This window comes from Achromobacter sp. SIMBA_011 (assembly GCF_046535435.1).
GTDB lineage: Bacteria > Pseudomonadota > Gammaproteobacteria > Burkholderiales > Burkholderiaceae_B > Achromobacter > Achromobacter dolens.
This window is the reverse complement of sequence record NZ_JAWRWN010000001.1, coordinates 1364808-1420171: the sequence shown is the minus strand read 5'-3', so window position 1 is coordinate 1420171 and position 55364 is coordinate 1364808. Positions and strand designations below refer to the sequence as shown.

The window sequence follows — 55364 nt, the reverse complement described above, 5'->3', positions numbered from 1 at the left end:
GCCTGCGCCACCAGCGGCGGAATCTGCACGCTTTCGGCGCGCGGCCCCTCGGTCGAGCCGTAGATCAGGCTGTGGCACAGCACCACGCTGCGCACGCCAGGCGCGCTGGCCAGGATCAGGTCATTGATGGCGATGCGCGCGGCCTTGCCCGGCACCGGCGCCACCGGCGTGGTCTCGTCGAACACAGCGTCGGACGGCTCGCCCAGCGCGTCGTCGGCGACCAGGCTGCTGCCACTGGTGTGGATGAACACCTTGCCGCTGCCGGCCAGCGCGCCCAGCAAGGCCTCGACGGCGCCACGGTGGTCGCTGTCAGCCGCGTTGATGACGGCGTCGGCGGCGCGCGCCTCGGCCGCCAGCAGCGCCGCGTCGTCCAATGTGCCCAGCACCGGTTCGATGCCGAAACCGCGCAGCTCGGCGGCGCGCTCGGGGTTGCGGATCAGGCCGCGGACCTCATGGCCGGCCTTGACCATCGAGGTAGCGACCGCGCCGCCGATGAATCCGCTGGCGCCGGTGATGAATAGCTTCATGGTGCTTGCTCCTTGTGTTGATAGGCCGCGAACGGCTCAGGCGGCCGTGGTTCCCGCTTGCGGGGCCGGCACGCCGCCGCCATGGAACTGCGGCAGCACGTGCTCGGCGATCTCGTGCAGCGTGTCGGCCAGGGGCCGCTGGTTGCGCCGCAGGTGCAGGCCGATGTGCTGCACGCCCGCGGAGCGCAGCGCATGAAGTTCCCGCGCCAGCGCGTGGCGGCCCGCCTGCGCGCCGAAGCGAAAGCGCCGCAGCGGCGCGTCCGGGTCCTCGGCCAGGTCCAGGTGGATGAAACTGGCATAGGGTTTGCCGCCGGCCACCTGGCGCCAGGCGGCGCTGCGCCGCGCATGGTCGTCGGGCGCGCCGGGATAGGCCAGGCAGGCATCCATGTGCGCACCGATCCAGGCCGGCGTCTGCTGCGCCAGGCCCGCCACCAGCAGCGGCGGCGCCGGCGCCCGCGGCAGCACCTCCAGGCCATCGGGCAGGCTGCCGAGGGCGCCTTGGCGCAGCAGCGCCACCTGTTCGCGGAAAGCGGCGCCGCGATTGGGAAAATCGCGGCCGAACAGCGGATACTCCACCGGCCGATCGCCGCTGGCCACGCCCAGCAGCAGGCGGTTGCCGCTCAGCCGCTGCACGCTGGCGGCGGACTTGAGCGTCAGCAGCGGCTCGCGCAGCGGCAGCACCACCGCGGCGGTGCCCAGCAGGATGTCGCGCGTGACGCCCGCTAGGTAACCCAGGTAGGTGAAGATCTCGAACACCTGGCCGGCGTCGCCGAAGGCCGGGTCGTACAGCGGCACGTCGCGCACCCACAGGGCGCGAAAGCCGAGCCGGTCGGCCAGCACGGCCAGGTCGGCGTGGCGTTGCAGGTCCGGCTCGCCGGGCAGGCGACCGGCCTGGCGCCGCGCCTGCTCGCCGGCGGCGGTCCAGTCGTTGTCCAGGGGCGCTTCCAGGCCGATGCTGAAGCCGCCCGCGGTCAGGCTCGAAAGCGCGTTGTCCATGGCGCGCCTCAGTCCCAGGCCGCGGCCAAGCCGTCGGGGCTCACTTCGCGGCCGTTGCGTTCCAGCGCGGCGATCTGCGCCATGTCGGCGTCGGTCAGGCGCAGGTCGCGGGCCAGCAGGTTGCTCGCCAGGTTCTCGCGCTTGGTGGACGACGGGATCACGGCGAAGCCGCGCTGCAGCGCCCAGGCCAGCGCCACCTGCGCCGGCGTGGCGTTGTGGCGCCGCGCGATCTGGCCGATCACGGGGTCCTTGAGCACCTTGCCGTAGGCCAGCGTCATGTACGACGTGACGTGGATGCCCTGTTCGTTCAGGAAGTCCACCAGCTTGCGGTTCTGCAGATACGGGCTGAGCTCGATCTGGTTGGTGGCGATCGCTTCCTTGCCGACGGCGGCGATGGCTTCGCGGGTCTCGGCGATGGGGAAGTTGGAAATGCCGATCTGGCGCGTCAGGCCCTGCTCGCGGGCGTCCATCAGGCCGGCCATCATCTCGGCGATGGCCACGCCGTTGCCGGGCGCGGGCCAGTGGATCAGGGTCAGGTCGACGTAGTCGGTGCGCAGCTTGGCCAGGCTGTCCTTCAGGCTGGGCACCAGCTTGGCGCGGCCATAGTTCGGCACCCAGATCTTGGTGGTCACGAACAGGTCGGCGCGGGCGACGCCGCTGGCCTCGATGGCCTGGCCTACTTCGGCTTCGTTTTCATAGATCTGGGCGGTGTCGACGGCGCGGTAGCCGACGTCCAGCGCGTTGCGCACGGAATCGATGACGACCTGGCCCTGCAGGCGGAAGGTGCCGACGCCAAAAGACGGAATGCTCATGTAAAACTCCCGGTAGGTGTTGGAATGCACCCAGTGTGCCCGCGAGATCCTTGCGGAATAAGCCCTGTATCGGCGAAAGACTTTTGATATAACGTCAAATATGAAAACGACCCTCGACGAAATGCAGGTCTTTATCGCCATCGTGGACTGCGGTTCGATCACCGCCGCCGCCGATGCGCTGCAGCAGACCATTTCCGCCACCAGCCGCACCATGACGCGGCTGGAGGAAAAGCTGCAGACCACACTGATGCGCCGCACCACCCGGCGGCTGGAACTGACCGAGGAAGGCAGCGCCTACCTGGAGCAGGCCCGCAAGATCATCGCCGCGGTCGAAGAGACCGAGGAACAGATGCGCGCGCGCCGCAACCAGCCGGCCGGGCGGCTGCGGGTCGACGCCGCCTCGCCCTTCATGCTGCACGTGATCGTTCCGCTGGTGCCGGGCTACCGCAAGCGCTATCCCAAGGTCGAGCTGGAACTGAACAGCAACGAGGGCAACATCGACCTGCTGGAACGCCGCACCGACCTGGCGCTGCGCATCGGCAGCCTGAAGGATTCGTCGCTGCACGCGGTGCCTATCGGCCGCAGCCGCGTGCGGGTGCTGGCCAGTCCCGGCTACCTGGCGGCGCACGGCACGCCCAAGCGGGTAGCCGATCTGCGCGAGCACACCCTGCTCGGCTTCTCGCAACTGGAATCGTTGAACGAATGGCCGCTGGAGGACGCCGACGGCCAACCGCTGCACATCCAGCCGTCGATCCGCTCGTTCAGCGGCGAAACGCTGCGGCAACTGGCGCTGAACGACGCCGGCATCGTCTGCCTTTCCGACTTCATGACGCGCGCCGACCGCCAGTCCGGCGCGCTGCGCCAGCTTTTCCCGCGCCAGACGCTGGACGTGCGCCAGCCGGTCAACGCGGTCTATTACCGCAACACCGCGATCTCCTCGCGCATCAAGTCCTTCATCGACTACCTGGTCGAATCGCTGGGGCCTCGCGGCTTCGACGAGTGAGCGCCACCCACGCCGGGCTCGCGGCGGCGGCTCCGGCATAATGGCTGCCTGAACCGCAACCTCACGCATTACCCATGAAAAGCAGCTCCCCAGGCGGACTCGTCTACTCCACCGACGGCGGCCGGATGTGTCCGCAATGCCGCCGCCCGCTCGCCGATTGCCAGTGCAAGGCGGCGGCCCGGCCCGTGCCGGCGCCCGGCGGCGTGCGCGTCTCGCGCGAAACCAAGGGCCGCGGCGGCAAGGCCGTGACCGTGGTCAAGGGCCTGCCGCTGGACGACGGCGCCCTGGCCGCGCTGGGCAAGCAGTTGCGTACCGCCTGCGGCTCCGGCGGCACCGTCAAGGACGGCGTCATCGAGGTGCAGGGCGATCACTGCGACCGCATCCTGGCCGCGCTCGACAAACTCGGCCATCGCGCCAAGCGCGCCGGAGGTTGACCCTCATGATCCTGGACCCCGCCATCGTCGATAGCTGGCACGCCCACGTCTACTTCAACGCCGACAGCCGCGACGCGGCCTGGGCGCTGCGCGAACAGGCGCTGGACGCCTTCGGCGACAGCATCCAGATGGGCCGCTTCCACGAGCGCCCGGTCGGCCCGCACCCGCAATGGAGCTACCAGCTCGCCTTCGCGCCAGCCGCGTTGCCGCGCGTGCTCACCTGGCTGACGCTCAACCATGGCGCGCTGGACGTGTTCCTGCATCCGAACACCGGCGAGTCGCTGCGCGACCACCGCGACTGCGCGGTGTGGATCGGCCGCAGCCACACGCTGAACCTGGCGGCGCTCGGCGGTTGAACGCCGCACCAGCCTTGCGCGGCGCGCCGGCCGCGCCCGCTTCCGTGAGACTGCACCCGACATGAACCTGCACTACCGCCCAGCCCATCCCGACGACGCCGCCGCCTGCATCGACCTGCGCGGCCGCACCCGCGAGAACGCCTTCTCCGCCGAAGACCTGCGCGCGCTCGGCATCACCTATGAAAGCTGGAGCGGCGGCATCCGCGACGGCTCGCTGCCCGGCGTGGTGGCGCTGGCGGACGGCGAGCTGGCCGGCTACTGCTTCGGCGATCGCGACAGCGGCGAGATCGTGGTGCTGGCGCTGCTGCCGGCCTACGAGGGCCGCGGCATCGGCAGCGAGCTGCTGGGCAAGGTCATGCGGACGCTGCGCGGGCTCGGCCATGAGCGCCTGTTCCTGAGTTGCGCGGCCGATCCCCGAGTGCGGTCCCACGGCTTCTACCGGCGCCTGGGCTGGACCCCCACGGGCGAGATCGACGCGGCCGGTGATGAAGTGCTGGCCTACCGATTCGACCCGGACGCGTCGGCGGCGTAGCGCGCACGCGGTTCAATCCGCGTCAGGCAAGTCGCCCTGGGGCGTCCGCAGGTACCGCCCCGGCGTCATGCCGAAGGCGCGCTTGAACATGGCGATGAAATTGCCGGGCGTGGCATAGCCCAGCGCGTCGGCCACCTGCGCCACCGGCTGGCCCGCGCTCAGGCGCTCCAGCGCATGGATCAGGCGCAGTTGCTGGCGCCACTGCGCGAAGCCCAATCCCGTTTCCTCGCGGAAAAGGCGCTGCGCGGTGCGCGGCGCCAGCCCGGCCTGCGCGGCCAGAACTTCCAGCGGCCGATTGTCGGCCGGGTTTTCCGCCAGGACTTGCGCCAGTCGGGCCAGCCGGCGGTCGCGCGGCCACGGCAGGTGCAAACGCTCGCGCGGCGCCGCCCCGATCTCGTCGAGCAGCACGGCCGCGAAGCGCGCGCGCGCCGGGTCCAGCGCCAGCTTGTCCGGCCAATCGGCCGCGCGCAGCACCATGGCGCGCAACACCCCGTCCACCCCCAGCACGCAGGGCGCCACCGGCAACGCCGCGGCGGCCTGCGGATGCACCAGTGCCACCCAGCCGCTGGCCGCCCCGGCCACGCTGACCCGATGCCGCAGCCCCGGCGGGATCCAGCCCGCGCGCTGCGGCGGCAGCAGCCACGAGCCGGCCTCGGTGCGCACCCGCATCGCGCCGCTGTCCACCCCGAACAACTGCCCGCGGGCATGGGCATGCCAATCGTATTCGCGCGAGCCCAGGCGGAATTCGCTGCCGGGCGCGTCGGCGCCATGGAACACGCACACGGCCGGGCCGTCGAGCAATTCGCTGTAGTCGGGCGCGGGGGCGGCGGTCTGGCGGGTTCGCATCATTTGTTGGCGCGCCGGCATTACCGGCGCGGGCGCGCTTGCGCGCAAGCTGTGGGGGTGCCGGCAACGCCGGCTTGCTTCGAGGACATTATGCAGAATCTCCACGTTTCCATCATCGGCGCCGGCCTGGGCGGCCTGTGCCTGGCGCAGGGGCTGGCGCGCGCCGGCATCGATTTCGACGTCTACGAGCGCGACGCGCGCACCGACAGCCGGGTGCAGGGCTACCGCCTGCGCATCGACGCCACGGGCCAGGCGGCGCTGGCGCACTGCCTGCCGCCGGACCTGTACGCCCTGTTCCAGCAAAGCTGCTCGACCCACGACCGCCCCGGCGCCATGCTCGACGCGCAACTGCGGCCGCTGCCGCAACGCGCCTCGGCCACGTGGCGCCTGGACGACGCCGACACCCCGCCCGACCGCTCGGCGCACCGGCAGACGCTGCGCGAAATCCTGCTGGCCGGCCTGGACGGGCGCGTGCATTTCGGCCACGGCTGCGCGGGCATGGATGACAGCGGCCCGCGCCTGGAAGGCATCCGCGCGCGGCCCGGCACGCTGGTGGTGGCCGCCGACGGCGTGCACTCGGCGCTGCGGCGCCAGCACCTGCCGCAAGCGGCGCCCGAGGACAGCGGCACGGTGACGATCTTCGGAATGGCGCCGGCCGGCTGCCTCACGCCCGATGGCCTGCCGCCGGCCCTGCGCGACGGCGCCGGCGTGGTGTTCGGCGCCGGCTACGCGCTGGTGCTGGACGCCATGAAACTGGCGGCGCTGCCGTCCCTGGCGCAACGCCTCGCGCCAGGTTGCACGCTGACGGCCGTGCCCGGCTACCAGTACTGGGCCATCATCGGCGAGCGCCGCGCGGTGCTGGGCGCGGACGACGCCGCGATCAGCGCGAGCCAGCGGGACGACACCGCGACGGGCGCGCGCTGGCAGCAAGCCGCGCAGCGCCTGCTGGCGCCGGTGCATCCCGCGCTGGCCGCCATGGTGGCCGCCAGCGATCCGCGCGGCATCGCGCTCAAGACCGTCTACCAGGCGCCGCCCCTGCCGCGATGGACGCAAGCCGGGCTGACGTTCCTGGGCGACGCGGTGCATGCGATGAGCCCGGCGGGCGGCCTGGGCGCCAACACCGCCCTGGCCGATGCGCAATCGCTGGCGACGCGGCTGGCGCAGGTGTGCAAAGGCCTGCCGCTGGGGCAGGCCTTGCAAGACTATGAAGCGGATCTGCGCGCTCGCGGCGACCGGGCCGTCCAGCGATCGGCCGAGGCCGCCGCCCGCGTCACCGGCAGGGGCTAGGGCCTGCTCGCGCGAGAAGCAACGCCGCGCAGGCCCGCAACCCCGCCACCTCAGGGCTCGGCCGGCGCCTGCTCCAGCGCGGGCGCCTTGCGCGCCTTGCGCAGGAACGACACCAGTTGCCACACCACGGCCGCGCCGATCAGCGCCAGCAGCGTGCCGCTGATCGGCCGCGTCAGGAAGATGCTGAACTCGCCGCGGCTGAGCAGCATGGCGCGGCGGAAGTTCTCTTCCAGCATCGGGCCGAGGATGAAGCCCAGCATCAGCGGCGCGGCTTCCATGCCCAGGCGCAGGAACAGGTAGCCGATCAGGCCGAAGATCGCCGTGATGTAGATGTCGTCCAGGTTGTTGTTGATGCTGAACGTGCCGATGCAGCAGAAGAACAGGATCGCCGGGAACAGCACCGTGTACGGAATCTTGAACACCGACAGCCAGTAGCGCACCAGCGGCACGTTCAGGATCAGCAGGAAGCAGTTGCCCACCCACATGCTGGCCACCAGGCCCCAGAACAGGTCGGGGTGGGTGCCGATCATGTTGGGGCCGGGCTGGATGCCCTTGACGATGAACGCGGCCAGCATCAGCGCCATGACGGCGTTCTCGGGGATGCCGATGGCCATCAGCGGGATGAAGCTGGTGCGCGCGGCCGCTTCGTCGGCCGCCGCCTGGCCCGCGACGCCCTCGATGGCGCCGCTGCCGATCTCGTGGCGGTACTTGCTGAAGCGCTTATCGGCCGCGTAGGCGGCGAACTGCGCGATGGTCGGGCCGCCGCCGGGGAGGATGCCCAGCACCGAACCGACCACGCTGCCGCGCAGCGCGCTGGGCAGGATGCGCTTGAACTCGGGCCACGTCGGGATCAGCTTGATCTTGCCGTTGAACGGCGTCAGCGTGTTGCGGTTATCCAGGTTCTTGACGATCTCGGCGATGCCGAAGCAGCCCAGCGCGATGCTGATCAGGCCCACGCCGTCCTGCAGGAAGGCCAGATCCATGGTGTAGCGCGCCACGCCGCTGTTGACGTCGGTGCCGATCACGCCCAGCAGGATGCCGATCATGGCCATCGCCAGGCCATTGAGCAGGCTGCCGCTGCTGACGAAGCTGACGCAGAAAAAGCCCAGCAGCATCAGCGCGCAGTAGTCGGCCGGGCCAAACAGCAGACCGACTTCGCCCAGCGCCGGCGCCATCGTCGACAGCACCACGATCGCCACGGTGCCGCCGATGAAGCTCGACACGCCCGCGGTGAACAAGGCCAGGCCGGTCTTGCCCTTCAGGTTCATCTGATACCCGTCGATGCAGGCGACGATACTGCTCGCATGCGGGATCTTCATGGTGATCGCGCTGACGCTGTCGCCGTACTGCGCGCCGTAGTAGATGCCGGCGAGCATGATCAGCGCGCCGCCGGTGGGAATGGAATAGGTCAGCGGCAGCAGCAGGCTGATGGTCGACAGCGGGCCCAGGCCCGGCAGCAGGCCGACCAGCGTGCCGACCACGCAGCCGATGGCGCAATACATCAGGTTCTGCAGCGTCAGCGCGTGCTCGAACCCGAACGCGAGGTTGTTGAACATCTCCATCATGGCGTCTCTCCCCTCAGAACAGCGGCAGGTTCAGGCCGAGCAGGTTGCGGAAGGCGAACGCCACCGCAATCAGGCCCAGCGAGATCTTGACGTTGCGCACCAGCGAATACGAGGTGCCCGCCAAGGTCGAGCAGAACACCAGGAAGACGATGCCGACGATCATGTTGATCAGGCCGGACACCACCGCGAAGCCGCACAGGCTCAGCATGATGATGGCGATGTTCTTGATGCTGTAGCTCAGCGGCACGGGCGGCACGAAGCGCGAACGCACCACCGAGATCACCCCGATCACGCCCAGCAGCGAGCTGACCATGAGCGGGAACAGGCCAGGCCCCGACCGGCTGAACGAACCCAGTTGATACTTCAACGCCGCCAGCCCGAACAGCAGGGCGAAGGCGATCATGAAGAGCCCCGCGACAAAGTTTCTATTGCCAAAGTACATAAGACGCGCCCTCCCAGGCATTGCGTTTTTTTCGCTTGTTATTGCCACCCGGCTTCTCGAACCGGTCTGGTTACCCGCCTGTCTTCCCGCTGAAAATTTCGGTGCTGCGGACGAGTTCGGCAGATAGTAGAGAGCGACACTTCCAATCTGCTTTCGCTTTTTGCGCCGGAACGCGTGAATGCGTTATCGCTTTCCCGTAGGTCCAGCGACATGAAGCTGACTGATTCCTGAATTGATGTCAAAATGAAGACGGCCCGCGGCCTCACCCCCTATTTCGAGAGACGAAAGCCGCGTGCGCGGCCGGCTCCGGCAAGGCGGATCGAGTCAGCGAAAAGATCAGGAAAGCCGTCCGCGAACGGGACGAAGAATGGTCGGCGCAATGCATCCATGTCCGCCACGGCGAGCGCCGTATCCACCCCCATGGCAGGCGCCACCCGCGCCGCATTGCGCGACGTCGGCGCGGCCCGTCACCCCTCGGGATGACGGACCGCCATGCGCCCGGACGCGCGGCGCGTCACGCGCCGCCACGCCGATCGAGCCGGATCAGGCCGGCAGGGCCGCCATGCGCGGCGCGGCGCCGTGCGCATCACCGCGCAGCTTGAACAGGGCCACGGTGCCGGCCAGCGCGCCGGCCTGGTCGCTCAGCATTGCCGAAGCCGCCGCCGACTGCTCCACCAGCGCCGCGTTCTGTTGCGTGGCCTGGTCCATCTCCGACACGCTGCGGTCGATCTGGCTGATGCCCACACTCTGCTCGGCCATGGCGCCGTGGATCTCGCTGACAAGACGCTGAACGCGCGACACGCCTTCAACGATCTCCTGCATGGTCGAGCCGGCCGCCTGGACCCGTTCGGTGCCGCTGCGCACGTTCTGCACCGACGCCTGGATGAGCGCGCGGATCTCCTGCGCCGAGGCCGCGCTGCGTTGCGCCAACGTGCGCACCTCGCCGGCCACCACGGCGAAGCCGCGGCCCTGCTCGCCCGCGCGCGCCGCCTCGACCGCCGCGTTCAGCGCCAGGATGTTGGTCTGGAAAGCGATGCCGTCGATGACACTGATGATCTCGGTGATGCGCTCGGACGACTGCGCGATCGCGCCCATGGTGCTGACCGCGTCGGTCACCACCTGGCCGCCGCGCTCGGCCGCCTGGCTGGCTTCGGTTGCCAGGCGCGTGGCGTGCTCGGCGGCCTCTTCGGTCTGGCGCACGCTGGAGGTCAGCTCGGTCAGCGCCGACGAGGTCTCCTGCAACGAGCCGGCGGACACTTCGGTGCGTTGCGACAGGTCGCGGTTGCCCATCTCGATCTCGCGCGTGGCCGAGGTCATCGAGTGCACGCCGTTGCGCACGTCCAGCATGACATGGCTGATCTTGTCGACGAAGGCGTTGAACGAGGAAGAGATCTGCGCCACTTCGTCGTGCCCGACAACCGCCAGCCGATGCGTCATGTCGCCGTCGCCCGAGCCGATGGTGTCCATGGCGTCGCGCACCGCCGACAGGCGCTTGAAGGCGCGCGAAGTCACCACGCTGGCGAGCAGCGCCGCGACCAGCGTCAGCACCACCATCGAGATCAGCGTGGCATTGAAGACCTGCGACAGGCCGGCGGTGGCCTCGGCCTCGTCCAGCGCGATCACCAGGAACCAGTCGGTGCCGGCGATGGGACGCGCCTTGAGCAGCTTGGGCACGCCGCCCAGGCGCAGCGCCAGCGGCGTCGCGCCCTCTTGCGCCATGCTCGCCAGCACGGCCGGCGTCAGGCCGGCGGCCACGTCGGTGGACGGCTTGAGCGCCAGCTTGTCATCGACGTGCGAAATCACCTGGCCGTCGGTGGCCAGCACGAACGCGGTGCTGGAGGGCGTGGGCCGGATTGCCTTGATGACGTCCTTGATGCCGTCCAGCGCCACCGCGCCGCTGATGGCGCCGGTGGTCTCGCCGGCGCGCACGATCGGCGCGGTGAAGGCCACGTAGGGCTTGCCGGTGCCGGAATCGCCATACGGCTTGGTCACGGTCAGCTTGCCGGCGGCCACCGCGCTCTTGTACCAGGGGCGCGCGGTGGGGTCGTAGTCGGGCGGCGTCTGCGCGGTCGAGAAGTAACTCTTGTCGGACCAGCCGATGCTGGTGATGGGAAAGCCGTTGGTGGCGCCCATGAGCTTGGTCAGGCCGCGCGGATCGCCCTTTTCCACCACCGCGGCAGTGGCCGATACCGCCAGGGCCTTGTCGGCCGACCAGCGTTCGATGGCGCTGGCGTTGCCGGCGGCGATGGCGTCCAGGTCCGCGGAGATGGTCGCCATCATGTTGTCGCGCACAATGTGATAGATCGCAATGCCCGAGAGCACCAGCGCGCCGATAACGGTGAAACAGGTGATCAACAGGATCCTGTTGCGCAACGAGGTGATTTTCATGCTTGTCTTCTTACTGCAACTGCCCATGCCGGGGGGCACGGGTATCCAGGTACGCGACGACGCAAGCGTCCGCGCCATCCTGGCTTACGGCAGTGCAACATAGGACTTTAGGGAAACAGCGCGGGCATAATGTCGACAAGGCCGCTCCCTGGGCCGAGGACCCGGGGCCGGCGTCGATGCGTCAGTGTTTTTCTGGGAGCTTTCTTTGGACCCGATACTCGCCGAACTGTCGGCGTCTCTGCAGGCGGCCAAGTCGGTCGAACAGTTAACGCGCCCCCTTCTGGATATGCTCGGAGCCGTCACCGGCCTGGAATCCACCTATCTCACCTCGATCGATCCGGACCAGGACCAGCAGCACGTGCGCTACGCGCGCAACGTCGGCGCGCTGCAGATTCCGGAAGGTCTGTCGGTGCCCTGGTCGGACACGCTGTGCAAGCGCGCGCTGGAAGAAGGCCGCATGTCCACCAGCGACGTCGGCGCCTGCTGGCCCGACTCCGACGCGGCGCGCCAGCTTGGCATCCAGACCTACGTCAGCACCCCGATCCGCACCGACGACGGCCTGCTGCTGGGCACCCTGTGCGGCGCCAGCGCCCGCCGCCAGGACATCGCGCCGCAGGCCGAGGAAATCATGCGCCTGTTCTCCAGCGTGATCGCCAACTTCCTGGAACGCGAACAACTGGTGGCCGAGCTGCGCACCGCCAACACCAAGCTGATGGCCTACGCGCTGACCGATCCCCTGACCGGCCTGCCCAACCGGCGCGCGCTGTACGAGGAACTGGAGCGCCTGCGCGGCCGCGCGCTGCGCGAAGGCGGCAGCGTGCTGGTGGGCGTGGTGGACCTGGACGGCTTCAAGGGCATCAACGACACCTACGGCCACCAGTCGGGCGACGCCTTCCTGCAGGAGGTCTCGCGGCGCCTGGCGATGGCGCTGCGCGCCTCCGACATGGTCGGGCGATTGGGCGGCGACGAATTCGTGCTGGTCGGCCCGGGCCCCGCGCTGGCGCGCGGCGACGCGGCGCCGGGCCACGAGGCCGAGCGCGGCGACGCCGAGGAAGCCGCCCGCTCGCTGGAAGATCGGGCCGCCGCCGCCACCGTCGGCCGCTACCCGCTCGGCGACATCACCCTGACCTACGAAGGCGCCAGCGTCGGCGTGGTGGCGCTCGATCCGCGCGGCCTGGCGGCCGAGGAAGCCGTGCGCCTGGCCGATGCCCGCATGTACGAGATCAAGCGCGCCCGCAAGGCGGCCCGCACCCTACACTGAGACGCGGGCCGCGGCGATCCGGGACGCCGTGCTCCCCGGGGCTTGCACAACACATAAGCAACTGCTAATGTGTTGCCATGATCGAAAACGACATCTTCAAGGCCCTGGCCGACCCGACCCGCCGCGCGCTGTTCGACAAGCTCGCGGCGGGCGCCATGAACGCCAGCGCGCTGCGCGAGGGCCTGGACATCAGCCAGCCCGCGGTCTCGCAGCACCTCGCGGTGCTGCGCCAGGCGCGGCTGGTGCGCGAGGAACGCCAGGGACGTTTCGTCAACTACCAGGTCGACCCGGACGGGCTGGCGCTGATCGCCGGCTGGCTGTCGAAGTACCGCGCCTGGTGGCCGGCGCGGGTCGACGCCCTGAAAACGCTGCTCAAGGACATGGACCAATGACCCACACGGCCTCCGCCCCGCAGGACACGGCAATCGTGCTCGACTATGAGCTGGATGCGCCGCCCGAGAAGGTCTGGCGCGCCCTCAGCATTCCCGCCTTGCGCGAGCAGTGGCTGCCGGCCAGCGCGCTGGCCGATCCTGAGCCGCTGGCCGCGACACCCGGCGTCGAAGTCCGCTACCGCATGCGCGACACGCTGCCGCCCTGCCTGGAAAGTGTGGTCACGTTCCAGCTCAGCCCCACCGCCGACGGCGGCACCCGCCTGACCATCGTCCACGCCCCCGACGACGCGCGGCTGGCGCGGCCCGCGCCGCGGGCGGCCAACGATGCGTGGCCGGCCCTCAAGCTCGCCGCCTGACGCCGCTTTTTCCCTTTGATGCAAGACAGGAGTTCGCGCATGAGCGAAACGATGCAGCTCGTCCCGATGGTGGTGGAACAGTCCGGCCGCGGGGAACGTTCGTTCGATATCTATTCGCGCCTGCTGCGCGAACGCATCATCTTCCTGAGCGGCGAAGTCAATGACGCCGTGTCGGCCCTGGTGTGCGCGCAGTTGCTGTTCCTGGAAGCCGAAAACCCCGGCAAGCCGATCCACCTGTACATCAACTCGCCCGGCGGGGTCATCACCAGCGGGCTGGCCATGTACGACACCATGCAGTTCATCAAGTCGCCGGTTCACACCCTTTGCATGGGCACCGCGCGCTCGATGGGGTCGTTCCTGCTGATGGCCGGCGAGCCCGGTCATCGCGCCGCGCTGGCCAACGCCAGTCTGCACGTGCACCAGCCGCTGGGCGGCTTCCAGGGCCAGGCCTCGGACATGCTGATCCACGCCGAGGAAATGCAGCGCACCAAGCAGCGCATCATCCGCCTGTATGCCGAGCATTGCGGGCGCGACTACGACGACGTCGAGCGCAGCCTGGACCGCGACCGCTACATGAGCGCCGAGGAAGCCGTGCAATGGGGCTTGATCGACCACGTCATGGATCCGCGCTCGGCCGGGTTCTGACGCGGCCAAGCGCGTTGCGTCCCGTCATGCCATCGACGCACGCAAGCCGCGCGACGGCTACGCCTCGGCCAGCGCGCGCTGATGACGCGCGCGCAACACGCCATTGGCCACGGCGCCCGCCGCCAGCAGCACCGCGGTGCCCAGGAAGACGGCGGGCATGCCGAAATGCCCGCCGATGAAACCGCCCAGCAACGGGCCCGCCACCTGGCCCGCGTACTGGGCCGAAATCGACATGCCCAGCACATTGCCGCCAACGCCGTCGGGCACGTTGTGACGGATCACGCTGGTGACGCACGGCAGCAGCCCGCCCAGCGCCAGACCCATCAGGAAACGCAGCGCCACCAGTTGCCAACCGGCTGTGACGAAAGCCTGCGGAATCAGCAGCAGCGCGGCCACGGCAAGCGCGCCGACGATCACCGTCCAGTGGCCCACGCGATCGGCCAGCCGGCCCAGTCGCGAGGCCGACAGGATCGCCCCCAGCGCCGCCGCCGACATGACCACCCCAGACACCAGCGTGACGCGGGCCGGATCCTCCACCAACTGGCCCACGTATACCGTGATGATGGGTTCGATCGACATGGTGGCGAACATCAGCAGCATGCCGGTCGCCAGCATCGCGGCCACCGGCCGCTTGTCGGGGATCTGCGCCCAGCCGCCGCGGCGCTGGCCGCCCTGCCCGGCCGCCTTGGGCGGGCGCGGCATTTCCTTGATGAGGAAGACGGTGGCCAGAAACGCCAGGAAGATGACGCCGCCCGCCAGCAGGAACGTGGCGCGGATGCCGATCAGCGGCGGCAGCGCGCCGCCAATCAACGGCCCCACGAGGTTGCCCGCCATGATGCCGGCCGACAGTACGCCCAGCGCCCAACCCGAGCGCGCCTTGGGCGCCTGCATTGCCACCAGGATGGTCGAACCCGACGCGTAGCCGCCGGCCAGGCCCACCAGCAGCCGCAGCAGCACCAGTTGCCACGCGTTCTGCACCATGCCGGTCAGCGACATGCAGACCGCCATGCCGAACGAGGCGCGCACCAGCATCAGCTTGCGTCCGTAGCGGTCGCCCAGCCGGCCCCACAATGGCGCGACCAATGCCGCGGCGAAGAAGGTGGCGCCGTAGGCCACGCCCGACCACTGCACGATGGCGGCATGGCCCTGCACACCCAGCTCTTCCACGTACAGCGGCAGGAACGGCAGCAGCAGCGTCATCGCCACGATGGTGCTGAACGAGCCGGCGAAACAGACGGCCAGGTTGCGGCGCCAGTGGATGTTCTCGGCCGGCGCGGCGGCGCCGACGCGATCCGGGGTCGTGGGGGAAGTCATGGGGGCAAGCCTTGCGCTGTCGGGCGGGAAGTCGTGGAACCGGGATTGTTGCCAGCCTCGCCCCCCGCAGCAAGGCCAGCCGCGATACCGGTATTGCCGCTACCCCCCAAGGCGCGCGGCTACTGCGCGGCGCCGCGCAGCCAGGCCTTGGGGGTGGCCCCGCGGTGCGCCTTGAAGGCCTTGATGAAATGGCTGAGGCTGGAAAAGCCGATGCTGTAGGCGGTTTCGGTGACCGAGCAGCCGCGCCGCAACAGGCCGGCGGCCGCCTCCATCCGCGCTTGCAGCAGGCAGCCATGCACCGATTGTCCGTAGAGCGACATGAAGCCGGCCTGCAGCCGCTTTTCGCTCAGGCCCACGGCCTGCGCCAGTTGCCGCACGCCGCGGCAATCGGCGTATTCGTGCTGGATGCGGCGATGGGCCTCGGCCAGCCGCTTGCGGTCGGCCGGTGGCGGCAAGTCGGCAACGGCGCGACCGGCCAGGTGCGCCAGGGTCAGGGCCAGGGCCTCCTGGGCCTTGCCTTGCAGATATAGGGCCGCGATCTCGCCACGGTCCTGGTTCCAGGCCAGGATCTCGCCGGCCACGCGCGCCAGTCCCGGCCACAGCGGCAGCGTCGCCAACTGCGCGTCACGCGCCGGCACGCTGCCGTCGGCCGCGAACGCGGCGGGCGGCACCTGCCGCAAGGTGCGCCGCCACAGGGCGCGCACGGTGTCGCTGAAAAAACGGATGTCGACGGCGCGGATATTGTGGCGGCCCTTGAATTCGTCCCATCCGGGCACCGGCTCGGCCGTGCCGTGCAGGATGACGCTGCCCGGCTGGATGCGCAGGGCCGCGCCGCCCTCGAAGCCCACCCCGAACTGGCCTTCCAGCACGATCGCCACGCCGACGCTGGATTCGGCCGCGCCGCTGGCGGCCCAGTCGGACTCGGGCCGACCGTCGAGGCAGCCGATCGAGATGCCGCCCGGCAGCTCGTGCTGGGTGCGGATCCTGAGCCAATCCGGCGGCAGCAGGCGCAGCAGGTCCTGCGCGGTAAGGGGCGCGCGGCGGTCCGGGGCAGGACGGGGCTGAGAGGCCATTTTGTTCCAATTCCGCAATTTCCGGCGCGGATTCGCTAGCGCGGCCGCCGCCTGGCCTGGATGATAACAATTTTCATCCGCATCAAGCCTCCCATGCCGCCTTTGCCAGACACCGCCCGCCGCCCGAACGAGGCCGCCGCCCTGTTCGTCTTCAACACCTTGTGCCTGACCGCAATCATGGCCTTCATGCCCGTGATCGGCCCGGTGGTGCGCGGCCTGCGGCTGGCCGAATGGCATGGCGGCCTGGTGGTCACCATGGCCGGCGTGCTGTGGATGCTGATGGCGCGCTATTGGGGCGGCCGCAGCGACCGCATCGGCCGCCGCCGCGTGCTGCTGCGCGCCGCCACCGGCTATATCGTCAGCTACCTGCTGCTGGCCATCGGCCTGGACCTGATGCTGCGCGAGCCGCCGCCGGTGTGGCTGGCGCTGCTGGCCCTGATGGCGCTGCGCGCGCTGATCGGCGCCTTCTACGCCGCCATGCCCACCGTCAGCGCGGCTCGCATCGCCGACATCACCGCGCCGGACCAACGCGGCGCCATGATGGCCAGGCTGGGCGCGGCCAACGGCCTGGGCATGGTGCTGGGGCCGGCCATCGGCGGCCTGCTGGTCAAGGACAGCCTGACCCTGCCGCTCTACATCGCCGCCGCGCTGCCGCTGCTGGGCACGCTGTGGCTGGCCGCGAAGCTGCCGTCCGATGCCGCGCACGAACCGCGCGCCACGCCGCCGCTGAAACTGAGCGACAGGCGCTTGCGCCTGCCGCTGGCCGCGATGTTGCTGGCCATGAGCGCGGTCATCACCGCGCAGATGATCGTCGGCTTCTACGCCATGGACGCGCTGCGCCAGGCGCCCGGCCCGGCCGCGCGGACGGCGGGCTGGGCCATGACCACCGTCGGCGTCATGCTGATCCTGGTGCAGGTGGGGCTGGCCAAGGCGCGCCGGATGCACGCGGCGCGCTGCCTGGCGGGCGGCGCGCTGCTGTCGGGCATCGGCTTCCTGCTGGTGCCGGTGCTGGGCGGCACCGCGGGGCTGGTGGCGTGCTACGCCGTCATGGCGGCCGGCATGGGCCTGGTGTTCCCCTCGATCCAGACCTTGGCGGCCAATGCCGTGACCGCCGACGAGCAAGGCATCGCCGCCGGCTCGGTGATCGCGGTGCAGGGCATGGCGATGGTGGTGGCGCCGCTGGTATGCACGCTGCTGTATGGCGTGCGCCCCTGGATGCCTTATGTGGTGGCCGCCAGCCTGTTGCTGCTGGTGGCGCTGGCCGCGACGCTCAAGCCGCGCGTGACCGCGCCCTGACGCCACGGCCCCCGCGGCGCGGGGGCCGGATCAGTGGTTCGCGTCATTCGGTGATGCGGATGTTGGCCTGGTCGATGATGACCTGGTAGCGCTTCATCTCGGCGTCGATGAACTTGGCGAAGGCCGCCGAATTCTTCACCGACGGTTCGAACCCCAGGCCATTGAGCTGCTCGACGATCCTGGGATTGGCCATCACCTTGGCCGAAGCCGCCTCCAGCTTGCGCAGCACCGGCTCGGGCAGCTTGGCCGGGCCCCACACGCCATACCAGGAATAGAACTCGAAGTTCTTCTGGCCCTGCTCCTTCATGGTCGCCAGATCGGGCAGCAGCGGACTGCGCGCGGCGCCGGTCACGGCCAGCGCCTTGAGCTTGCCGGCGCGCACCATCGGCAGCGACGACAGCATCGGATCGATCAGGCCCTGCACCTGGCCGCCGACCAGATCGGACAGCGCCGGACCGCCGCCGCGATAGAGCACGATGGGGATCTGGTCCAGGCCGTTGTCATGCAGGAACGAGGCCGCGGCCAGGTGCCCGGCCGAGCCGAAGCCGGAAGTGGCGAAGGAGTACTTCTGCGGTTCGGCCTTGAGCAGCTTGACCAGGTCGCCCACGTTCTCGGCCGGCACCTTGGGATAGACGCTGAAGATCAGCGCGCCCTGCGCCAGTTCGCTGATCGGCGTGAAATCCTTGACCGAGTCGAACTTGATGGTCTTTTTGTACAGCAGCGGATTGATGGCGTGGATGGACGCGTTCAGGTACAGCGTGTAGCCGTCCGGCGCGGCCCGCGCGACGTAGGCCGCGCCGATCATGCCCGAGGCGCCGGCGCGGTTTTCCACCACGATCGACTGGCCCAGCTCCTTGCCCAGTTGCTCGGCATACAGGCGGGCCACGCCGTCGACCGAGCCGCCCGGCGGATGCGGCACCACCAGCGTGATCGGGCGTTGCGGATAGCCGGCGGCATCGGCGGCCAGCGCGCTGGCGCCGCAGGTGAAGCCCACGACCGTCAAGGCGGTGGCGAGCAGCCGGGTGAACGGCGCGGGACGGGACGGCGAACGGAACATGATGGGTCTCTCTTGGCGATGGCGCGTCCATTCCGGACGCGCAGGGGCCGACCACGCCACCGGCCGCGACGCTCGCGGCCGCCATGTCGTGGATCGTCAAAATGCATCCGGCGGCTATTGCCGCCGGAACAGGGGAATCAGGCCGCCTTGAGCTGGGCGGAGCTGAAGCCGTACTTGGCGTCCAGCCCCAGCTCGCGCACGATGCGCAGGCCCTTGGCCAGCGCGTCGCCCTCCAGGCCGCGCAGCGGCCGGCGCAGGTCGCCGACCGGCAGGCCCACCGCCTTCATCAGCGACTTGATGGCGACCGGGTTGATGGCCGAATACGAGTAGTGCAGCATCGGCAGCAGGCCCAGGTAGCCTTCGCGGAAGCTGACCGACACGTCCGGCGTGTCCCACGGACGCGAGATGTCGGCCATCTCCGCGGGCGCGATGTTGCCGGTCATGTTGGCGGTGCCGTGGCCGCCCAGGCTCATGGTGGGCACGACCAGGCCCAGGTTGGGCGAGTCGCAGCACATCACCGACACGTCGGGACGGCCGCGCAGCACCTGCGCCACCTGGCCGACGCGGGTGGTCGATTCCTTGTGCACCACGTAGTTGGGGTGCTTGAAGATGCGCAGCAGTTGGTCCCAATGCAGGTCGCTCTTGACCCGCGGCGGGTTGTTGTAGATGCCCAGGGGCAGGTCGGTGGCGTCGGCCACTTCGAGGAAATAGGCCTCGGTGTCGGCCTCGGATGCGCAGATGTAGGCGGGCGCGGCCAGGATCGCGCCGTCGGCGCCGTTGGCGTGCGCGAACTTCAGGTAGTCGATGGTGGAGTCGGTGTTGTTGCCGGTGCAGCCGTAGAACAGCTTCATCTTGCCGGTCTTCATCTTGGCCGTCTCGACGATCACCTGGCGCCGCTCTTCGGGCGACAGCATCGAGACCTCTCCCGTGGAGCCCATGATCAGCACAGCGGCGGTGCCGTTGTCTTCCTGGAACTTCAACAGAGTGCGGAAGGCGCTGAAATCGACGCTGCCGTCGCGATTGAACGGCGTGACGATGGCGACGAAGGACCCCTGGATTTTCATTTTGCTCATGACCTGCTCCACATGCGGAAGGACTGCCCAATCAAAAAAGGCCAGGTTGGCGCGCGGTCGTTGGCGCCTGCACCTGACCATTCCCCTTGTTGCTTTCGCAGTATAGGAAGAGCGGCCCCGAAAATTTTTCTATTTTCCACACTTTTGCAGGGCCTGAAAGACAAAGAATTTCTAAGGCAATGCCGTTAAGTTATGAAGATTTCCATAACAATACGCTTTTCACGGCGCCCCCCGCATGTCCGAAGCGATCTTTCGTTATCCGTCCCTGTCCCACTGGGGCGCGTACACCGCGCTGGTGCGCGAAGGCCGTGTCGTGGGCTGTGAGCCGTTCGCGCATGACCAGGCCCCGTCCCCGCTTATCCACACGATGCCCGATATGGTGCATTCGCCGCTGCGCATCGCCCGCCCCGCCGTGCGCGCCAGTTGGCTCAGGCATCGCGGCGCGCCCGAGCTGCGTGGCGTCGACGGCTATGTGGAGGTCGATTGGGACACCGCGCTGGCGCTGGTGCACGACGAATTGCAACGGGTGCGCGCGCAGCATGGCCCGACCGCCATCTTCGGCGGCTCGTATGGCTGGTCCTCCGCCGGACGGCTGCACCACGCCCGCACGCTGACACACCGCTTCCTGTACGCCGGCGGCGGCTGCGTCGACCAGTCGGGCAACTACAGTTGGGGCGCGGCGCAATTCCTGCTGCCGCACATCATCGGCACCTACGCGCCCGTGACCGGCCGCATCACCGACTGGAACAGCGTGGTCGGGCACACCCGGCTGCTGATCGCGTTCGGCGGCATCCCGCTGCGCAACACCCAGATCGCCTCGGGCGGCGCGGGCGACCACAGCGCCCCCGGCTGGCTGGCGCGGGCGCGCCAGGCCGGCATACGCACCGTGGTGGTCAGCCCCACGCGCGGCGACGCGCCGGCGGCGCTGGCGGCCGAATGGATCCCCATCCGTCCCAACACCGATGCCGCGATGATGCTGGGCATGGCCCACACCCTGCTGGCCGAGGGCCGCCACGACCGCGACTTCCTGGCCCGCTGCTGCAATGGCTTCGAGCAGTACGCCGACTACCTGCTGGGCCGCGCCGACGGCCAGCCCAAGGACGCTGCCTGGGCCGCGCGCATCTGCGGCGTGCCGGCCGATACCATCCGCGCGCTGGCGCGGGACGCGGCCGGCACCCGCACGCTGCTGTCGTGCTCGTGGTCGCTGCAGCGCGGCCATCGCGGCGAACAGCCTTACTGGGGCAGCGTGGCGCTGGCCGCCCTGCTGGGCCAGATCGGCCTGCCTGGCGGCGGTTTCGCCTTCGGCCATGGCTCGATGAACGGCGCCGGCAATCCGCGCCCCGACCTGCCCGCGCCGGAGATGCGCGCGGGCCGCAATCCTGCCGGCGTGTCGATCCCGGTGGCGCGCCTGACCGACATGCTGCTGCGGCCGGGCGAGCCGTACGAGTTCAACGGCAGGACCGGCATCTATCCGGACATCCGCCTGGTCTACTGGGCCGGCGGCAACCCGTTCCACCACCACCAGGACCTGAACCGCCTGGCGCGGGCCTGGACGCGGCCCGAGACCATCATCGTGCACGAACCCTGGTGGACGCCGACGGCGCGGCGCGCCGACATCGTGCTGCCCGCCACCACCACGCTGGAACGCAACGACATCGGCGGCTCGTCGCGCGACCGCTACCTGCTGGCGATGCGGCAGGCGCTGGCGCCGGTGGGCCACAGCCGCAACGACTTCGACATCTACCGCGAACTGGCCGCGCGCGGCGGTTTCGAGCGGGCCTTCACCGAAGGCCGCGACGAGATGGCCTGGATCCGCCACATCTACGAACAGATGCGGCCGGCCTGGGAAGCCGCGCAACTGACGCTGCCGGCCTTCGATGAATTCTGGGAGCGCGGCCACGTGGCGCTGCCGCCGCCCACGCGCGACTTCGTGCTGTTCGAGCAGTTCCGCGAGGATCCCGCCGCGCATCCGCTCAAGACCCGCTCCGGCCGTCTCGAACTGCACAGCACGGCCATCGCCGAGTTCGGCTACGACGACTGTCCGCCGCATCCGGCCTGGCTGCCGCCGGTGGAATGGCTGGGCGCCGAGCGCGCCGCGCGCTGGCCACTGCACCTGGTTACCTGCCAGCCCGCCGACCGGCTGCACTCGCAACTGGACCCGGCGCCGGCCACCCGCGCCCACAAGGTCGCCGGCCGCGAGGCGGTGCTGCTGCATCCCGACGATGCCGCCGAACGCGGCATCGCTCAGGGCGATGTGGTGCGCCTTTTCAATGATCGCGGCGCCTGCCTCGGCGGCGCGCAACTCAGCGCCGACCTGCTGCGCGGCGTGGTGGTGATGCCCACCGGCGCCTGGTTCGATCCACAGGACGATGCGCTGGAGCGTCATGGCAATCCCAACGTGCTGACGGTGGACGTGGGCACGTCGCGGCTGGCGCAGGGCCCGAGCGCGCTATCGGCGCTGGTGCAGGTGGAACGCTGGCACGGCGAGGCGCCGGCGGTGCGGGCCTTCGAGCCGCCGCCGCTGCGGGCCGAGACGCCGGGCGCGCCACGCTGACGGCGCGGTCGCCCCCGGCGCGGCGACCGCGCCTGGCGCCCGATTGCCGGCCTGTGCGAGGCTACTTATCGTGTGAACAGGCCCTAGGCCGCTCGCAGGAACGCCAGCACCGCGTCGTCCTGTCCCCGGATGAAATGCCGCTCACGCGGCAGCAGCGTCACCTGCGCGCGCGGCGCCAGGCGGCGCAGGCGTTCGCAGGTATCTTGCGAATCGAGCATCACGTCGCGCCCGCCCACCGCCACGTACAGCGGCTGCGCCAACTGACGCAGCGCCTCATCGTCAAAGACGGGAATGGCGCCGAAGCGCGAGCGGAAACCGCGATTGATAGCGTGCATCAACCCAAACTGAGCCCGATCAGCGGGCGCCGGATCGGCCGGCAGCGGCCCGATGATGCGGCGGCGCACCAGCGCGCGGCCCGCGGGTCCCAGCAGCAGCAATGGCAGGACCCACGGCAGGATGTGCTTCTGCCGGCCGATGCCGGACGGGCACAACAGCGCCAGCCGCTCGACCCGCGCCGGCCGCCGCACGGCGAAGTCCAGCGCCAGCCACGCGCCCAGCGAAATGCCGAAGCACGCCGCGCGCGCCACGCCCAGTCCATCGAGCACGGCCTCCAGCCAGGCCGCGTGCGCATCGCTCGCCAGCGGCAGCCGCGCCGGCGCGCTCGGGCCTGCCTCGCCGATCAGGTCGATCGCGTAAATGCGGAAATGCGGCGCCCAGGCCGCGGCCTGCCGCTGCCAACTGGCGGCCGTGCTCTGCGCGCCATGCAGCAGCACCAGGGGCGGTGCGTCCTCGCGGCCGCACACCAGCACATGGGTGTCGCCGGCTGGCGTCGGCACCGTCACTCGCCGCACATCGGCCGGCCAATGGGCCAGCGCCGCGGCATAGGCCTGGCGCACGGCCTCGGCGTGGCGCTCGGACTTGAAGACCGGGCTCATGCCGGCGCGTCGCCGCGATGACGCAGATGGATCAGCGGATAGGCCCGTCCCTGGCCGTCGCGCTCGGAACGCCCGGTGCGCTCGAAGCCCAGCCGTTCATAGAAGCCGATCGCCTGCGCGTTCTGCTCGTTGACGTCGGTGCTCAGGCCGGGATGGCGCCGCAGCGCGTCCTCGACCAGCGCGCGCCCGACGCCCTTGCCGCGCGCGGCGGGATCGACGAACAGCGCTTCCATGTGGCCGCCGTCGAGCAGCATGAACGCCAGCGCGCGGTCGTTCGCATCCACGGCCAGATCGAGCGTGGCGGCGGGCAGGAAGCCCACCACCTCGGCCTCGATGTCATGGCGGTCCTGCGGCGACAGGAAGTCGTGGGTGGCATCGACGGCGCGGCGCCAGATGTCGACGACGCGTTCGCCGTCGGCGGGGGTGGAGGTTCTCAGGGTGATCATGGTGCTACGGAAAAAAAAGAAGAAAGGCTGGCGGCCGTCAGCCGGCGTCGGTGCGCCGCTCGATGGCGCGGATAACCGCCACCATGTCGGACGCGCCCAGGCCCTGGGCCTCGGTCTCGCCGTACAGCGCATGGCTGGCGTCCAGCAGCGGCGAAGCGATGCCGGCGCCGCGCGCGGCCTCGGCCACCAGGCGGCTGTTCTTGAGCACGTCGGTGATCGCCGCCTGCACGGAAAAGTCCTGCGTCACCAGCTTGCCAAGCTTGACGCGCGACACGTCGCTGGCCATCGGTCCGGCGTTCAGCACCTCGGCGAACAGGGCCAGGTCGATGCCGTGACGCTCGGCGAAATGCACCGACTCGGTCAGGCCCGTGACCATGGTGATCAGGAACAGGTTGACCGACAGCTTCATGACGAGCGCGGACGGCACCGCGCCACAGACGAAACTGTCGCGGCACAGCGGCCGCACCAGTTCGCGCACGGCCGCGACGTCGTCGTCATGGCCGGCCAGCATCACCACCAGTTGCCCGGCTTCGGCCGGCTTGCGCGAGCCCGACACCGGCGCCTCGACGTAGCGCCCGCCGGCCGCCTCGATGTCCGCGCCCAGTTGGCGCGAAAAGTCGGCCGATGTGGTGCCCATGTTGACGATCACGTGGTCGCGCACGCGCGCGGCGAAGTCGTCCGTGCCGCGCGCCAGCACCGTGTCGATGGCCGCGTCGTTGGCGAGCATCAGGATGACGGTGCGGCATTGCGCGTAGACCTGGCCGGCGCTGTCGGCCACGCGCGCGCCCGCGGCGCGCAGCGCGTCATAGCCGCCGGGGGAACGGCTCCAGACCACCAGCGGCGTGCCGGCGCGGGCCAGGTTGAGCGCCATCGGCGTGCCCATGACGCCCAGGCCGATGAATCCGATATCCATGCGTGTTTCCGCTTTGGTTGTGTTCATTGTCCCTATTATTCCACCGATTGTTGCCGCCGCTTGCGGAAAACGGCCCCGGCGCGCGTCGGCCGAGCGGATGTCAAGCCAGCACAGCGGGATTGATCACATGGATCGGCTTGCCGGCGGCGTAGGCGACGATCTGATCGAAAACGTCCGAAAACTGGGTCTCGTATTCGTCCTCGGTGACGTAGCCGATGTGCGGCGTGCAGATCGCGTTGGGCAACTGCAGCAGCGGATGTTGCGGATCGATCATCGGTTCCGATTCGAACACGTCCACCGCCGCCGCGCCCGGCCGGCCCGCGGCCAGCGCCTGCGCCAGCGCGCCCGGCTCGATCAGGCCGGCGCGGCTGGTGTTCACCAGCAATGCCGACGGCTTCATGCGCGCCAGGTCCTGCGCCGTGACGATGCCGCGCGTGTCCGGCACCAGCCGCATGTGCAGCGACAGCACGTCACAGGTCTCGAAGAACGCCTGCTTGTCCGGCGCCACGTCCCAGCCGTCGTCGCGGGCCCTTTGGCGCGAGGCCTCGCGCGCCCACACCAGCACCTTCATGCCAAAGGCGGCGCCGTAGCGCGCCACTTCGGCGCCGATGCGGCCATAGCCGTAGATGCCGAGCGTGCGGCCGCGCAGCGTGCGGCCCATGCCGGTCTGCCAGGTGCCCTGCTTGAGCAGTTGCACCGCCTGCGGAATGCGCCGCATGCCGGCCAGCACCAGGCCCCAGGTCAGCTCCGCCGCCGCGTACGACGGCGTGCCGGCGTGCTGGTTCGAGGACAGGATGACGCCGTGCGCGGTGCAGGCGTCGACGTCGATGTGCGGATAGACGCTGCGCTGGCTGATCAGCCGCAGCTTGGGCAGGCGCGCGATGAGCGGCGCGCGGATCTGGGTGCGTTCGCGGATCAGCACCAGCGCCTCGGTGTCGCGCAGGCGCTCGGCCAGCGCATCCACGTCCTGCACATGGTCGTTCCAGACCGTGACGGCATGGCCGTCGAGTTTGCGGAAACAGGGCAAGCCCCGCAGCGTGTCGAAATAGTCGTCCAGAATCGTGATGTTCATGGTCTGTCTCCTGCCAGGATGCGGGCATTGTGAGCGCCGCCTTGCCGACCGTAAAATGATATTAATTAGTCAATTGATGCGTTTTTCTCATGAAAATCGACGTGCTCGGCGTGCAGGCCTTCGTGGCGATCGCGGATCACAAGAGCTTTCGCCGCGCCGCCGGCGAGCTCAGCATCACCCAGACCGCGTTGAGCCGCCGGCTGCAGAACCTGGAATCGTTCCTGGGCGTGCGGCTGGTGGAACGCACCACCCGCTCGGTGGCACTGACGCCGCCGGGCGACAGCTTCCTGCCGCAGGCGCGGCGGCTGCTGGCCGACCTGGCCGCGGCGCTCACCGAGATCCGGGAAACCGGCAAGGCCCAGCGCGGCGACGTGACGCTGGCCTGTGTGCCGACCATCGGCGTGCACTACCTGCCGCACATCCTGCAGCGCTACAGCGCCGAGCATCCGCAGAACCGCGTCAAGGTGCTGGACCATTCTTCCGGCGCGGTGGCCCAGGCGGTGCTCACGCGCGAGGCCGAGTTCGGCATCAACATCGCCGAGACCCACGCCCCCACGCTGCGAAGCATCCCGCTGCTGCAGGACGACTTCGTGCTGATCTGCCGCGAGGACCATCCGCTGGCGCGCCGCCGCACGCTGCCCTGGGAAAAGCTGGAGGGCCACCGGCTGATCTTTCCCGGCGCCAGCAGCAACAACCGGCCGCTGCTCGATCACGCGCTGGCCGAGCTGGCGCCGCGGCTGACGGCCTTCTATGAAGTGCAGCGCAGCTCGACCGCCGTCGGGCTGGTGGCGGCAGGCGCCGGCATCGCCGTGGCGCCGCGGCTGGCCTGGCAGGCCGGTTCGTATCCGGGGCTGCGCGTGGTGTCGCTGCACACGCCGGTGGTGAGACGCACCTTTTCGCTCATCAGCCGCAAGGGCGCGCACCTGTCGCCGGCCGCCCAGGCCTTGCACGACCTGATCCTGCGGCACCGCGCGCAGGGGCCGCGCTGACGTGCCGCCCGACGCGGAACTTTCGCACCGCCTTATACAATTGGTGACGCTTTGCCGGAGGAATCGGGCCACAATGCGCCGGCGCTTTTCCCGACCGCTTTTCCCGACCCATTAGGAACCACGATGAACAAAGCCCTTGCGGCGCTGCTCTGCGCCGTCCTGCCCGCCGCCGCGTCCGCGGTGCAGCCAGATGTCGAGCCCCTGACGCTCAACCCGCAAAACCAGCTTTACTGCAACAAGCAGGCCGACTGGTGCGTGGGGATCAAGGTCGACGGCGGCTTCGAGGATAACGGCCCGTTCGCCACCAGCCGCACCCTGCGCGCCGACTACCGCTTCTGGGACCTGCCCGACATCCCGAACTTCACGCGCTTCACGGTCTGGCCGCACCTCATCCGCCTCAGCGAGGAACGCGCGCTGGTCGGCGTGATCGGCCCCAACGAGCCGGACTACAAGGAAGAGATCCAGTTCCCCGGCGGCAGCTTCTCGCGCCGCGACCTGTACCTGTTCGCGGTCGACCTGGGAGACAAGTCGTCGAGCCTGGTGAAGTTGCTGCCGTACAGCGCCAAGGCCGCGATCCGCGCCTGCGCCAACGAGGCCGACGAGAAACGCCGCGAAGGCAACTGCATGGACTATTACCGCTATGACGCCACGGTGAAGGCCCTGCCCAGCCAGCAGCCGTACCCGGACCTGCAGGTCACCACCCAGGCCACGCGCAGCCCGGCCGACGCCAGCCGCTACGCCGACGCGAGCAAGCGGCCCGCGCCGACGGCCGCGCAGTTGCAGCCCCTGGCCGACAAGCAGTGCAGCTACACGGTGACCTACAGGTGGAAGGAAGACGGCTCGGTCTACCAGCCGGCCACGCCGGTGCCGGACTGCGCCGAGTTCCTGGAACCGCAGCCCGGGAAGAAATAAGGCGCGGGCATTGGCCACCCTGGCCGCGCCCGCCCCGCCGCACCGGCGAGACGCGGCGGACCGTTGGGGTCGTCAGTCGGCGTAGCCCGGATTGCGCCGGTCCAGCCGGCGCAGCAGCCCCGGCCAGGCCAGCGAGGCCTTGTGGGCGCGGTCGGCCGGGGATTCCACCGCCGCGCGCGCCAGCACCTCGGGCGGAATGAACGTCAGTTCGCCGCCCGCCTGCGCCCGCACCTGCACCATGCAGGCCGCTTCCAGCCGGTGCATGGCCTGGAACGCTTCGGCCATGCTCTGCCCCACCGTCAGCAGGCCGTGATTGCGCAGGATCAGGTAGTTGTTGCTGCCCAGGTCGCGCACCAGCCGCGGCTGCTCTTCGGGATTGAGCGCCAGGCCCTCGTAGTCGTGATAGCCGAGCGAACGCAGCACGATGAACGCGAACTGCGACAGCGGCAGCAGGCCTTCCTTCTGCGCCGACACCGCCACGCCGTTGATCGAGTGCGTGTGCAGCACGCACATGGCGTCCTTGCGGGCCGCGTGGATACAGCTATGGATGGTGAAGCCCGCCGGATTGATGTCGTATTCCGAGTCCATCACCTTGCGCCCGTGCAGATCGATCTTGACCAGGCTGGACGCCGTGATCTCGTCGAACATCATGCCGTACGGGTTGATGAGGAAATGCTCGGTGCCCGGCACCTTGGCGGTGATGTGCGTGAAGATCAGGTCGTCCCAACCGAACAACGCCACCAGCCGGTAGAGCGCCGCCAGGTCCTTGCGCACCTGCCATTCCGTCTCGCCGACCCGTTCGCGCACGCTGGCGCCCGTCTGCCCTGCCGTATCCATGCTGTCTCCCTTTGTGGTGTTCTCCCGCCGCAAGGACGCGGCGGGGTCTGTTGCGCACTGTATTCGGTTTGGGCGCCGGCGGCGGCGCGGCGACGGCAAGCGTCCGCAGCGTGCAACGCTGCCTGGTCAGCGGGTGTCGGCCGCCGCCTGGCGCAGGATGGCGGCCAGGCAAAGCCCCAGCGCGTCGGCGCGCGCCGGCGTGGCCTGGCCGATGCCGAAGACCAGTCCAGGCTCTGGCGCAACCATGCAGAATTCCGAATAGGTGCGGGCGCCGTAGCCGGCCCGCGCCAGCGCCTGCACCACCAGGCGGTCGTCGATGGCGGGGTTGCGGAACCGAACCGCCAGCTTCAGGCCGCCGGCGCCGTCCGCCACCCGCAGCCAGCGCCCGCAATGCCGCGTCAGCGCGCCCACCAGGTTGTCCATGCGTTCGGCGTAGACGGCGCGCATGCGGCGGATGTGGCCGCGGAAATGGCCGTCGTCCAGGAAATCCGCCAGGCCGGCCTGGATGTGGATCGAGACCTCGCCCTGCCGCAGCGCCATGTCGGCCAGGCACGGCGCCACCAGCGCCGGCGGCAGGATGGCGTAGGCCACCCGCAACCCTGGCGCCAGGGTCTTGGAGAACGTGCCGAGGTAGGCCACGCGCTGGCCGCTGTCGATGCCCTGCAGCGCGGCGATCGGCCGCGTGGCGTAGCGGAACTCGCTGTCGTAGTCGTCCTCGATGATGAAGGCGTCGTGGCGTTGCGCCGCCTCCAGCAGCGCCAGGCGCCGCGGCAGGGTCATGGTGGCGCCGGTGGGACACTGATGCGACGGGGTCACGTAGATCAGGCGCGGCGGCCCGTCGGCGGCGCGGGCCGGATCGATGCCGGCGTCATCGCAAGGCACCGGCGCCAGCCGCGCCCCGGCCCGCTGCAGCAGGGCGCGCGCTTTCGGGTAGCCCGGGTCCTCGATCCACGCCACGGGCGCCTGCGGCGTCAGCGCGACACGGGCCAGCAGATCGATCGCGGCCGCCACCGAGGGCAGGATCACCACCTGGTCAACCTGCGCCACCACGCCGCGCGCCGCGCCGACGTGCGCCAGGATCGCGCTGCGCAGGGCCGGCAGGCCGGCCACCGGTCCGTAGCCCAGGTCATGCACGCGCAGCGACTTGATGCGGCCGGCGACGCAGCGCGACCAGGCCGCCGCCGGAAAACTCCTGAGGTCGGGAATGCCGGGCTGGAACGGCAGGCTGCGCGCGGCCGGCGCCGGCGGTGACGGCGGCGGGGCGTCGAGTGGCCCCGCCAGCGGCCGCGGCTGCCGCGCCGCGACCCGGGTGCCGGAGCCGCGCACGGTCTCGATATAGCCCTCCGCGCGCAGGCGGTCATAGGCCTGCACCACGGTCGATCGGGCGACCCGCAACGCCAGCGCCAGGGCGCGGGTCGACGGCAATTTTTCGCCAGCGCCGAGCCGGCCCGCCAGCACGCGTTCGCGAATGGCCCGGCACAACTGCCCTTCGAGATCGCCCAGGGGCCGGTCCAGCACCAGCCAGGTGACGGCGGCGGATGTCATGGCGGAAAGCGCGGAACGGGTCTGCCGGAATTTTAGTGGCATCGGCGCCCGCCGCGCCGCCCGCGCACCACACTGGTAGGGCGGACATCGGCAAAGCGGACGGTTGCGGCGGCGGCGATCGGCGCTACAAGTATGCGCCCACCCCGCCCTCACCGCTTCGCATGTCCTACGACCCGCTTCTCATCACCGGCGGCGCCCTGGCCGGCGGCCTGGTCTCCGGCCTGACCGGCTTCGGCACCGGCCTGACGGCCCTGCCGATCTGGCTGCTGACGCTGCCGCCCGCGCTGGCCTCGCCGCTGGTCATCCTCTGTTCGGTGGTCTCGCAGGGACAGACCCTGCCGTCGATCTGGCACGCCATCGACCTGCGCCGGACAGCGCCCTTCGTCGCCGGCGGCCTGCTGGGCGTCCCGGTCGGCGTGGCCATCCTGCCCCACGTGCCGCCGCGGTTGTTCCAGGGCGGCCTGGGACTGCTGCTGATGACGCTGTGCACCGTGCTGCTGCTGAACGGCCACTATCGCCTGCCACGCACCAGCCGCCTCGCCGACGGCCTGGTGGGCCTGGGCGGCGGCCTGCTGGGCGGCATCGCCGGGCTGTCCGGCCCGCTGCCGACCCTGTGGGCCGGGTTGCAGGGCTGGGGCAAGGACGAGCGGCGCGCGGTGTTCCAGTCCTTCAACCTGTCGATCCTGGCGGTGGCGCTAGTGTCGCAGGCGGTATCGGGCTATCTCACCGGCGAAGTCATGTCGCTGGCCTGGCGCGCGCTGCCCGGCACGCTCGTGGGCGCCTGGCTCGGCCGGCGCCTGTACCACCGCGTCAATGTCGAGGTGTTCAACCGCATCGTGCTGCTGGTGTTGCTGATTGCCGGCATCCACATGCTGATCCAGGTGTTCTAACGCGCAAACCCGTTTTTCACGGGCAAGTCCGTCTACAATTCAGGAATAATTCAGGTCCGCCGAAGAGCGGGGCTCGGCGTGCCACGACGACCTGTGAAGACGGAGACACCATGCAAGACCCCATCAGGATCTTTGTCGGTTGCGACCCCAACGATTGCGATCTCGAGCAGATGATGGTGCTGGACTACAGTGCCCGCAAGCATGCCTCGCGCCCCGTCGAGATCACCTGGATGCGCCTGTCGCGCGACCCGGCCAGCCCCTGGTACTGCGATCCGGAGCGTGGCCGCGGCTGGCGCACCGAAAAATGGTCGACGCCATTCTCGGCTTTCCGCTGGGCCGTCCCCGCCGCGGCCGGCTTCCAGGGCCGCGCCTTGTACATGGACGCCGATATGCTGGTGCTGTGCGACCTGGCCGAGATCTGGGACCTGCCGCTGGACGGCGAAGCCATCGTCGCGGGCCGTCGCGACGGCGACGGCTGGCGCTCATGCGTGGCGCTGTGGGACTGCGCCCGTGCGCGCGCCCATCTGCCCACGCTCGAGGTCCTGCGCGCCAAGCGCCACGCCAATCGCGAGATGAAGCATTACTTCGCCGACCGGCCGCACCTGGTCCAGCACCTGGACGCCCGCTACAACAGCATCGATGGCGAAAACCTGGCGCGCGACGAGATCGGCATCCTCCACTATTCCGACATGGGCACGCAGTTCTCGCACCGCTACGCGATGCCGCGCCTGCGCGCAGAGGGCCGCCAGCACTGGTTCGACGGCGAAGTGGTGACGCACGCCCGTGCCGACCTGGCCGAGCTGTTCGATCGCTACTACCAGGAAGCGCTGGCCGCCGGCCATTCGCCCGACGACTACCGCAACGACGCGCCGTTCGGCAACGTGGTCAAGGCCTCGCAGAAGGACTACACCGGCAACCGGCCGCGTCCGGCGCGCCGCTCGTGGGTGCAGCGGCTGTGGGCCAGCGCGCTGGGCAGTTGAAGCCGGGCGGGTTTGAGCTCTAATAGGGCCATGCCCACCGCCCCCCTCGTTTCGTATTTCTGGAGCGGCGACGCGCTGCGCAGCCGCAGCGTCGGCGCCGCCGTGCGCACCGCCACGCTCGCCCTGCCCGCGCCGCCGGCGCGCCTGGTCGCCGACTGGGCGCGGGAAATCGACACCCGGCTCGAACTCGAACCCGGCGACGTCGAGCAGATGCCGCTGGCGCGCACCATGGCCCGCTGGCCCGAATACGGCGCCTGCGTGCGGGCCATGCGCGACTGGAGCGCCGCGCTCGGGCTGGGCGACCTGCTGGCCGACTGCGACATCGCGCTGATGGCCTGCCGCGGCGCCCGCTACCATCACGACGGCAATCAATACGGCGGCGCGGCCTTCTGCAATCTTTTCCTGAGCGAAGACAAGGAACTGGACCTGTTTTTTGCGCAGACCGGCCAGCGCATCGCGCTGACCCGCGGCACCGCCGTGCTGTTCGACACCTGCCAGCCGCATGGCGTGGTGCCGCGCGGCGCTCGCGCGTTCCGCGAAAACGACTTCGCGCCGCGACCAGACCTGTCGCAACTATTCCTGACCTGGGAATTGCCCATCGAGGACCCGCGCGTGGCCGCCGCGCTGGACATCCGTTTTGACACAGACCCGGCTGGCGCAGCCGGGCTCGCTGGGGAGCAGGTGCGGCGCGGCGGCGCGCGCCTGGCCGTGCGGCCCGGCAGCGGCGATTGGGAAGCCGCCGCCTGACGGATCATGGACCGGGCCGGGCGTCATCGTGATGCGCCTCGTGCCCGTGCCACGGGGCCTGCGCCTGCGGGTTGTCGAACAGCTCGTCGAGCGACTCGATGCATTGCGTCGCCACAGCCGCCGCGCGGTCCAGCATCGCGGCCTCGCTGCGGCGCTGCGCGGCGCGCCAATCGTCGCCACTGACCAGCGCCTCGGCCAGCTCCGCCGCATCCAGCATCGCCAGGTTCACGCCGACCCCTAAAGGCGGCATCACATGCGCGGCGTCGCCCACCGCGGTCAACCCCGTCCGATGGGGCCAGCGCGTGCCCGCGGGCAACGACACGATGGGCCGCACCGCCGCGATCCGGTCCGCCTCGGCAATCAGCGCCAACAATGACGGCGACCAGCCGGCAAAGCGCGCCAGCAGCGCGTCCTTGCCGATGCCCGCCAGGGCCGGGTCCGGACGGCTGCCCGCCTGCGGCCCGGTGCGCAAGGCCGCGTAGACGCGCACGGTCGCGTTGCCGTTGCGCTGCGCCACGATGCCGTTGCCGCGATGCCGGGAGAACATCGTGCCGTGCCCGACCCGGGCGGCCGCCTCGGGATGGCGGCGGTCCACATCGTGCAGCCACAACTCGACGAAAGTGACGCCGCAGTACACCGGCTGCGCCGGCGTCAGCGCCGCGCGCACCCGCGACCAGGCCCCATCGGCGCCGATCACCAGGTCATAGGGTCCCATCTCGCCGCCGGCGCAGCGCAAGCCATGGCGCCCGTCGGCGCGAGGGATGACGTCCTCTAGCCGCCGCCCCCAACGCACGGTGCCGGCGTCCAGCGGCCGCAGCAGCAACTGGCGCAGCGCCAGGCGGTCGATCTCAGGCCGCTCTCCCATCCCCGCGGCTGGAATCTCCTCGCGCAGGACCGCGCCAGTGGCGTGATGCACCAGCCGTGTTTCCTGGTCCTCGTGGCGCGCCACCGCCATGAACGCGTCCAGCAGGCCCGCCTGCGCCAGGGCCCGCTGCCCCTGCCCCGGATGCAGATCGAGCGATCCGCCCTGGTCGCGCGCGTCGATCGCGGCGTCGGCCTCGAACACATCGGCGCGCCAGCCATGGCGTTGCAGGATATTGGCGAGGGTGAGGCCGGCCGGGCCGGCGCCGATGATCGCGATAGTGGGGACTTGCGGCATGACGGCCTTTCCCTTAATTTAATAGGCACCTATGCATAGTACATAGGTGCCTATTAATTTAAAAGAGGACGTATGGCCACTCCCCCCGACTGGCAGCCAGGACGGATGCCCACGCTGTTGATCCACCGCTATGCGCGGTTGATGGCGCGGCGGGTGGACGAGGAACTCAAGCCCATCGGCATCACCGCCTCGCAACTGCCGGTCCTGGTGGCCCTGAAGGACGGCGCGCGGCTGACGCAGAAAGAACTGGCGCAAGCCTGCGACGTGGAGCAACCCAGCATGGCGCAGTTGCTGACGCGCATGGAACGCGATGGACTGGTGCAACGCGAACCTTCGCCGACCGATGGCCGCAGCAGCCTGCTGTCACTGACCGCCGCCGCCCGGCGCAAGCTGGAGCCGGGGCGCGCCATCCTGCGCCGGATCGACGAGCGGGCCTGCGCCGTGCTGACGCCGGCCGAGCGCGAAGCGCTGGCCGGCATGATGCTGCGGCTCCTGGAAGACGCCTACCAGTAGATGTCCTGGTTGTAGTACTTGTGCAGGTCACGCGCCCAGGTCTCGTCGGCCATGCTGGGCCAGTTGTCCTTGTCGAACCCCGGCGCGTTCTTGAGCGTCTCCTTGTCGACGTTGAGCACGAAGCACTTGCGGTCGGTGTCCAGCGTCAACGCGTTCCAGGGAATGGCGAACAGTTTTTCGCCCATTCCCAGCACGCCGCCGCGCGCCAGCACCGCATAAGCCACCCGGCCGCGCGGCACGTCGATCATGATGGCCTTCACGTCCCCCAGGCTCTCGCCGGCCGCGTTGTAGACGTCGTTGCCTTCCAGGGTATTGGCGGCCATGACTTCCGGTCCAGGGCCCAGCGCCTTGGTTTTCGGCCCGCCGACGATATTCGATTGATGTTCCATGGTGTCGCTCCCGCGCGGTTTCCCGCGGCATGTCGTGAAATGAATCGATAAAAAAGGATCGCTCAGCGACGGCGCGATTCCGCCATCAGGCAGGCGCCGGCCAGCGCGCCCACCAGCACGGCGCCGGCGATGGTCTTCCAGGCGTTTTCATGCACATAGCCATCGGTGGCGGCCGATACCTCGCGGGCCCGCCGCCAGGCATGCCGGCCCCGCTCGCGGGCCTCGGCGCGCGCGGCGTCGAGCTGGTGCTTGAGCCGATCACGCGCCGCTTCGATCTCCGCGCCGCCGTAGCTGGCGGTGCTGCGCAGCAGATTCTCGGTTCCCGATACCAGTTCACGCAGCGTGTTGCTGCCATTTTGTGTAGCCATGACCTCTCCTTGAAAAAATGACTGCCGGACGTCGGCCGGTTCAGGCGGCGGCCGCGCCCCTCTAAACCGTTAGCAAGTCGCGTGCCGCGCGCTCAGCCAGCCCACCATTGCTTGAGCGTGGCGCGCAGCGCCGCGGCGCCGGCGCCATCGCTTTCCTTGCCCAGCGCGGCCAGGTAGGCGCGCGCCTGCTTGAGCGACACGTGGGGCGGCAGCGGCGGTATCTCCGGATCGGTCACCACTTCCAGCACGACCGGCCGCCCCGCCGCCAGGGCCTGGTCCCAGGCCGGTCTGACCTGATCCGGCGCGGTCACGCGAATGCCTTCCAGGCCAAGCAGGCGGCCATAGTCGGCATAGGAGAACTGCGGCAGCCACTGCGAATCGGCAAAGCGCGGATCTCCGCCCATGACACGCTGCTCCCACGTCACCAGATTGAGATCGCCGTTGTTGAGCACCATCACCACCAGCGTTGGATTGCTCCATTCACGCCAGCGGTGGGCGATGGTGATGAGCTCGTTGATGCCCAGCATCTGCATCGCGCCGTCGCCCACCAGCGCGATCACCGGACGGCTGGGATAGGCCAGCTTGGCCGCCACGGCGTATGGCACGCCGCAGCCCATGCTCGCCAGGCCTCCCGATACCGAGCCCATCATGCCTTCGCGCAACTGCACGTCGCGCGCGTACCAATTGGCCGCCGAGCCGGAATCGCAGGTGACAATGCAGTCCGTTGGCAGACGCTCGGACAGTTCCAGGAAAGGCAACTGCGGGTTGACCGGATTGGCCGCGACCGCCGCGCGCGCGTGCACCTTTTCGCGCCACCGTTCCACCCGCTTTTCGATGTGGCCGCGCCATTGGTCGGCGGCCTTGGGCCGCAGCAGGGGCAGCAGCGCTTCCAGCGTCAGCCGGGCGTCGCCGACCAGCCCGACCTCGGCGGGATAGCGCAGGCTCAACTGGCGCCCGTCCAGGTCGATCTGCACGCAACGCGCCTGCCCTTCGCGCGGCAGGAATTCGGCGTAGGGAAACGAGGTGCCCACCATCAGCAGGGTGTCGCATTCGTTCATCATTTCCCAACTGGGCTGGGTGCCCAGCAGGCCAATGGCGCCGGTAACGTATGGCAATGCATCCGGCAGCACCGCCTTGCCCAGCAGCGCCTTGGCCACGCCCGCGCCCAGGCGCTCGGCCACCGCCCGGACTTCGTTGCCTGCCGCCAGCGCGCCCGCGCCCACCAGCATCGCCACCCGCTCGCCGCGATTGAGGATGTCCGCCGCGTTCTCGAGCGCGGCAGCCGGGGGCACGGACGCGTGCGAGGTGACGCCGATGCCGGTGTGCACCGTGCCGTGCTCGCGCGGCGGCGCGGGCACGGCTTCGAGATCCTGCACGTCGTTCGGAAAGATCAGGCAGGTGACGCTGCGCCGTTCCATGGCGATGCGCATGGCGCGATCGACCATGTGCCGCGCCTGCAGCGGCGAGGTCACCATGTGCACGAAATCGTGCGCCACGTCCTTGAACAGATTGGCGAGGTCCACCTCCTGCTGGTAGTCGCCGCCCAGCGCGCTGCGAGCCTGCTGGCCCACGATCGCCACCACCGGCTGATGGTCCATCTTGGCGTCGTACAGGCCGTTGAGCAGGTGGATCGCTCCGGGTCCGGAGGTGGCCATGCAGACCCCGACCTGCCCGGTGAACTTGGCGTGGGCGCACGCCATGAAGGCCGCGGCTTCCTCGTGCCGGGCCTGCACGAATTGCAGCGCCTGGTTGCGGCCGAAGGCGCCGATCAGTCCATTGATGCCGTCCCCTGGATAGCCATAGATGCGTTGCACGCCCCACTGGCCGAGGCGGTCCAGCACGAAGTCGGATACGGTTTGCACGGGGGTTCTCCTTGCGATTGCGATGATGCAATCACCCGCCTGCGCAATTGCCGTTCCCTCCGCCCAGCCCCCGGCGCGGTGGCGGCGGACACGCCTCCCATGGCATCCCTTACAAGGACCGGTAATTAACGGCCCCCCGCGCAGGGCCCGACCAACGCCTCGTTCGGGCTGCCGGCGGATTGAGCGTCACCGGGAGGTTGGCGCGGCCTTCAACCCCGCACCGCCGACTCGATGCCGGCGACGTCGATCTTGCCCATCTGCATCATGGCCTCGAAGGCACGCCTGGCGGCGGCGCGGTCCGGCGACACCAGCGCCTCGGTCAGCACCCGCGGGGTGATCTGCCAGGACAAGCCCCAGCGGTCCTGGCACCAGCCGCACACGTTTTCCTGGCCGCCATTGCCGACGATCGCGTTCCACAGGCGATCGGTCTCCGCCTGGTCGTCGGTGGCGACCTGGAACGAGAAAGCCTGGTTGTGCAGGATGCCGGGGCCGCCATTCAAGCCGAGACAGGGAATGCCGGCCACCGTGAACTCCACCGTCAGGACATCGCCCTCGCGCCCGGACGGATAGTCGGCGGGCGCATGCATCACGCGGCCCACGGCGCTGTCGGGAAATGTCTGCGCGTAGAACCGGGCCGCGTCCAGCGCGTCACGGTCGTACCAGAGGCAAATCGTATTCTTGCTGATCATCATCGGTCTCCTGCGATGAGAAGCGACACACGAAACGAAACGCGCGCGAAACGAAACACGCGCCGCGCGAACCCGCGCGCAACGCGCGAGCTCGACACGCGCCGGCGAAGTCCGCGCGCCGCGCGCTGAAGAATGCTGCCCGGTCGAGCATAACGCCGGCCCTGGCGCGCAGACGTTACGAAGCGTTGGCAATCGCGCCGTGCCCCGCCACGGCGATCCGCCCACCGAGGTGACAGACCGTCGCCGCTCTGCGCATAATCCCGGGCATTCCGTCCTTCCGCAGGAGCCCACCGGCATGTCCTCCCCTACGCTGGCTTCGGCGCGTCTTGCCGTCCTTCGCATGCGCTACGCGCTTTGCTGCGCCGCCGCACTCTTGTGGCTGGCCTGCGCGGCCCCCGCCCAGGCCTTCGACCGACAGGCCCAGACGCAGCGCTACCAGCAATGGCTGGCCGATTTCGAGCGCGACCTGCTCCGGCTGGCCGCCGTGCCCACCCCCACCGACGCCGACGTCGAGCGCATTTTCGCCGACACCGTGGTGCCGTCATCGCGCGCGGTGGCCCTCGTGCGCCAATTGGCCGCGCAGCCGGCCGGCACGGTGTCGGGAGAGATTGCCTACCAGGGCCGGACTCGCCTGCTGCTTGGCCTGTTGCGGCAATCGGTGGTGGCGGGCGACGGCGGCCCCTACACCGACACGCCGCCGGGCAAGGCACCCCTACAGTTGCGCGCCTGGTATCTGCATATCGACGGCGGCGGCCGGCTGGAGCCCCATTTCAACGACCCCGACGCCTATAAGCCCTATCGCCTGCCGCCCGACGGCAAGCTCGAGCGCGACGCCTATCCCTTCCTGGTGTTCGACGACGGGCCACGCCTGCGACTGGGCGCCATGACGCGGGAATACTGGGACGTGGTGCGCTTTCTGGACGGGCTGCAACATGGCTGACGCGACGATGTCCCGCCGCTGGCCGCGCCGTCTCGGCGCCGCGCTGCTGGCCGCGGCGCCGACGCTGGGCTGGGCCGCCTGCGCGCCCATCGACACGCCGTTCGGCGCCGAGCCGGCGGGCGCCGCGCTGCGCCCCCAGCCGCTGGCGCTGGCGCTGGACGGCCCGCGCGTGCTGCTGGGCCTGCATGGCGAACGCGTGCAAGCCGACACCCGGCTGATCACCGTGGCCGAGGACGGCGATCTCACGCCGCGCCTCTGGCCCGACGCGGTGGACTGGAGCGTCTACGCCAGTCGCGCCGGCGAGCCCGGCGCGACCGTGTTGCAGCGCGATGCCGACGGCCGGCTGTGCCGCATCGACCGCTACCGGCAGGTGCGCGGACGCCAGGTCGAGGATGGCGGCTACCGGCTCGCCTACGATGCCCAGGGCCGGCTGGCGGCCTACGCCGAATTCACGTCGGCGCGCAGTGGCAAGAGCGCGCTGCAGCAGGCTTGCGTCGCCCGCGACGGCCAGGGCCGCGTCACGGCCGTGTTCCTGGACGATTGCGGCGGCACGCCATCGCGGCCGGTGTACTACGTGCGCGACGATGCCGGCGCCCTGCTGCGCATCATCGACCTGCGCGCCGGGCCGCTCGGCGCGCGGGTGCGGCGCTTGAACGCCGATGGCACGACGCGCGCGGTCTACCGGTCGCGTCCCGATCCCGACCGGGACGGCGCGATGATCGCCTATGCCCTGCCGGCCAATCCGCAGGACCGGATCCTGCCGGTGGCGCCCGGCGCCTCGCCGATCGTCATCACCGAGATCCCCGACGAGCCCTGGCGCGTGGTGCGCGTGCCGGCCGACACCGTCGAGGGCGACGGCCTGCCGTCGTGGGATCCGAAGGTGCAGACGGTGCTGCTCAAGGGCGTCAGCAATGCCCAGGGCCGTGTGGTGCTGGCGTCCGCGCAGATCGCGCCGTTCCACCGGGCCTTGCGCGAGACGCCGGGCCGGGTGTTCCTGTATGTGCACGACATGACCCGCTTACTGCCCGTCACGGCGCTGGATGCCAAGGCCTGGGGCCGCTGCGTCGACCCGGCCCGGGGTGACGCCGGCGCCTGCGACTGAGCCCGCGGGCCGTCTCGTTCAGGGGCTGGCCTGTGTCTCGACCGTCAGATGCGACAGGCCGGCGATATGCGCCAGCTTGGCCTTGTAGAAGGCGCTGTCGCGCGGATGGCGCGTAACCAGCGACACGATCGCGGCATAGTGGCCCGGACCGACCTGCCACACATGCAGGTCGGCGATCTCGCCGTCGCCGGCATCCAGGGCCTGTTCGATGTCGCGCCGCATTTTTCCGCTCTGCGGCGCGGCGTCGAGCAGCACTGTGCCCGAGTCGCGGATCAAACCCCACGACCAGCGCGCGATGACCAGCGCGCCGACCACCCCCATCGCCGGATCGGCCCATAGCCAGCCGTAGCTGCGGCCCAGCAGCAAGGCCGCGATGGCGAGCACCGAGGTCAAGGCATCGGCCAGCACGTGGACGTAGGCGGAGCGCAGGTTGTTGTCACGGACCCGCGCGGGATGGCCATGACCGGCGGCTGGCGCGCGGCCGTGGTCGTGGTCGTGGTCGTGGTCGTGGTCGTGGTCGTGGTCGTGCCCATGATGGCCGCGATCATGGGCGCCATGGACATGACGCCCATGATCATGGTCAGGCCTATGGCCGCCATGGCCGTGCGCATGACCATGGTCATCCTTCAGCAGCCAGGCCGATACCAGGTTGACCAGCAGCCCGGCGACCGCGATGGCGATGGCCTCGTCGAAACGGATGGGCACCGGATCGACCAGCCGCGCCAGGCTGTCCCAGCCGATGATCAGGGCGATCAGCGCCAGCACGATGGCGCTGGCGAAACCCGCCAGCTCGCCCAGCTTGCCGGTGCCGAAGGTGAAGCGCGGATTGCGGGCCTGGCGGCGCGCATAGCCGTAGGCCAGCGCGGTGATCAGCATGGCGCCGGCATGGGTCGACATGTGCCAGCCATCGGCCACCAGGGCCATCGACCCGTAGAGATTGCCGGCGATGATTTCGACGACCATCATGCTGGCGGTCAGGGCGATGACCCACCATACCTGGCGCTCGTTGCGCCGATGGTCCTGGCCGAGGAAGACATGATCGTGGGACGGGGAATGATTCATGGGGTTGCTCCTGCTGCCCGCCAGGCCCGTGACCGACGGCCCGGCGCCGGCGGGCGGTTATTTCATATAGGCCCGGATGACATCCATCATTTCCCGCGCCGCCTGGACCCGCTCGGATTCGGACGGCGCGTGCACCACGTGCTCGTCCAGATGGCCCTGCATCACCTCGGCAGTCAAGCCGCTGAGCGCGCCGCGCGCGGAAGCCAATTGGCGCAATACCTCGCCGCAGGGCGTCTCGGCCTCCAGAGCGCGCTCCAGGCCATCGAGCTGGCCGCGGATGCGGCGCACGCGGGCGATGAGTTTTTCTTTCTGGCGGATGGTGTGGGCCATGGCGGATGAATGCCGGAATATAGTCTAGGGGACTATATTATAGATACCACGACGCAAAAGGAATGCCCCTGCCACCGCCCCCGAAAAGCGGACGAAGGCAAGCAGTCCGGGCCCGAACGCCCAAGGATGCCCCGGCGCCGCGTGGCGAAACGGCCGGCAATGACACGGTGCGTCTATCCGATTCAGGCTGAAATGACCCGATTCGGGTAGAAATAACAATAACAATCATTATCATCAATGAATTCGCGGCGCGTTCCCTCCCGGGCTTGCCGCCTTCGCCCCGCGCCGCCCCCGAGCGGCACGCCCGGCATCCGCCTGCTCATTCCTCCGGAGAATCTTCCCCGTGCCATCGCGCCGCGCCTGGGCCTTGCTGGCCAGCCTCTACAGCACCCAGTTCCTGGGGCTGATGTTCTTCGTCATCGCCATGGTGGCCATCCTGCGCGACGGCGGGGCCAGCCTGGACACCCTCGGCCTGGTCTACCTGATAGGCATGGCCTGGCCGCTGAAGGCACTGTACGCCCCCTGGATCGACCGCCACGCCACCGGCCTGCGCGGCCACTACCGAGGCTGGCTGCTGGTGACCCAGGCAGGGCTGGTGCTGTGCCTGGCGCTGATCGGCATGCTTGACCTGCGGACCGACTTCACGGCGGTCTACCTGTTGTGCTGGGCCACCGCCTTGTTCTCGGGCGCCCAGGACGTGGCGCTCGACGGCCTGGCCTGCCGGCTGCTGACCCGCCCGGCCGATCGCGGCTTCGGCAACGGCCTACAGATCGCCGGCGGCCTGATTGGCAACCTGGTCGGCGGCGGCATGATGCTGATGCTGTATCCACGGCTGGGCTGGCGCGGCTGCTGCCTGTTGCTGGCCGCGCTCACGGCGGTGTCGTGGATCCAGCTTCTGGGTTACCGCGAACCGCAATGGCCCCGCAGCGCCGGCCCCGCCAGCCATGCGCGCCTGCTGGCCTTCTGGCGCGGCCCGCAACGCAAGCGCTGGTTGCTGTTGCTGGTGCTCTATCCGGCCTCCGCGTCGCTGGGGTATGCCGTCATCATGCCCTCGCTGATCGACACCGGCTGGTCGCTCGCCGACATCGGGCTGGTCCTCAACGTAGTCGGCGCCAGCGCCGGCCTGCTCGTGGCGCTGGCCTACGGCCGCCTGCTCAAGCGCTGGTCGCGGCGCGGCGCCACCCTGTCGGCGGCGCTGTTGCAGGTCGCGGGCATCGCCGGGCTGGCGTTGCCCGCCATGGCCTGGGGGTCGCATGCCACGGCGGGCGTGGCGGTGGTGCTGTACTACATGCTGTACACCCCGGCCGCCACGGTGCTGTGCACGCTGATCATGGATCAGGCGTCGCCGCAAAGCCCCGCCACCGACTACACCCTGCAGATGAGCGTGAGCCATTTCTTCGCGATGCTGCTGACCTCGGCCGGCACCCTGATGGCCGGCCGCATCGGCTACGGCGGGGTGGTCGGCGCGGCGGTCGCGCTGGCGGTGCTCGGCCTGCTCGCCGCCATGCGCTGGATTCCCCGGGAGGCGGCATGAACAAGCCCTGGGAAATCATGCGGCCGGTGCGCGGCCGGATCCGCCTGGCCATGGGCCTGGCGGTGGCCGGCGTGCTGTGCAGCCTGGCGAGCCTGGGCTGCCTGGCCCTGGCCATGCGCGACCTGCTGCGGGCCTCGGCCGCCTACCCCTGGCCCGCGTTCCTGGGCGCACTGGCCTGCACCCTGCTGGCCTGCTTCCTGCGGCTGCAGGCCTTCAACCAGTCGCACTATGCCGCCTTCCGCCTGGAAGTGATCCTGCGCAACGACCTGGTCCGGCACCTTGCACGGCTGTCATTCGGCGAATTGCAGGCGCTGGGCAGCGGTCCGCTGGCCAAGGTGGTGCAGAACGACGTGCAGGCGCTGCACGTGTTCGTGGCCGACAGCACGCCGCTGTTCGCCCGCGCCTACGCCATGCCGGTGTTCAGCGCGGCGCTGCTGTTCGCGCTGGACTGGCGCATGGCGCTGGCCGCCGTGGGCGTGCTGGCGGTGGGCGCCGGCGGGCTGTCGCTGGCGATGCGCGGGCGCGAAACCATGACGCGGCGCTACCACCAGGCGCGCGAACAGGTCAGCGCGGCGGTCATCGAATACGTGCAGGCGATGCCGGTGGTGCGCACCTTCGATACCGGCCAGACCACCTTCGGCCGCTACCATCGCGCCCTGGAGCGCTACCTGGTCGTGCTGACCGATTGGTACCGCGGCGCCAGCTTCAGCTCGCGCTTCGCGATCGCCGTGCTGGGCCCGCTGCCGACGCTGGCGGCGCTGCTGTGGCTGGGCGCCTGGTGGACGGCGCAGGGCCAGCTCGATTTTCCCGTCTGGCTGGCCTTGCTGCTGTTTGGCATGGGCATGGCCGAGGCCATGTTCCCGATGATGTCGCTGGCGCACATGATCGACCAGGCCAAGCTGAGCGTGGCGCGCATCCAGCAGGTGCTGGCGATCACGCCGCTGCCGCCGGCGCGCGCGCCGGAGCGTCGTCCTGCCGACGCCAGCGTGCGCTTCGAGGATGTGCGCTTCGGCTATGGCGGCACCCCCGCGCTGGACGGTCTGAGCTTCACCGCGCGCGCCGGCCAGTTGACGGCGCTGGTGGGTCGCTCCGGCGCCGGCAAGAGCACCGTGGCGCGGCTGATCGCGCGCTTCTGGGACATCGACGCCGGGCGCCTGCTGGTGGGCGGCGTCGACGTGCGCGACCTGGAACGCGAGACCCTGTTCGAGCACGTCGCCTTCGTGTTCCAGGACAACTTTCTGTTCTCCGGCAGCGTGGCCGAGAACATCGCCATGGGCCGTCCCGACGCCAGCCCGGCCGAGATCGAGGCCGCCGCCCGGGCCGCGCAGGCGCACGACTTCATCCTGGCGCTGCCCGACGGCTACGCCACCGTGCTGCGCGAGGGCGGCAAGGACCTGTCCGGCGGCCAGCGCCAGCGCCTGACGATCGCCCGCGCCGTGCTGATGAACCGCCCGATCCTGGTGCTGGACGAGGCCACCGCCGCCACCGATCCCGAAAACGAACGCGCGGTCGGCGCCGCGCTGGCCGCGCTGATGCGCGGCCGCACCGTGATCATGGTCGCGCACCGGCTCGCCAGCATCCGCCACGCCGACCAGATCCTGGTGCTGGACCGTGGCCGGCTGGCCGAATGCGGCACGCACGACACCCTGGTCGCGGCCGGCGGCCTCTATGCCCAGTTGTGGAACAACCATCAACGCGCCCGTCGCTGGACCCTGGGCGACCAAGCCTCATGACAACACCTCCCGCTCCCTGGCGCGACACCTATCGACGCCTTCTCCGCAGCGCCGGCAGCCAGGCCGGCCGCCTGCGCGCCAGCCTGTGCCTGCTGCTGCTCGCCGCCGTGTGCCAGGGTCTGTCGCTGGCCTGCATCGTGCCCTTGTTCGTCCATGTGACCCGCGGCGATCCCTGGCGCGCCGCGCTGGCCTGGCTGGCGGGCTTCACCCTGCTGGCGGCGGCCGCCATCGCCCTGCGCTGGCGGGCGCAGGGCTTCGATTATCGCGGCCACATGGCGCGCGCCACGCACGAACTGCGCGTGCTGCTGGGAGAACAGTTGCGGCGCATGCCGCTGGAGGCGCTGCAGGCCCACCGCACCGGCGGCATCGCCGCCAAGCTGCTGGGCGGCGTCGACGAACAGATGAACTACGCGCTGACGGTGATCAACCTGATCCTGGGCGCCATCGTCACGCCGGCCGCGGCCGCCGTGGCGCTGCTGGCCTGGGACTGGCGGCTGGGCGTGGCGCTGATGCTGGTGTTCCCCGCCATCGTGCCGCTCTACCGCTGGCGCCGGCCGGCGCTGGACCGAGGCCACGACGCCACCGGGCGCGCCAACGAGGCCCTGAACGCCGAACTGCTCGAATACATGCAAGGGCTGCCCGTGTGCCTGGCGACGGGCCGCGCCGGCGCCGCCAACGAACGCCTGCGCGCCGGCTTCGAGCAGCTCGAGCAATTGCAGCGCGAACACCACCGGCGCGGCGCCAAGCCGTCGCTGATGGTGGCCGCCATCGTCGAATCCGGCATGCTGGCGATCCTGGGCTGCGGCATGCTCTGGGTCACGCAGGGCAGCCTGGCGCCCGCGGCGCTTGGCGCGGTGCTGGTCCTGGTGGCGCGCTTTGCCGAACCGCTGGCGACCTTTGTGAACTTCACCACGGTCCTGGCGCTGATCGAAGCCGCGCTGGCCCGCATCGAGGAGCTGCGCGCGGTGGCGCCGCTGCCGCAATGGCCCTCGCAGGGCGGCCCGGCCGGGCCGGCGGACATCCGCATCGAAGGCCTGGAGTTCCGCTACGCCGGCGGCACTGCCCCGGCGCTGCGCGACATCGACCTGGACCTGCCGGCGCGCGGCCTGACCGCACTGGTGGGGCCGTCCGGTTCCGGCAAGACCACGCTGACGCGCCTGCTGATGCGCCACGCCGACCCGCAGCGCGGCGCGATCCGGATCGGCGGCGTGGACATCCGCGGCCTGCCGCCCGCGGACCTGAACCGCCTGATCTCGACCGTGTTCCAGGACGTGCACCTGTTCGACGACAGCGTGATCGGCAACATCGGCATGGCGCGGCCCGAGGCCGGCGAGGCCGAGGTGCGGGCGGCGGCGCGCGCCGCCCATTGCCTGGACTTCATCGAGCGCCTGCCGCAAGGCTGGCAGACCCGCCTGGGCGAGGCGGGCGGCAAGCTGTCGGGCGGGGAACGCCAGCGCCTGTCGATCGCGCGCGCCATCCTCAAGGACGCGCCGATCGTGATCCTCGACGAACCCACCGCCGCGCTCGACACCGAAAGCGAACTGGCGGTGCAGGCGGCCATCGACACCCTGGTGGCCGAGCGCAGCGTCATCGTCATCGCCCATCGCCTGTCGACCATCGTCGCGGCCGATCGCATCCTGGTGTTCGAGGACGGCCGCATCACCCAGCGGGGCACGCACGCTGAACTGCTGGCGCGGCCGGGACGCTATCGGCGGATGTGGCAGGCGCAGCAGGGGTAACCCGCGGCCGCCCCCCTTCGCGATTCCTCGTCCGGCGCCCTCATCGCGCGCGTGCGCCGACCTCGATCGCGACGCCTTCCACGCAGGCGACGACGCGCCCGTCGCCGCGATCGGCCGGATAGCCGCCGGTGAAGTCCGAAAAGGCCGGCAGGATCGTAAGACCAGGGCGCAGCCAGAACGCCGGCCAACTGCGCGGCACGCCGCGCACGGACGTTTTCGGATGCATGTGGCCGGCGATGACGTGCCGGCCGTCTGGGTCCGCCCGCGGGACATGACTGAACAGGAACGGGCCGTCAATGTGCGTCTCGCCCAACTGCCGCACGCCGAACGCCGGGCCATCCAGGGCACGGTCATGATTGCCCGCCAGCACCGCGACATCCAGCGCCGCATGGTCCCGCCGCCACGCCATCCAGGTATCGCGCCACCCCGCCTGCCCCGCGGGCCCGTGCAACAGGTCGCCCACGATCCACAGCTCGCGGGCGGCGGCGCGCGCGATCACATCCGCCAGGCGATCCAGGTCGCCGCGCGTGGCGCCGCTGGGCACCGCGATGCCCGCGCGCCGGAACACATGGCTCTTGCCCAGGTGCAGGTCGGCGATGATCAGGCGCGATCGCGCGGGCCAGAACAGGGCCCGCGTCCCCAGCAACCACATCGGCTCGTCGCCCAACAGCGCCTGCAACGCGCCCTCAGGCAAGGCGCTCATAGCGCTTCTCCAGTTGCTGCGCGGCGCGCCTGACGCGCGCCTGCCAGGTCTCGGTGCTGAGTTGACCGCGCATGCTTTCTGTCCACAGCGGGAACGACAGGGGCGTCAGCGCGCGCGGTTCGCACAGCGCCAGTTCGCGCCGCTGGCAGTCGTGCAACGCAGCCAGCAGGCGCGGCGCCTCCAGTTGCAATTCGAACACCTCGCGCTCGGCTTGCGCCAGCAGCAGGTGGTCCGGATCGTAGCGGCGCAGCACATCGTAGAGCAGCCCGCTGGAGGCCTGCACCTGCCGCAGCGAGCGTGCCGCCTGGCCGGGCAATGAAGGCGTCAACAGGCCCGCCACGCGCGCGATCTCGCGGAACTGGCGGCGCGCCATTTCGCCCAGGTTGACGCCGTCGCGCAGGTCTTCGGCCATGTGTTCGGGGCTGAGCAACTGGCGCAGCAGCGCCGCGTCCAGCGCGGCCGGCTCGGCCAGCGTCAGCATCAGCCCGTAGTCGTTGACCGTATAGGAGATCGTGTTGGCCTGCCGCCGGCCCCAGCGCAGCGCGATCATTGCCGCGATGCCTTCGTGCACGGCGCGGCCGGCGAACGGAAACAGGAACAGATGCATGCCGCGCCGCGTGCCGATGCGTTCTGCCACCAGCCGCCCCCGGTCCGGCAATGCGCTGGCCTGCGCCTGGATCCGCAGCAGCGGCGCGACGGCGCGCATCTCCGGATGCGTGCCGGGATGCGAATACAGGCTTTCCACTTCGCTGGCCAGTTGCGTCGACAGGGGCATGCGCCCGCCCTGCCAGGTGGCGACCGGGCCATCGCCGCCCTTGGCGCGGCGCACATAGGCCACCATGCCTTCCAGGCGCACCAGTTCCAGCGTGCGGCCGGCGAACTGGAAGCGGTCGCCACGCCGCAGGCGCGCCAGGAAGCCTTCCTCCACCGAGCCCAGGCTGCCCCCGCGCAGGTATTTGACGGCCACGGCGCCGTCGGCGGTGATGGTGCCGATGGACAAACGATGGCGGAACGCGACGCGCCGGTCGTGCACGCGATAGCGGCCGTCGTCGTCGCGCACTACGCGTTGATAGTCCGGATACTTGGCCAGCGCGCGGCCGCCCTGCACGATGAAGTCCAGCACCGCCTGCCAGGTGGCGCGATCGAGCGCGGCATAGGCATGCGTGCCGCGCACTTCCTGGTACAGCGCGTCGGCGTCGAAGCCGCCGCCCAGCGCCAGCGTGACGGCATGCTGGGCCAGTACGTCCAGGCTGCCGACCGGCGGCGGCCGGGATTCGATCTCGCCGCGCGCGATGGCCTGCCGGGCGGCGGCGTACTCGATCAGTTCGAGCGCCTGCGCCGGCACGCACACCACGTTGCCGGACTCGCCCGGCCGATGGCGGGCGCGGCCGGCGCGTTGCAGCAGGCGCGCCACGCCCTTGGGGCTGCCGATCTGCAACACCTGGTCCACCGCCGGAAAATCCACGCCCAGGTCCAGGCTGGAGGTGGCCACCACGCAGCGCATCGTCCCGTCGCGCAGGCCCTGCTCCACCGCCGCGCGCAGCTTGGGATCGAGCGAGCCGTGATGCAGCGCCAGGGTGCCCGGGGCCTCGGGCCAGATCGATTCCAGCGCGCGATGCCAGAGCTCGGCCTGCGCGCGGGTGTTGGTGAACAGCAGGGTCGCGCGCACGTCGAACAGGCGCTTGAAGACCCGTTCGAGCTGCGACAGCCCCAGGTGCCCCGCCCACGGCAGGGCGCGGCTGCGCTCGGGCAACAGGGTCGATATCTGTATCTTGCGCGGCCGCGCGCCCGCCACCAGGGCGCTGTCGGGCGCATGCGGCAGCAGCACCGCGCGGGCCTGGTCCAGGTTGCCCAGCGTGGCCGACAGGCCCCAGGTGCGGGCGCCGGGCGACAGGCAGCGCAGGCGCGCCAGGCATAACTGCAGCAGCACGCCGCGCTTGTTGCCCAGCAGCTCGTGCCATTCGTCCACCACGATGCCGCGCAGGGCGCGAAAGCGCTGCGACGCATCGGCGTAGGACAGCAGCAGCGCCAGGGACTCGGGCGTGATGACCAGCACATCCGCCTTGCCCTGGCGCGCCAGGCGCTTGTCGCGCGCGCTGGCGTCGCCGGTGCGCAGCGCCACCGTCCACGCCAGGCCCAGCTCGGCCGCTGTCTGTGCCAGGGCGCGCGTGGTGTCGGCGGCCAGCGCCCGCAACGGCGTCACCCACAGCACGCGCGGCCCCTCGCCCGCCGCCGCGCGCGCCGGCGCCGGATCGGCCAGCGCCTCCAGCAGCGGGCCGCCGAATGCGGCCAGCGTCTTGCCGCTGCCGGTGGGCGTATGCAGCAGGCCGGATTCGCCGGCCAGATAGCGCCGCCAGGTTTCGCGCTGGAACGCGGCGGGCTTCCAGCCGCGCGCCGCGAACCACGCCAGCAAGGGGCCGTCCCGCCGCGCGGCGCTCATCGCGCCAGGGCCTTCAGGGTATCGAGCCGGTCGGCCTGGTCGGCGCGCTTGTCGTGACGCCAGCGCAGGATGCGCGGAAAGCGCACCGCCACGCCGGACTTGTGCCGTTTGGACAGGTTGACGCCCTCGAAGCCCAGCTCGAACACCTGCACCGGGTCGACCGAGCGCACCGGGCCGAAGCGCTCGCGCGTGTGGGCGCGCAGCCAGCGGTCCAGTTCCAGGATCTCCTTGTCGTCCAGGCCCGAGTAGGCCTTGGCGATGGGCACCAGCGCGTCGCCGTCCCATACGCCGAAGGTGTAATCGGTGTAGAGCGTGCTGCGGCGGCCGTGGCCGGACTGCGCATACAGCAGCACCGCGTCGATGGTGAGCGGATCGATCTTCCACTTCCACCAGTCGCCGCGCCGCCGGCCGCTCTGGTAGGGCGCGCCGCGGCGCTTGAGCATGAAGCCCTCCACGCCGCGCTCGCGCGATTGCGCGCGCAGCACGTGGGCTTCGTCCCAGCTCGCCGGCGCCACCAGCGGCGACAGGCCCAGGCGCGGGTCGGCGCGCTCGCGCAGCAGCGCCTCCAGCCGCGCGCGGCGCGCGGCCTGCGGCTCGTCGCGCAGATCGGCGCCGTCCAGCTCCAGCAGATCGTAGGCGAGCAAGCGCACCGGCGCCTCAGCCAGCCACTTGGGTCCGGGCTTGAGCCGCTGGATGCGCGTCTGCAGGGCCGAAAACGGCATGGGATCGACGCTGTCTTCCTGCCAGGCCAGCAGTTCGCCGTCGACGACGCAGTCCACCGCCAAGGCGGCCGCGGCCGCTTCGACTTCCGGAAAGCGGCCGTCCAGGCGCTCTTCGCCGCGCGACCACAGCGCCACCTCGCCGCGCCGCCGGATCAGTTGCGCGCGGATGCCGTCCCACTTCCACTCCAGCAGCCAGTCGTCGATCGGCCCCAGCAGCGCCGGGTCGCCTTCGAGCGGCGAGGCCAGGAAAAAGGGATAGGGCTGCTGGCGGTCGCCGGGCAGTTCGTCGGCGCTGAGCAGGTCGCGCAGGAACGCGGGGCTGGGCGACCATGCGCCCAGCATGCGCTGCGCGATGCGGGCGATGGGCACGCCCGACAACTCCGCCAGCGCCTGCTGCACCATGCGTTGCGACACGCCGACGCGCAGCGCGCCGGTCAGCAGCTTGTTGAAGACCAGGCGCTCGATGTAGGGCAGCCCCAGCCAGGCCGCGACGATGACTTCGCGGCGCTCGGCCTCGTCGCGGTTGGCGACCGGCACCAGGATCTCCTCGATCCAATCGGCCAGGCCGCGCTCGGGCGCGGCGGTGCGCGGGTCGGGCACCAGCAGCGCCAGCGTCTCGGCCAGGTCGCCGACCTGGTCGTAGCAGGCGTCCACCAACCAGGGCGCGGTATCGGAGGCGGTCGCGGCCCAGGCGCGCAACTCGCCGACGGCGGCGATCTTGCGGCGCGCGCTGGTGATCTTGCCGCCCGCCAGCAGGTACAAGGCCCAGGCCGCGTCGCGCGGCGGCGCATCGCGGAAGTAGGCCACCAGCGCCGCGCGCTTGTCCAAGGTGGCGGTGCTGCGGTCCAGTTCCTGATACAACGCCGCGAATCGCTTCATGCCTGGATCCGTTCCCCTGTCGCTACGAAAATGGCGCGGCGCGCCGTGCTAGTCGTCTTCGCCATATTGCGTGGCCAGCGTCTCGGCGACGATGCCCGATTCATTCAACGTGCGCACCAGCGCGTCGGTGTCGCCATGCGTGGCGATGACGCGGCGCGCGCCCGTCTGGCGGATCGTGCGCAGCAGGTCGGGCCAGTCGGCGTGGTCAGAAACGACGAAGCCCCGGTCCATGTTGCGCCGGCGCCGGTTGCCGCGCAACCGCATCCAGCCGGACGCGAAACCGTGCTGCGCCTTGCGGAAGCGCCGCAGCCACGCGCTGCCGGCCGCCGACGGCGGCGCCAGCACCAGCTCGCCAGCAAATCCCGTGCCCGCGGCCGCCGGCGCGCCGTCCGCCTCGATGACCAGGCGCGTGTCGGGCAGCGCGATGCCGGCCTCGCGGTAGACGTCCACGCCCGCGGCAATCGCGCCATGCAGGTAGACGGGCCGGTCGACGAACGGCATCAGCTCGGCCAGCACCCGCTGCGCCTTGCCCAGCGCGTAGCAGTAGAGAATGGCCGCCTCGCCGCGCGCGGCGCAATGGTCGCGCCACTGGACGATGTCGCGCGCCACCTCCGCGGTGTCCGGCCAGCGATAGATCGGCAGGCCGAAGGTGGCTTCGGTGATGAAGGTGTCGCACGGCACCACCTCGAACGGCGCACAGGTGGGATCGGGCTGGCGCTTGTAGTCGCCCGACACGACCCACACCTGGCCGTCGACTTCGATGCGCACTTGCGCGGAGCCCAGCACGTGGCCCGCGGAATGCAGCGAAACCCGCGCCCGGCCCAGCGTGAACGGCTCGCCGTAGGCGTGGACGCGGTAGTTCTGTTCGCGCAGGCGCCATTGCAGGATCGGCAGGCCTTCGGCGCTGGTGTGGTAGCAACCCATGCCGGCGCGCGCGTGGTCGCCATGGCCATGCGTGAGAACGGCGACGTCCACGGGGCGCCAGGGGTCGATGTAGAACTGGCCCGCGGCGCAGTACAGACCCTCCGGACGCAATTGGACGATGTCGGGCATGGGCAATCTCCCGCCGTGGAGGGAGCGTCTCGCGCGAGGCGCGTGAAACGCGGCACGGCATCAGTCGGTTATACCGCGAATGCCGTATCCGGCCAAAGCCGCTATGCTGCCCGCCGCGCGGCGGCCCCGGCGGGATCCCACCCCCGGCCCGGCACCGCCGCCAGCAATGCCTGGGTATAGGAATGCGACGGCTGGCCGAAGACCTCGGCGCAAGGCCCCGCTTCCACCACCTTGCCGTCCTTCATCACCGCGACGTGGTCGCACACCTGCGCCGCGACCCGCAGGTCGTGGGTGATGAACAGGATCGACAGGCCCAGTTGCTCGCGCAGGCGCGCCAGCAGCGCCAGCACCTGGGCCTGGACCGACACGTCCAGCGCCGACACCGGCTCGTCGGCGATCAGTACGCGCGGTCGCATCGCCAGGGCCCGCGCCAGTCCCACGCGCTGGCGCTGTCCGCCCGAGAACTCGTGCGGATAGCGATTGATCGCGTCCGGCGACAGGCCGACCAGTTCGAACAACTCCCGCGCCTGGGCCCAGGCCTCGCGCCGCGGCGCGCCATGCACGATGGGGCCGCGCGCGACGATCTCGCCGACGCGCTGGCGCGGGTTGAGCGAGCCATAGGGGTCCTGGAACACCATCTGCACCCGCCGGGCGTGCGCGCCCCGCGCGGCGGCGCCCTTGAACGCCAGCGGTTCCCCGGCCAGTGTGATGGCGCCGGCATCCGGCGGCAAGAGCCCCAGCAGGGTACGCGCCAGGGTGGATTTGCCCGAACCGCTTTCGCCGACGATGCCGAGCGTGCCGCCTTCGCGCAACGTCAATGACACCCCGTCCAGCGCGTGGGTCACCCGCCCGGGCTGGCCGAACCAGCCGCGCTTGCGATAGGTCTTGGACAATCCGTCCGTAGTGAGAATGGCGGGCTTTTCCGGGGCGCCCGGGGCGCGCGCGGCTGCCGGCGCCAAGGGCGGCACGGCCGCGATCAGGGCCCGGGTATAGGGATGGCGCGGATGCCTGAGCACCTCCTCGGCGCGGCCGCTCTCCACCAGCTCGCCGCGCTGCATGACCGCGACGCGGTCGGCGATCTCCGCCACCACGCCGAAGTCGTGGGTAATGAACAGCACCGCGGTGCCGCGGCGGCGTTGCAGGTCGTGTATCAGGCTCAGGATCTGCGCCTGCGTGGTGACATCGAGCGCCGTGGTCGGCTCGTCGGCGATCAGCAGCGCCGGCTCCAGCGCCAGCGCCATGGCGATCATGGCGCGCTGGCGCTGGCCGCCGGACAGTTCGTGCGGATAGGCGCTGAACGCATGGGCGGGATCAGGCAGGCGCACCGAGTCGAGCAACCCGAGCGTTCGCCGCCGGATTTCGCCGCCTGGCAGGCGCGTGTGGGTGCGGAAGACCTCGCCGATCTGGTCGCCGATGGTGCGCAGCGGATTGAGCGCCGTCATCGGCTCCTGGAAGATCATGCCGATGCGCTGGCCGCGCAGGCGGCGCATGGCGGCCGGGGACAGGCGCAGCAGGTCCTCGCCTTCCCACAGCACCTGCCCGCCGCTGGCGCGCACGCCCTGCGGCAGCAGGCCCAGGATGGCGCCGGCGGTCAGCGATTTCCCGGATCCGCTCTCGCCGACCACGCAAACGATCTCGCCGGCGTTGACGGACAGGGACAGGTCGTGAATCGCGTGGCGCCGGTCGGCGCCCGCCGGCAGGTCGACGGTGAGGTTCTGGATGCGTAGCAGTTCGGTCATGGGATGCCGATGGTAAAGCGCACCGGGACAGCGGCTAACGACAGATCGGCGATTAGCAAATGCCCGCAGGCGTGATCCTGCGGGCCGAACTTGCTAAGATGCCCGCAATCGGTGGTTTCATACCCCGGCCTATCGGAGCGACGCCCCTTTGACGCGGACCCTCACGACCTTGCTTTCCTTTTTCGGCCAGGCGCTGCTGCTCGCCTGCCTGGCCTGCTCCGCCGCGTTCGCCGCCCCGCCCACCCTGGCGCAGTGCAATGGCATCAAGGACCTGGCCTTCGTCGCCCACCTGGATGACGACCTGCTGTTCATGAATCCGGACATCGCCTCCAACATCGCGGCGGGCGGCTGCGTGCGGGTGGTCTACCTGACCGCCAGCGATGCCGGCGAGGGCGACACCTACATGCTGGGCCGGGAGCGCGGCGTGCGCGCGGCCTATGCCTACATGGCGCGCCAGCCCGACCTGTGGAAGGAAAGCGCCGGCCATGCGGGCCCGCGCCAGATCGCGCGTTTCACCCTGTCCGGCAATCCGCGCGTGCAACTGTGGCATCTGCGGCTGAAGGACCCGTGGCTGGGCAAGGGCTGGGGCAGCCTCACGCCGCTGAGCCGCACGGAATCGGAACCGGGACAGACGGTGGACACGCTGGGGCCGTATCCGGAGGTCTACTCGCGCGAACAACTGATCGACACCCTGGCCGAACTGATCCGCCAGTACCAGCCGACCACGGTGCGGCACCTGGACGACACCATCAGCGTGCCATACACGCAACTGTGCTGGCGCTGCGCCGGCCACGGGCATCCCGACCATATCGCCAGCGCGCGGCTGGTCCGCGCCGCCATGCTGCGCGCGCCCGGCAACTACGCCGAGACCGGCTACATCGACTACCCCAGCCAGGAACGCGCCAGCAACCTCGCCGACAACGAGATCGCCAGCAAATCGGTGATCTTCCAGCACTACGCCTGGAACGACTATCACTATTGCGCAGGCCCCACCGGCTGCAAGGAGCCCGCCGGGCCCGCGGCCGCCTGGGTGCAGCGCGCGTATTACGTCTCGCGCCAGGACATGCCGCCGCAGATCTATCCGGACGGCCGCAACGGCCTGGTGGTATTCGCCGCCGGCGAGACCAACGCGGCCGCCAACCGCTGGGACGCGGGCCAGCGCCGCTGGCAGAGCCTGGGCGGGCGCACCAGCGGCCCGCTGGTGACATTCGGGCATGCCGACGGCACCGCCGGCCTGATGGCGCGCGATCCGCTGGGCGGCGTGTGGGCCAACAAACAGCGCCACGACGGCACCTGGCAGGGCTGGCAGGCCCTGGCCGGCGTGCGCGTCAGCCAGATCCCGGCCGTGGCGCCGCGCGGCGAGGCCGCCGCGGTGGCGCTCGGCTACGACGGCCTGCTGCACTGGATCGCGCCGTCCGGCATCGACGGCAGTTGGGCGCCGTGGCAGAGCCTGCCGCCCCTGGACGGCGCCACCGGCGCGCCGGCGGTCGTGCGCGGCGATGACGGCCGCTACATCGTGTTCGCATCGGCTGGCGGCGGCCAACTGTTCTACACACGCCAATTGCCGGCGCCCAAGGGCCAACGCCCCGAGTGGCATTCCTGGCGCCGCGTGCAGGCCCCCCAGGCCGCCGGCGGGCTGGCCGCGATCCGCAACCACGAGCACCGCGTCGAACTCTATTTCCGCCAGCGCGCCAACAATCACCTGACGCGGCTGGAAGAAACCGGCGACACCACCGACCTGGACATGGAATGGAGCGCGCCGACCGACCTGGGCGTGCCCTACATCGGCCGGCCCGCCATCGACGCCGATGCGCAGGGCAATGTGATCGTGGCGATCCTGGAACGCGCCGACGGACCGCTCTGGCTGGTGGAGCACGGCAAGCCGGCCAGGCTCGACGCCGAGGCCGCCTCGCCGCCGGCCATCCATCTCATC

Annotated in this window: 52 protein-coding genes (2 of these 52 cut by a window edge); 23 read left to right on the top strand and 29 right to left on the bottom strand. The window is 70.3% G+C overall.

Features of this window, described 5'->3' with window-relative positions:
- The 3 genes in view from SB816_RS06555 to dkgB are tightly spaced (at most 36 nt apart) and all read right to left on the bottom strand, a layout consistent with a single transcriptional unit that may run on beyond the window.
- Positions 1-527, bottom strand: partial view of an NAD-dependent epimerase/dehydratase family protein gene (locus SB816_RS06555; protein WP_410546663.1) — the 5' portion only. The gene continues 364 nt to the left of window position 1, outside the view; 527 of the gene's 891 nt are visible here — the first part of the coding sequence; the start codon lies at positions 525-527; its stop codon lies off the left edge, out of view.
- Positions 528-563: 36 nt separating this feature from the next.
- Positions 564-1523, bottom strand: a complete 960-nt coding sequence (locus tag SB816_RS06550; RefSeq protein ID WP_175188964.1) for a TIGR03571 family LLM class oxidoreductase — start codon at positions 1521-1523, stop codon at positions 564-566.
- Positions 1524-1531: 8 nt separating this feature from the next.
- Complete coding sequence (gene dkgB / locus SB816_RS06545; protein WP_006387341.1) at positions 1532-2335, bottom strand: 2,5-didehydrogluconate reductase DkgB; 804 nt, start codon at positions 2333-2335, stop codon at positions 1532-1534.
- A gap of 100 nt (positions 2336-2435) precedes the next feature.
- Here dkgB and SB816_RS06540 point away from each other — a divergent pair, with 100 nt between their 5' ends.
- From SB816_RS06540 to SB816_RS06525, 4 genes are all read left to right on the top strand, one after another.
- The gene (locus SB816_RS06540; RefSeq protein ID WP_054415251.1) at positions 2436-3338 is read left to right on the top strand and encodes a LysR family transcriptional regulator; all 903 of its coding nucleotides are present in this window, start codon (positions 2436-2438) and stop codon (positions 3336-3338) included.
- Positions 3339-3412: 74 nt separating this feature from the next.
- Positions 3413-3772, top strand: coding sequence for a translation initiation factor Sui1 (locus SB816_RS06535; RefSeq protein WP_144655431.1), 360 nt, complete (start codon positions 3413-3415; stop codon positions 3770-3772).
- Positions 3773-3777: 5 nt separating this feature from the next.
- Positions 3778-4128, top strand: a complete 351-nt coding sequence (locus tag SB816_RS06530; RefSeq protein ID WP_064527734.1) for a DOPA 4,5-dioxygenase family protein — start codon at positions 3778-3780, stop codon at positions 4126-4128.
- 61 nt (positions 4129-4189) lie between these two features.
- Entirely contained in the window at positions 4190-4660 is a 471-nt protein-coding gene (locus SB816_RS06525) for a GNAT family N-acetyltransferase (RefSeq protein ID WP_175188966.1), read from the top strand.
- Positions 4661-4672: 12 nt separating this feature from the next.
- Here the strand turns inward: SB816_RS06525 and SB816_RS06520 are convergent, their stop codons facing one another.
- Positions 4673-5506 carry an AraC family transcriptional regulator gene (locus tag SB816_RS06520; protein ID WP_410546712.1) on the bottom strand — a complete coding sequence of 278 codons (834 nt, stop codon included), beginning with the start codon at positions 5504-5506 and terminating at the stop codon, positions 4673-4675.
- A 90-nt stretch (positions 5507-5596) separates the two neighbouring features.
- On the opposite strand from SB816_RS06520, the gene SB816_RS06515 reads away from it, so the two are divergent.
- Positions 5597-6793, top strand: coding sequence for an FAD-dependent oxidoreductase (locus SB816_RS06515; protein WP_410546662.1), 1197 nt, complete (start codon positions 5597-5599; stop codon positions 6791-6793).
- Between the two features lie 50 nt (positions 6794-6843).
- On the opposite strand, the gene SB816_RS06510 is transcribed toward SB816_RS06515, so the two are convergent.
- The 3 genes from SB816_RS06510 to SB816_RS06500 form a co-directional block, all read right to left on the bottom strand.
- Positions 6844-8355, bottom strand: a complete 1512-nt coding sequence (locus tag SB816_RS06510) for a tripartite tricarboxylate transporter permease (protein ID WP_054415478.1) — start codon at positions 8353-8355, stop codon at positions 6844-6846.
- Positions 8356-8371: 16 nt separating this feature from the next.
- Positions 8372-8800 carry a tripartite tricarboxylate transporter TctB family protein gene (locus SB816_RS06505; RefSeq protein WP_054500832.1) on the bottom strand — a complete coding sequence of 143 codons (429 nt, stop codon included), beginning with the start codon at positions 8798-8800 and terminating at the stop codon, positions 8372-8374.
- A 543-nt stretch (positions 8801-9343) separates the two neighbouring features.
- Positions 9344-11188 carry a methyl-accepting chemotaxis protein gene (locus tag SB816_RS06500; RefSeq protein ID WP_064527727.1) on the bottom strand — a complete coding sequence of 615 codons (1845 nt, stop codon included), beginning with the start codon at positions 11186-11188 and terminating at the stop codon, positions 9344-9346.
- Positions 11189-11393: 205 nt separating this feature from the next.
- On the opposite strand from SB816_RS06500, the gene SB816_RS06495 reads away from it, so the two are divergent.
- The 4 genes from SB816_RS06495 (at position 11394) to SB816_RS06480 (ending at position 13842) form a co-directional block, all read left to right on the top strand.
- Positions 11394-12449, top strand: coding sequence for a diguanylate cyclase (locus SB816_RS06495; protein WP_410546661.1), 1056 nt, complete (start codon positions 11394-11396; stop codon positions 12447-12449).
- A 77-nt stretch (positions 12450-12526) separates the two neighbouring features.
- Positions 12527-12841 carry an ArsR/SmtB family transcription factor gene (locus SB816_RS06490; protein ID WP_054500829.1) on the top strand — a complete coding sequence of 105 codons (315 nt, stop codon included), beginning with the start codon at positions 12527-12529 and terminating at the stop codon, positions 12839-12841.
- Positions 12838-13197 (top strand): SRPBCC domain-containing protein, encoded by a 360-nt coding sequence (locus tag SB816_RS06485; RefSeq protein WP_054500828.1) that lies wholly within the window; start codon positions 12838-12840, stop codon positions 13195-13197. The genes SB816_RS06490 and SB816_RS06485 overlap by 4 nt, the downstream gene beginning before the upstream one ends.
- Positions 13198-13236: 39 nt before the next feature.
- Positions 13237-13842, top strand: coding sequence for an ATP-dependent Clp protease proteolytic subunit (locus SB816_RS06480; protein WP_054500827.1), 606 nt, complete (start codon positions 13237-13239; stop codon positions 13840-13842).
- A gap of 57 nt (positions 13843-13899) precedes the next feature.
- On the opposite strand, the gene SB816_RS06475 is transcribed toward SB816_RS06480, so the two are convergent.
- Complete coding sequence (locus SB816_RS06475) at positions 13900-15156, bottom strand: MFS transporter (protein WP_054500826.1); 1257 nt, start codon at positions 15154-15156, stop codon at positions 13900-13902.
- A gap of 119 nt (positions 15157-15275) precedes the next feature.
- Positions 15276-16229 (bottom strand): helix-turn-helix transcriptional regulator, encoded by a 954-nt coding sequence (locus tag SB816_RS06470; RefSeq protein WP_054500825.1) that lies wholly within the window; start codon positions 16227-16229, stop codon positions 15276-15278.
- 93 nt (positions 16230-16322) lie between these two features.
- Here SB816_RS06470 and SB816_RS06465 point away from each other — a divergent pair, with 93 nt between their 5' ends.
- The gene (locus tag SB816_RS06465) at positions 16323-17525 is read left to right on the top strand and encodes an MFS transporter (protein ID WP_410546660.1); all 1203 of its coding nucleotides are present in this window, start codon (positions 16323-16325) and stop codon (positions 17523-17525) included.
- Positions 17526-17568: 43 nt separating this feature from the next.
- Here SB816_RS06465 and SB816_RS06460 read toward each other — a convergent pair whose 3' ends face one another.
- Both SB816_RS06460 and SB816_RS06455 read right to left on the bottom strand, forming a co-directional pair.
- Positions 17569-18582, bottom strand: coding sequence for a Bug family tripartite tricarboxylate transporter substrate binding protein (locus SB816_RS06460; protein WP_410546659.1), 1014 nt, complete (start codon positions 18580-18582; stop codon positions 17569-17571).
- A gap of 137 nt (positions 18583-18719) precedes the next feature.
- Positions 18720-19655, bottom strand: a complete 936-nt coding sequence (locus SB816_RS06455; RefSeq protein WP_054500822.1) for a 4-hydroxy-tetrahydrodipicolinate synthase family protein — start codon at positions 19653-19655, stop codon at positions 18720-18722.
- A 235-nt stretch (positions 19656-19890) separates the two neighbouring features.
- Between SB816_RS06455 and SB816_RS06450 the strand changes: the two genes are divergently transcribed.
- Positions 19891-22209 (top strand): molybdopterin-dependent oxidoreductase, encoded by a 2319-nt coding sequence (locus tag SB816_RS06450; protein WP_410546658.1) that lies wholly within the window; start codon positions 19891-19893, stop codon positions 22207-22209.
- A gap of 83 nt (positions 22210-22292) precedes the next feature.
- Here the strand turns inward: SB816_RS06450 and SB816_RS06445 are convergent, their stop codons facing one another.
- From SB816_RS06445 to SB816_RS06430, 4 genes are all read right to left on the bottom strand, one after another.
- A complete protein-coding gene (locus SB816_RS06445; RefSeq protein ID WP_064527717.1) occupies positions 22293-23144 on the bottom strand; it encodes an alpha/beta fold hydrolase in 852 nt (283 codons plus the stop codon).
- Positions 23141-23590 carry an acetyltransferase gene (locus SB816_RS06440; protein ID WP_054500819.1) on the bottom strand — a complete coding sequence of 150 codons (450 nt, stop codon included), beginning with the start codon at positions 23588-23590 and terminating at the stop codon, positions 23141-23143. The genes SB816_RS06445 and SB816_RS06440 overlap by 4 nt, the downstream gene beginning before the upstream one ends.
- Before the next feature lie 37 nt (positions 23591-23627).
- Positions 23628-24503: an NAD(P)-dependent oxidoreductase gene (locus SB816_RS06435; RefSeq protein WP_054500818.1), complete on the bottom strand. Its 876-nt coding sequence runs from the start codon at positions 24501-24503 to the stop codon at positions 23628-23630.
- Between the two features lie 100 nt (positions 24504-24603).
- Positions 24604-25575: a D-2-hydroxyacid dehydrogenase family protein gene (locus SB816_RS06430; protein WP_054500817.1), complete on the bottom strand. Its 972-nt coding sequence runs from the start codon at positions 25573-25575 to the stop codon at positions 24604-24606.
- A gap of 89 nt (positions 25576-25664) precedes the next feature.
- Here SB816_RS06430 and SB816_RS06425 point away from each other — a divergent pair, with 89 nt between their 5' ends.
- Complete coding sequence (locus SB816_RS06425; RefSeq protein ID WP_006386038.1) at positions 25665-26564, top strand: LysR family transcriptional regulator; 900 nt, start codon at positions 25665-25667, stop codon at positions 26562-26564.
- Positions 26565-26687: 123 nt separating this feature from the next.
- The gene (locus tag SB816_RS06420; protein ID WP_144655437.1) at positions 26688-27476 is read left to right on the top strand and encodes a hypothetical protein; all 789 of its coding nucleotides are present in this window, start codon (positions 26688-26690) and stop codon (positions 27474-27476) included.
- A gap of 72 nt (positions 27477-27548) precedes the next feature.
- Here the strand turns inward: SB816_RS06420 and SB816_RS06415 are convergent, their stop codons facing one another.
- Complete coding sequence (locus tag SB816_RS06415; protein WP_144655438.1) at positions 27549-28313, bottom strand: class II aldolase/adducin family protein; 765 nt, start codon at positions 28311-28313, stop codon at positions 27549-27551.
- Between the two features lie 126 nt (positions 28314-28439).
- Positions 28440-29858: a PLP-dependent aminotransferase family protein gene (locus tag SB816_RS06410; RefSeq protein ID WP_410546657.1), complete on the bottom strand. Its 1419-nt coding sequence runs from the start codon at positions 29856-29858 to the stop codon at positions 28440-28442.
- Positions 29859-30019: 161 nt separating this feature from the next.
- Here SB816_RS06410 and SB816_RS06405 point away from each other — a divergent pair, with 161 nt between their 5' ends.
- The 3 genes from SB816_RS06405 to SB816_RS06395 all read left to right on the top strand — a co-directional run bounded on the left by SB816_RS06405 (position 30020) and on the right by SB816_RS06395 (position 32475).
- Positions 30020-30748 (top strand): sulfite exporter TauE/SafE family protein, encoded by a 729-nt coding sequence (locus SB816_RS06405; protein ID WP_410546656.1) that lies wholly within the window; start codon positions 30020-30022, stop codon positions 30746-30748.
- Between the two features lie 110 nt (positions 30749-30858).
- Positions 30859-31728 (top strand): glycosyl transferase, encoded by an 870-nt coding sequence (locus SB816_RS06400; protein WP_054500812.1) that lies wholly within the window; start codon positions 30859-30861, stop codon positions 31726-31728.
- Positions 31729-31758: 30 nt separating this feature from the next.
- Positions 31759-32475: a hypothetical protein gene (locus SB816_RS06395; protein WP_175142639.1), complete on the top strand. Its 717-nt coding sequence runs from the start codon at positions 31759-31761 to the stop codon at positions 32473-32475.
- A 4-nt stretch (positions 32476-32479) separates the two neighbouring features.
- Here SB816_RS06395 and SB816_RS06390 read toward each other — a convergent pair whose 3' ends face one another.
- Positions 32480-33634: an FAD-dependent oxidoreductase gene (locus SB816_RS06390; RefSeq protein WP_116793686.1), complete on the bottom strand. Its 1155-nt coding sequence runs from the start codon at positions 33632-33634 to the stop codon at positions 32480-32482.
- Positions 33635-33706: 72 nt separating this feature from the next.
- Here SB816_RS06390 and SB816_RS06385 point away from each other — a divergent pair, with 72 nt between their 5' ends.
- Positions 33707-34147 carry a MarR family winged helix-turn-helix transcriptional regulator gene (locus tag SB816_RS06385; protein ID WP_240806433.1) on the top strand — a complete coding sequence of 147 codons (441 nt, stop codon included), beginning with the start codon at positions 33707-33709 and terminating at the stop codon, positions 34145-34147.
- Here the strand turns inward: SB816_RS06385 and SB816_RS06380 are convergent.
- From SB816_RS06380 to SB816_RS06365, 4 genes are all read right to left on the bottom strand, one after another.
- On the bottom strand, positions 34138-34536 hold the full coding sequence (locus SB816_RS06380; RefSeq protein WP_054500808.1) for a PRC-barrel domain-containing protein: 399 nt from the start codon (positions 34534-34536) through the stop codon (positions 34138-34140). The two genes, SB816_RS06385 and SB816_RS06380, sit on opposite strands and share 10 nt — an antisense overlap.
- Positions 34537-34598: 62 nt before the next feature.
- A complete protein-coding gene (locus SB816_RS06375; protein ID WP_054500807.1) occupies positions 34599-34904 on the bottom strand; it encodes a YqjD family protein in 306 nt (101 codons plus the stop codon).
- A gap of 92 nt (positions 34905-34996) precedes the next feature.
- On the bottom strand, positions 34997-36766 hold the full coding sequence (locus SB816_RS06370; protein WP_410546655.1) for a thiamine pyrophosphate-requiring protein: 1770 nt from the start codon (positions 36764-36766) through the stop codon (positions 34997-34999).
- 209 nt (positions 36767-36975) lie between these two features.
- Positions 36976-37455 carry a VOC family protein gene (locus tag SB816_RS06365; protein WP_054501211.1) on the bottom strand — a complete coding sequence of 160 codons (480 nt, stop codon included), beginning with the start codon at positions 37453-37455 and terminating at the stop codon, positions 36976-36978.
- A 295-nt stretch (positions 37456-37750) separates the two neighbouring features.
- Between SB816_RS06365 and SB816_RS06360 the strand changes: the two genes are divergently transcribed.
- Together SB816_RS06360 and SB816_RS06355 are read left to right on the top strand one after the other, a co-directional pair.
- Positions 37751-38395, top strand: a complete 645-nt coding sequence (locus SB816_RS06360) for a hypothetical protein (RefSeq protein WP_116793689.1) — start codon at positions 37751-37753, stop codon at positions 38393-38395.
- Positions 38388-39497, top strand: coding sequence for a hypothetical protein (locus SB816_RS06355; RefSeq protein WP_410546654.1), 1110 nt, complete (start codon positions 38388-38390; stop codon positions 39495-39497). Before SB816_RS06360 ends, SB816_RS06355 begins: the two co-directional genes overlap by 8 nt.
- An 18-nt stretch (positions 39498-39515) precedes the next feature.
- Here SB816_RS06355 and dmeF read toward each other — a convergent pair whose 3' ends face one another.
- A complete protein-coding gene (dmeF, locus tag SB816_RS06350; protein WP_410546653.1) occupies positions 39516-40559 on the bottom strand; it encodes a CDF family Co(II)/Ni(II) efflux transporter DmeF in 1044 nt (347 codons plus the stop codon).
- 57 nt (positions 40560-40616) lie between these two features.
- Positions 40617-40889: a metal/formaldehyde-sensitive transcriptional repressor gene (locus tag SB816_RS06345; protein WP_054415202.1), complete on the bottom strand. Its 273-nt coding sequence runs from the start codon at positions 40887-40889 to the stop codon at positions 40617-40619.
- A gap of 343 nt (positions 40890-41232) precedes the next feature.
- Between SB816_RS06345 and SB816_RS06340 the strand changes: the two genes are divergently transcribed.
- The 3 genes from SB816_RS06340 to SB816_RS06330 are packed head-to-tail and all read left to right on the top strand — an operon-like array spanning position 41233 to position 45895.
- Entirely contained in the window at positions 41233-42423 is a 1191-nt protein-coding gene (locus tag SB816_RS06340; protein ID WP_116793691.1) for an MFS transporter, read from the top strand.
- A gap of 17 nt (positions 42424-42440) precedes the next feature.
- A complete protein-coding gene (locus SB816_RS06335; RefSeq protein ID WP_410546711.1) occupies positions 42441-44156 on the top strand; it encodes an ABC transporter ATP-binding protein in 1716 nt (571 codons plus the stop codon).
- The gene (locus SB816_RS06330; RefSeq protein ID WP_410546652.1) at positions 44153-45895 is read left to right on the top strand and encodes an ABC transporter ATP-binding protein; all 1743 of its coding nucleotides are present in this window, start codon (positions 44153-44155) and stop codon (positions 45893-45895) included. The genes SB816_RS06335 and SB816_RS06330 overlap by 4 nt, the downstream gene beginning before the upstream one ends.
- A 40-nt stretch (positions 45896-45935) precedes the next feature.
- Here the strand turns inward: SB816_RS06330 and pdeM are convergent, their stop codons facing one another.
- From pdeM to SB816_RS06305, 5 genes are all read right to left on the bottom strand, one after another.
- Positions 45936-46598 (bottom strand): ligase-associated DNA damage response endonuclease PdeM, encoded by a 663-nt coding sequence (pdeM, locus tag SB816_RS06325; protein ID WP_410546651.1) that lies wholly within the window; start codon positions 46596-46598, stop codon positions 45936-45938.
- Complete coding sequence (locus SB816_RS06320; RefSeq protein WP_410546650.1) at positions 46582-49038, bottom strand: ligase-associated DNA damage response DEXH box helicase; 2457 nt, start codon at positions 49036-49038, stop codon at positions 46582-46584. The genes pdeM and SB816_RS06320 overlap by 17 nt, the downstream gene beginning before the upstream one ends.
- Positions 49035-50639 (bottom strand): ATP-dependent DNA ligase, encoded by a 1605-nt coding sequence (locus SB816_RS06315; protein ID WP_063569933.1) that lies wholly within the window; start codon positions 50637-50639, stop codon positions 49035-49037. The genes SB816_RS06320 and SB816_RS06315 overlap by 4 nt, the downstream gene beginning before the upstream one ends.
- Positions 50640-50687: 48 nt before the next feature.
- Positions 50688-51692, bottom strand: coding sequence for a ligase-associated DNA damage response exonuclease (locus SB816_RS06310; protein ID WP_410546649.1), 1005 nt, complete (start codon positions 51690-51692; stop codon positions 50688-50690).
- Positions 51693-51793: 101 nt separating this feature from the next.
- Positions 51794-53431, bottom strand: coding sequence for an ABC transporter ATP-binding protein (locus SB816_RS06305; protein ID WP_410546648.1), 1638 nt, complete (start codon positions 53429-53431; stop codon positions 51794-51796).
- A 169-nt stretch (positions 53432-53600) separates the two neighbouring features.
- Here SB816_RS06305 and SB816_RS06300 point away from each other — a divergent pair, with 169 nt between their 5' ends.
- On the top strand, positions 53601-55364 hold the 5' portion of the coding sequence (locus SB816_RS06300; RefSeq protein WP_410546647.1) for a PIG-L family deacetylase. Its footprint extends 294 nt past the window's final position; 1764 of the gene's 2058 nt are visible here — the first part of the coding sequence; the start codon lies at positions 53601-53603; its stop codon lies off the right edge, out of view.

What these genes read in the sequence shown, in the direction of transcription:
- SB816_RS06550 (WP_175188964.1), bottom strand. Translation starts at nt 1,523, where the DNA reads ATGGACAACGCGCTTTCGAGCCTGACCGCGGGCGGCTTCAGCATCGGC.
- dkgB (WP_006387341.1), bottom strand. Translation starts at nt 2,335, where the DNA reads ATGAGCATTCCGTCTTTTGGCGTCGGCACCTTCCGCCTGCAGGGCCAG.
- SB816_RS06540 (WP_054415251.1), top strand. Translation starts at nt 2,436, where the DNA reads ATGAAAACGACCCTCGACGAAATGCAGGTCTTTATCGCCATCGTGGAC.
- SB816_RS06535 (WP_144655431.1), top strand. Translation starts at nt 3,413, where the DNA reads ATGAAAAGCAGCTCCCCAGGCGGACTCGTCTACTCCACCGACGGCGGC.
- SB816_RS06530 (WP_064527734.1), top strand. Translation starts at nt 3,778, where the DNA reads ATGATCCTGGACCCCGCCATCGTCGATAGCTGGCACGCCCACGTCTAC.
- SB816_RS06525 (WP_175188966.1), top strand. Translation starts at nt 4,190, where the DNA reads ATGAACCTGCACTACCGCCCAGCCCATCCCGACGACGCCGCCGCCTGC.
- SB816_RS06520 (WP_410546712.1), bottom strand. Translation starts at nt 5,506, where the DNA reads ATGCGAACCCGCCAGACCGCCGCCCCCGCGCCCGACTACAGCGAATTG.
- SB816_RS06515 (WP_410546662.1), top strand. Translation starts at nt 5,597, where the DNA reads ATGCAGAATCTCCACGTTTCCATCATCGGCGCCGGCCTGGGCGGCCTG.
- SB816_RS06510 (WP_054415478.1), bottom strand. Translation starts at nt 8,355, where the DNA reads ATGGAGATGTTCAACAACCTCGCGTTCGGGTTCGAGCACGCGCTGACG.
- SB816_RS06505 (WP_054500832.1), bottom strand. Translation starts at nt 8,800, where the DNA reads ATGTACTTTGGCAATAGAAACTTTGTCGCGGGGCTCTTCATGATCGCC.
- SB816_RS06500 (WP_064527727.1), bottom strand. Translation starts at nt 11,188, where the DNA reads ATGAAAATCACCTCGTTGCGCAACAGGATCCTGTTGATCACCTGTTTC.
- SB816_RS06490 (WP_054500829.1), top strand. Translation starts at nt 12,527, where the DNA reads ATGATCGAAAACGACATCTTCAAGGCCCTGGCCGACCCGACCCGCCGC.
- SB816_RS06485 (WP_054500828.1), top strand. Translation starts at nt 12,838, where the DNA reads ATGACCCACACGGCCTCCGCCCCGCAGGACACGGCAATCGTGCTCGAC.
- SB816_RS06480 (WP_054500827.1), top strand. Translation starts at nt 13,237, where the DNA reads ATGAGCGAAACGATGCAGCTCGTCCCGATGGTGGTGGAACAGTCCGGC.
- SB816_RS06475 (WP_054500826.1), bottom strand. Translation starts at nt 15,156, where the DNA reads ATGACTTCCCCCACGACCCCGGATCGCGTCGGCGCCGCCGCGCCGGCC.
- SB816_RS06470 (WP_054500825.1), bottom strand. Translation starts at nt 16,229, where the DNA reads ATGGCCTCTCAGCCCCGTCCTGCCCCGGACCGCCGCGCGCCCCTTACC.
- SB816_RS06465 (WP_410546660.1), top strand. Translation starts at nt 16,323, where the DNA reads ATGCCGCCTTTGCCAGACACCGCCCGCCGCCCGAACGAGGCCGCCGCC.
- SB816_RS06460 (WP_410546659.1), bottom strand. Translation starts at nt 18,582, where the DNA reads ATGTTCCGTTCGCCGTCCCGTCCCGCGCCGTTCACCCGGCTGCTCGCC.
- SB816_RS06455 (WP_054500822.1), bottom strand. Translation starts at nt 19,655, where the DNA reads ATGAGCAAAATGAAAATCCAGGGGTCCTTCGTCGCCATCGTCACGCCG.
- SB816_RS06450 (WP_410546658.1), top strand. Translation starts at nt 19,891, where the DNA reads ATGTCCGAAGCGATCTTTCGTTATCCGTCCCTGTCCCACTGGGGCGCG.
- SB816_RS06445 (WP_064527717.1), bottom strand. Translation starts at nt 23,144, where the DNA reads ATGAGCCCGGTCTTCAAGTCCGAGCGCCACGCCGAGGCCGTGCGCCAG.
- SB816_RS06440 (WP_054500819.1), bottom strand. Translation starts at nt 23,590, where the DNA reads ATGATCACCCTGAGAACCTCCACCCCCGCCGACGGCGAACGCGTCGTC.
- SB816_RS06435 (WP_054500818.1), bottom strand. Translation starts at nt 24,503, where the DNA reads ATGGATATCGGATTCATCGGCCTGGGCGTCATGGGCACGCCGATGGCG.
- SB816_RS06430 (WP_054500817.1), bottom strand. Translation starts at nt 25,575, where the DNA reads ATGAACATCACGATTCTGGACGACTATTTCGACACGCTGCGGGGCTTG.
- SB816_RS06425 (WP_006386038.1), top strand. Translation starts at nt 25,665, where the DNA reads ATGAAAATCGACGTGCTCGGCGTGCAGGCCTTCGTGGCGATCGCGGAT.
- SB816_RS06420 (WP_144655437.1), top strand. Translation starts at nt 26,688, where the DNA reads ATGAACAAAGCCCTTGCGGCGCTGCTCTGCGCCGTCCTGCCCGCCGCC.
- SB816_RS06415 (WP_144655438.1), bottom strand. Translation starts at nt 28,313, where the DNA reads ATGGATACGGCAGGGCAGACGGGCGCCAGCGTGCGCGAACGGGTCGGC.
- SB816_RS06410 (WP_410546657.1), bottom strand. Translation starts at nt 29,858, where the DNA reads ATGACATCCGCCGCCGTCACCTGGCTGGTGCTGGACCGGCCCCTGGGC.
- SB816_RS06405 (WP_410546656.1), top strand. Translation starts at nt 30,020, where the DNA reads ATGTCCTACGACCCGCTTCTCATCACCGGCGGCGCCCTGGCCGGCGGC.
- SB816_RS06400 (WP_054500812.1), top strand. Translation starts at nt 30,859, where the DNA reads ATGCAAGACCCCATCAGGATCTTTGTCGGTTGCGACCCCAACGATTGC.
- SB816_RS06395 (WP_175142639.1), top strand. Translation starts at nt 31,759, where the DNA reads ATGCCCACCGCCCCCCTCGTTTCGTATTTCTGGAGCGGCGACGCGCTG.
- SB816_RS06390 (WP_116793686.1), bottom strand. Translation starts at nt 33,634, where the DNA reads ATGCCGCAAGTCCCCACTATCGCGATCATCGGCGCCGGCCCGGCCGGC.
- SB816_RS06385 (WP_240806433.1), top strand. Translation starts at nt 33,707, where the DNA reads ATGGCCACTCCCCCCGACTGGCAGCCAGGACGGATGCCCACGCTGTTG.
- SB816_RS06380 (WP_054500808.1), bottom strand. Translation starts at nt 34,536, where the DNA reads ATGGAACATCAATCGAATATCGTCGGCGGGCCGAAAACCAAGGCGCTG.
- SB816_RS06375 (WP_054500807.1), bottom strand. Translation starts at nt 34,904, where the DNA reads ATGGCTACACAAAATGGCAGCAACACGCTGCGTGAACTGGTATCGGGA.
- SB816_RS06365 (WP_054501211.1), bottom strand. Translation starts at nt 37,455, where the DNA reads ATGATCAGCAAGAATACGATTTGCCTCTGGTACGACCGTGACGCGCTG.
- SB816_RS06360 (WP_116793689.1), top strand. Translation starts at nt 37,751, where the DNA reads ATGTCCTCCCCTACGCTGGCTTCGGCGCGTCTTGCCGTCCTTCGCATG.
- SB816_RS06355 (WP_410546654.1), top strand. Translation starts at nt 38,388, where the DNA reads ATGGCTGACGCGACGATGTCCCGCCGCTGGCCGCGCCGTCTCGGCGCC.
- dmeF (WP_410546653.1), bottom strand. Translation starts at nt 40,559, where the DNA reads ATGAATCATTCCCCGTCCCACGATCATGTCTTCCTCGGCCAGGACCAT.
- SB816_RS06345 (WP_054415202.1), bottom strand. Translation starts at nt 40,889, where the DNA reads ATGGCCCACACCATCCGCCAGAAAGAAAAACTCATCGCCCGCGTGCGC.
- SB816_RS06335 (WP_410546711.1), top strand. Translation starts at nt 42,441, where the DNA reads ATGCGGCCGGTGCGCGGCCGGATCCGCCTGGCCATGGGCCTGGCGGTG.
- SB816_RS06330 (WP_410546652.1), top strand. Translation starts at nt 44,153, where the DNA reads ATGACAACACCTCCCGCTCCCTGGCGCGACACCTATCGACGCCTTCTC.
- pdeM (WP_410546651.1), bottom strand. Translation starts at nt 46,598, where the DNA reads ATGAGCGCCTTGCCTGAGGGCGCGTTGCAGGCGCTGTTGGGCGACGAG.
- SB816_RS06320 (WP_410546650.1), bottom strand. Translation starts at nt 49,038, where the DNA reads ATGAGCGCCGCGCGGCGGGACGGCCCCTTGCTGGCGTGGTTCGCGGCG.
- SB816_RS06315 (WP_063569933.1), bottom strand. Translation starts at nt 50,639, where the DNA reads ATGAAGCGATTCGCGGCGTTGTATCAGGAACTGGACCGCAGCACCGCC.
- SB816_RS06310 (WP_410546649.1), bottom strand. Translation starts at nt 51,692, where the DNA reads ATGCCCGACATCGTCCAATTGCGTCCGGAGGGTCTGTACTGCGCCGCG.
- SB816_RS06305 (WP_410546648.1), bottom strand. Translation starts at nt 53,431, where the DNA reads ATGACCGAACTGCTACGCATCCAGAACCTCACCGTCGACCTGCCGGCG.